The following is a 55639-nucleotide window of genomic DNA, read 5'->3' as shown; positions in this document are numbered from 1 at the left end:
GGCCAGAACAGTCCGAGCAGGATGCCGATATAGACGGCGACACCCTTGCCGCCTCTGAACTTCAGCCAGACGGGAAAGAGATGACCAAGGAAGGCGCCGAGGCCTGCCACCATGGCCGCATTGGGGCCTGCGATGTGGCCGGCAATCAGCACTGCCGCTGTGCCCTTGAGCGCATCGAGCAGCAGCGTGCCCGCGGCAAGGCTCTTCCGTCCGGTGCGCAGCACATTGGTGGCGCCGATGCTGCCGGAGCCGATCGAGCGAATATCCTCCGTGCCGGCGAGTTTGGTCAGGACCAACCCGAACGGAATCGAGCCGAAGAGGTAACCGATGACGAAGGCCACCGGCAGGAAGGCTTCAAGCCCCATGTTGACAAATCCCTTGGCCGCATCCGCATGCTGAACGGCGACGCCACGCATGATCACGCCTTGAGTGGTCACGGCACGCGGCGAGACCCAAAACCGTCTCCCTAGACATGCTCATAGACCGTCCGCCCGCCAACGATGGTCCGCATCACGCGGCCTGTAAAGCGGGCTTCGTCGAACGGGGTGTTCTTGCAGGGCGATTTCAGATCGGCGGGATCGACCACCCAGGGGACATCGGGATCGATCACGATGATGTCGGCCGGGCTGCCTGCGCGCAGGGTTCCGCCTGGCAGGCCCAGGATCTCGGCCGGCCGGGTCGACATCGCCCGGATCAGCGTCTTCAGCTCCAGTTCGCCATTGTGCACGAGGCGAAGGCCGGCCGGCAGCATGGTTTCAAGTCCGATGGCGCCGGGTGCTGCTTCCGCGAACGGCAGGCGCTTGACCTCGACGTCCTGCGGATTGTGGTCGGACATGATGACCTCGACGAGGCCGGCGGCGACGGCTGCGACCAGCGCACGGCGGTCGTCCTCGGTGCGCAGCGGCGGCGACAGCTTCAGGAAGGAACGGTAAGGGCCGATGTCGTTTTCGTTCAGCGCAAGGTGGTTGATGGAGGCCGAGGCGCTGACGGCAAGGCCTGCGTCGCGGGCGCGCTTCAGGATCTCGAGCGACTCGATGCAGGTCAACGAGGCCGCGTGATAACGGCCGCCGGTGAGCGCGACCAGGCGCATGTCGCGCTCCAGCATCACGGCCTCCGCCGCGTTCGGGATGCCCATCAGGCCGAGCCGGGTCGCGAACTCGCCCTCGTTCATCACGCCTTCGCCGACGAGATCGGGATCCTCGGTGTGGTGCACGATCAGCGCGTCGAAATCGCGGGCGTAGGTCAGCGCGCGCCGCATCACCTGCGCGTTGGTCACGCTCCTGTCGCCGTCGCTGAAGGCAACGGCGCCGGCGGCCTTGAGCAGGCCGAACTCGGTCATCTCCTCGCCGCGCATGCCCTTGGTGAGCGCCGCCATCGGCAGGATGTTGACGATCGCGGTATCACGGGCGCGGCGCATCACGAAATCGACCGTCGCGGAATTGTCGACGACAGGCTCGGTCTCGGGCTGACAGATGATGGTGGTGACGCCGCCCGTCGCCGCCGCCAGGCTCGCCGAGGCAAAGGTCTCGCGATGGCTGAAGCCGGGCTCGCCGACAAAGGCGCGCATGTCGACCAGGCCGGGCGCCACGATCTTGCCGGAGCAGTTGACGACGTCGGTGCCTTCGGGAACGCCGGCCGCGCCGATGCCGCGGCGGGCCTCGCGGATGAGTCCGTCGGCGATCAGGACGTCACCGGGGCCGTCGAAATCGCGGGAGGGATCGACGATGCGGGCGTTGGCAAGCAGGATGGGGCGGCGGTCGGTCAACATGAGCATCACGCGTTCGGCAGGTTGCGGGCGAGCGCTTCGAGCACGGCCATGCGCACGGCCACGCCCATCTCCACCTGCTCGCGGATCAGGGACTGCGCGCCGTCGGCGACCGCGGTGTCGATCTCGACGCCGCGGTTCATCGGGCCGGGATGCATCACGAGCGCATCCGGCTTGGCGTAAGCGAGCTTCTTCTGGTCCAGCCCGAAATAGTGGAAATATTCGGAGGTCGACGGCACGAAGGAGCCGTTCATGCGCTCGCGCTGCAGCCGCAGCATCATGACGATGTCAGCGCCGTTGAGCCCCTCGCGCATGTCGCGCGCGACCTCGACACCCATGCGCTCGAGCCCCGGCGGCAGCAATGTGGTCGGACCGACCACGCGGACGCGGGCGCCCATGGTGTTGAGCAGGATGATGTTGGAGCGGGCCACGCGCGAATGCAGCACGTCGCCGCAGATCGCGACCACCAGGCCCTCGATCCGGCCCTTGTTGCGGCGAATGGTCAGCGCGTCGAGCAGCGCCTGGGTCGGATGCTCGTGCGCGCCGTCTCCGGCATTGATCACGGAACCGTCAACCTTGCGGGCCAGCAGTTCCACCGCGCCGGAGGCGTGATGCCGGACCACCAGGATATCCGGGTGCATGGCGTTCAGCGTCATCGCGGTGTCGACCAGCGTCTCGCCCTTTTTCATGGACGAGGAGGAGACCGACATGTTCATGACGTCGGCGCCGAGGCGTTTTCCCGCGAGCTCGAACGAGGATTGGGTCCGGGTCGAGGCCTCGAAGAACAGGTTTACCTGCGTCCGTCCACGCAGGACGGTGCGCTTCTTGTCAACCTGGCGGTTGAGCTCGACATATTCTTCGGACAGGTCGAGCAGGCCGGTGATATCGGCCGCGGAAAGGCCCTCGATGCCCAGCAAATGCCGGTGGCCGAGGACGAAGGTCGATTTCGATGTCATTAAAGCGAGAGCTATAGGCGGGGATGGCTGGGGGGGCAAGGGCCAATGCCGGGGCGGGGAGTTATCCCCTGATCTGTACCTTGTCGTCATTCCGGGGCGATGCGAAGCATCGAACCCGGAATCTCGAGATTCTCTGGTGCACGAGCCCGCACCATAGTTCGGCTCGTCGAGCCGCCCGGAATGACGCCGGAGAATGTGGAAACATCGTGAAAACAGGTCTTACTGCATTTGTAGCAATCGGCTTCATCTCATCCGCCCACGCCCAGTCGCTTCCCGGCGGCTTCGTCTATTTGCGCGACATCGATCCCAGCATCATCCAGGACATTCGCTACGCGGGCTCCAACAATTTCATTGGGCGTCCGATGAGCGGCTATGGTGCGGGCGAGTGCGTGGTGAAGCGTGAGGTCGGGCTGCGGTTGAAGGCGGTGCAGCAGGAGCTGGCGGCGCAAAACCTGTCGCTGAAAATGTTCGACTGCTACCGGCCGGCGCGGGCGTCGCTCGACATGGTCAGATGGTCGCAGAACGGCCGCGAGACCGCCGCCGAGCGGCGCTACAATCCCAAGATCCCCAAGACCGAGCTGTTCCGCCTCGGCTACATCGCGAGCCGCTCGCAGCATTCGACCGGTGCGGCCCTCGACCTGACCCTGGTCGATCTCAAGGCCGACAATTCCGCCAGATACGATCGATCAAAGTCATATGCCGATTGCACCGCGCCGGTGGCGGCGCGAATACCGGAAGCCAGCGTCGATATGGGCACCGGCTACGACTGCACGGATGCGAAGGGACATACCGCGGCAGCCTCGATCACGCCCGACCAGCGCGCCTGGCGCAAGCGGCTGGTCGCTGCGATGGCCAAGCAAGGCTTTGTGAACTATTCGAAGGAGTGGTGGCATTTTTCCCTGCCGGGGGCGGGCGGGCCGGCCTATGATTTCCCGATCCAGCCGCGGCGGAACTGATTCCGGTCCGAGGAAGCATGATGACCCAGCAGAGCTTCGCAACCCACGAGGTCTTCAACCAGTCGCCGCCCTTCGAGAACGTCGATCTCTTCGCCGTGGATCGGCCGCTGGTCGACGCTGTGAACGCGAATGGCGGCGCGGCGGCGGAACGGGAGCTGTCCGAGTTCGGGAAACACTGGGGCTCGGCCGCCATGGCCGAGCGCGGGCGTCTGGCGAACGAGAACATTCCGAAGCTGCGCAGCTTCGACGCAAAGGGCAACCGTCGCGATCAGGTCGAGTTTCATCCGGCCTATCACGAGCTGATGGCGCACAGCGCCCATGCCGGCGTGCACAACTCGACGTGGACTACCGAGGGCACGCCTGCGGGCGATGCGGCCGAGGTTATTCGCGCGGCCAAATTCTATATCGCCGCCCAGGTCGAGACCGGTCATCTCTGTCCCATCACCATGACCCGCGCCTCTGTCGCGGCGTTGGCGGTGCAGCCGGATCTGCGCGCGCGCGTGATGCCGGTGCTGTCGACGAAGAGCTACGATCCGAGCTTCGCGCCGTGGTGGGACAAGCGCGGCATGACGCTCGGCATGGGCATGACCGAGAAGCAGGGCGGCACGGATGTGCGCGCCAACATGACGCGCGCGGTGCGCGACGGCGAGGCCTATCGCATCACCGGCCACAAATGGTTCATGTCGGCGCCGATGTGCGACGCGTTCCTGGTGCTCGCGCAGGCCGAGCACGGTCTGACCTGTTTCTTCATGCCGCGATTTGCGCCGGACGGCTCCGTCAACGCGATCCAGTTCCAGCGGCTGAAAGACAAGCTCGGCAATCGCTCCAATGCGTCCTCCGAAGTCGAGTTCGTCGGCGCTTATGCCGAGCGGGTGGGCGAGGAAGGCAAGGGCATCCGCACCATCATCCAGATGGTGCAGCTGACGCGGCAGGATTGCGCGATTGCCTCCGTCGGCCTGATGCGCTCGGGGCTGGCGCATGCGCTACATCACGCCCGTCATCGCAGCGTGTTCCAGAAACATCTCGCCGACCAGCCGCTGATGCAGGCCGTGCTGTCGGACATGGCGCTGCATGTCGAGGCAAGCGTCGCCCTGGTGATGCGGCTCTGCCGCGCTTTCGACCGCACCCCGCATGATCCGGCTGAAGCGGCCTATATGCGGCTGCTGACGCCCGCGATCAAATACTGGACCTGCAAGAGCGCGCCGCCGTTCCTCTATGAGGCAATGGAATGCCTCGGCGGCAATGGCTATGTCGAGGACGGCATCCTGGCGCGGCACTACCGGGAATCGCCCGTGAACGCGATCTGGGAAGGCTCGGGCAACGTCATGTGCCTCGACGTGCTCCGCGCGCTGGCGCGCGAGCCGGAGGCGGCGATGGCCGTGCTGCAAGAACTTGCGGCTGCGACGAAAGATTTGTCCGGGGCAGGCGAGGCGACCACGTTCATCGGCAAGAGCTTCCGCCGCGCCGACGGCGAACGCGTCGCGCGGCTCGCGGTCGAGAAGCTGGCCCTGCTCGCCGCGGCTGCCGCGCTCAACGCCGTGTCGCCGCACCATGCCGAGCTGTTCGCCGCCACGCGGCTCGTGGCCAATCACGCCAGCATGTATGGCGCGGTGGAGCTGGAGAGCGCGGACGTTCGCGCGCTGCTGGAGCGGGCGCTGCCTTGAACCTCCCTCACGAAAGCCTTCTGATGGACTCGCTGAATCCCGACCATCCGCCGCTGATCGTGACGCCGGCGACACCGGGCGTCTGGAAGTTCTGGGGCACGGCGCTGTGGGGCCTGCTCATCTTCATCGCGATGTTCGTGGGCCAGATCGGGGCGATCCTGCTGCTGGCGGCGCTTCGCGGCCTGCCGATTGACATTGCGTCGATCCAGCTCGTCGGCCGCGAGCCGCAAGCGCTGGCGTTGTCGGTGATCATGGGCCTGCCGGCGACGCTTGTCGCGGTGTGGGTGGCCATCCGGTTCAAGAGAGCGTCCTTCGTTGATTATCTGGCGCTGCATTGGCCGTCCTGGAAGCAGCTCCTGCTTGGCGCCGTCGGTCTGATCGTGATCGTGCTGGCCTGGGAGGTCGTCTCGCGCTCGCTCGGCCGTGAGGCGACGCCGGGTTTCATGACCGACCTTTTGAAATCGGGACGCGATAACGGCGCCGCGCTGATGCTGCTGTTTGCCTTCAGTGTGGCCGCGCCGATGTCGGAAGAAGTTCTCGCGCGCGGCTTCCTGTTTCGTGGCTGGTCGGCGAGCTTCCTGCGGGTGCCCGGCGCGATCATGCTGTCGTCGCTGGTGTGGACGGCGGTGCATCTGCAATACGATTTGTACTTCCTCGCCGAGGTCTTCTCCATCGGCGTCTGGTTCGGCTACATGCGCCATCGCGCCAACTCGCTCTGGCTCACCATCGTGCTGCATGCGCTGAACAATCTGACGGCCGTGGTGCTGACGATGTGGCTGGGGAGCTAAGGCCTCACACTCCGTCATTGCGAGCGCAGCGAAGCAATCCAGAATCGTTCCGCCGAGGCAGTCTGGATTGCTTCGTCGCAAGAGCTCCTCGCAATGACGAGGAGGGAGTGGCGCGCTCGCAACGATGAAGTCTAAGCCACCAGCGCGATCGCGATCGGCATCGTGACCGCCGCCAGAATCGTTTGCAGCGTGATGATCTGCGCCAGCAGCGGGGCATCGCCGCCCATCTGGCGGGCCAGGACATAGGCGCTGGGCGAGGTCGGCACCGCCGCGCAGATCGCGACGATCGCGAGGCTGTCACCTGAGAGCCCGAACCACGCGGCGAGCGTCAGCGCGAGCGCGGGCATCAAGACCAGCTTCAACGCCACGCCGAGCGTCGCGCTCACGCTGGGGCGAAGCAGGCCTTTGAGTTGCAGGCCGGCGCCGGTGACGAGCAGGCCGATGGCGAGCGACGAGCGGCCGAGCGCGTCGGCGACCTCGTGCCAGATTTTTGGTAATGGCAAATGGATGACGTTGACGAAGAGGCCGATGGCGCAGGCCCAAATCAGGGGATTGCGGATCAGGGTCATGACGATGGCACCGGCGGACTTCTTCTCAGGCGAGGCGTAGTGCGCCAGCACGGCGACGCTGAACACGTTGACCAGCGGAATGATCGCGACCATCGCCACGGAGGCCAGCGCCAGCCCGACATCACCGAACATGTTGGCAGAGACGGACAGCCCCACATAGGTCTGCCAGCGGACCGCGCCCTGGAAGATCGAGGAGAAGGCGGGGCCGTCGATCTCGAGCCGCGCCAGCGCAGGGCGGAGCGCGAGGCAGAGCAGCGACATCGCCAGCGTCGACAGCAGCAATGCGCCGCCGACGCCGGCGACGGGCACCCTGGAGAGATCCGCCTTCACCAGCGTCTGGATCAGCAGCATCGGAAACAGCACGAAATACGTCAGCCGCTCCAGCCCGTGCCATTGCGTGTCGAGCCGCATCAATGTGCGTTTGAGCACCACGCCAAGCACGATGAGGATGAAGACCGGCAGCAGCGCCGCGATCACGACGGCCATGGATCAGCCATTCCCGGAAGCCGCGCGAAGATTGGCGAGGCGGTCGAGCGCGCCTTGCAGGATGAAGATCGCGGCGTGCTCGTCGATCACTTCGGCGCGCTTGGCGCGACTGACATCCATGCCGATCAGCTCGCGCTCGACCGCGGCGGTCGAGAGCCGCTCGTCCCACAGCCCGATCGGAAGCGCGGTGAGGCCGGCAAGGTTACGGGCGAAGGCGCGGGTCGATTGTGCCCGCGGCCCTTCGCTGCCGTCCATGTTGATGGGCAGGCCAAGCACGAAGCCGACCGCGTTGCGTTCGCTCGCGATGGCCAGCAGGCGGGCGGCGTCCTGCTTGAACGCCTTGCGCTGGATGGTCTCGACCCCCGTGGCAAGCCTGCGGTCCGGATTGGATACGGCAACGCCAATGGTCTTGGTGCCGAGATCGAGGCCGACCAGCCCGCCGCGTTCGGGCCAGTGGGTTGCAGCATCGATCAGGGGCAGAATGAGAGCGGGCATGATCTAGCGCATATCACGCGTCGCGCTGCGGCGTGAACCCGGAACATGGATGCACTAGCGTTATTCCGCCTGTTTGCATCAGGCCGCGATGACCGCGTCGTCGCTGTTCAGGCAGGACACGAAGCCGGCGAGGGTGCTGTATTGATGCCCGGCACGGCGCTGGATGAACAGGGTCTCGACGCGGGCATGCGAGGGGCTCAGCGCGTGGATCGACACGCTGCCGCTCATCGCGCTGCGTTCGACCACAATGCGCGGCAACAGCGTCACGCCCATGTCGGCGGCGACGCAGCCGATCATGCCGTCGAGCGTGCCGAGCTCGAAGCGTACGGCCGACGGCCAGCCGAATTCGACCAGGATCTGCTCGAGACGCTGGCGATAAGTGCAGCCGGTACGGAATACGAGCGCGGTCGGCCCGGATTCCGGCGTGCCGGCGCGCAGCTCGGCGAGCGAACCCCAGCGCCGCGCGCTGACCAGCACCAGCTCCTCGCGGAATGCGCTTGTTGTGACGAGGTCGGCATGCGCGATCGGGCCGGCGACAAAGGCGCCGTCGAGCGTGCCTTCGAGCACGGCGGCGACGAGATCGGTGGTGGTCGCCGTGCGCAAAGCCAAGCGGACCGCGGGGAAGCGACGGTGGAAGTCGGCAAGCAGCGGCGGCAATCGAACCGCAGCGGTGGTCTCCATCGAGCCGATCACGAGCGGGCCCTTCGGTTCGCCGTCGTCGCGCGCGGCGAGCACAGCCTCGTGCGACAGTGCCGCCATTTTTTGTGCGTAGGGCAGCAGGCGCTTGCCGGCAGCGGTAAGCGTCATGCCGCGGCTGTGCCGCTCGAACAGCGCGGTGCCGATTTCAACCTCCAGCGCCTTGACGCGCTGGGTGACATTGGACTGCACGGTGTTGAGCTCTTCGGCGGCGCGGGTGATGCCGCCGGAGCGGGCGACCGCGGCAAAGGTCTTGATGTCGCTGAGTTCCATGGTGCCGTTTCGTTTTTCAGATGACAGCGTTCGCTAGAATTCAATTTTAGAGAATGGTAGTCGGCCGTATTGTTGATGTCCAGACCGGGGAAACCACCATGCCGATCACCACGCCACTGACGGAGCTTCTCGGGATCAGGCATCCGATCCTGTTAGCTCCCATGGACACGATCGCGGGCAGCAGGCTGACCCGCGCCGTCAGTGAGGCCGGCGGTCTTGGCATCTTGGGCGGTGGTTACGGCGACCGTGCCCGCCTTCAGGCTGAGGCCGCGGAGCTGAAGGGCTTTGCGCCATTCGGGATCGGCTTCATCACCTGGAGCCTGGCACAACAGCCCGAGCTTCTCGACATCGCGCTCGATGCCCGCCCGCAGGCCGTGATGCTTTCGTTCGGCGATCCCGCGCCGTTCGCCCAGCGCATCAGAGCGAGCGGCGCACGATTGATTTGCCAGGTGCAGAGCGAGGACATGGCGAAACAGGCGCTCGACGCCGGCGCGGAAATTTTGATCGCGCAAGGAACGGAGGCGGGCGGTCACGGCGCGTCGCGCACGACCGTCGACATTGTGCCTGCCATCGTCGATTTCGCCGCCGGGCGCGTGCCTGTTGTCGCGGCCGGCGGCATCGCCGATGGCCGGGGCCTCGCCGCCATGATGATGCTCGGTGCATCCGGCGTGTTGGTTGGCACCCGCTTCTATGCGAGCGTCGAGGCCAATGGCTCCGCCGAGGCCAAGCAGCGCATTCGCACGGCCGATCCAAACGACACCGTGCGCGGCGTCATAGTCGACTGGTCGCGGAGCCTGTTCTGGCCAGCCCCCTTCACCGCGCGAACCCTGGTCAACGACCACATCAGGCGTTGGACCGGTCGTGAGATCGAGTTGATGCAGCGTGCTAGCGAAATTGCCAAGGAATATGCCGCCGCAAAAATGGCGGGTGATCTCGAAATCGCGGCCGTTTTTGCGGGCGAAGCCGTCGGACTGATTCATGATATTCCACCAGCCGCCGAGATCGTCGAACGGATTGCGGCCGAGGCCGAGCAGCTCATCGCTGGCCGTCGCAATTCCATCGCTTCCGCAGTCTGAAACGCGAGAGACAAAACCATGTGGCCTGACCGTCGACTGATCGATCTCTTCAAGACCGAATTGCCCATCGTGCTGGCGCCGATGGCCGGCGTGATGGATGCGGAGCTGGTGATCGCCGTCGCGGAAGGCGGCGGGCTCGGCTCGCTGCCAAGCGCGATGCTGTCGCCCGAAAAGGCGCGCGAGCAGGTCAACATCATCCGCCAGCGCGTCCGGGCTCCCGTCAACATGAACTTCTTCTGCCACACGCCGGTCGCGCTCGAGGCGGCGGCGGAAGCGCGCTGGAAGACGCGTCTTACCGGCTATTACAGCGAGCTCGGCCTCGATCCGGCCGCGCCGATCAATGCGGCGAACCGCGCACCGTTCGACACGGGCTTCTGCGAGGTCGTCGAGGAGTTGAAGCCGGAGGTCGTGAGCTTCCATTTCGGACTGCCGGATCAGGCGCTGCTCAAGCGGGTCAAGGCGGCCGGCTGTCTCGTGATCTCCTCGGCGACGACGGTGAAGGAAGCGGTCTGGCTCGAGCAGCACGGCGCCGATGCCGTGATCGCGCAGGGTGCGGAAGCCGGCGGCCATCGCGCCATGTTCCTGACCGAGAACATCGGCGAGCAGCCCGGCACCTTTGCGCTGGTGCCGCAGGTGGTCGACGCGGTGAAGGTGCCCGTGATTGCGGCGGGCGGCATCGCGGACGGACGCGGCATCGCGGCCGCCTTCGCGTTGGGCGCGGCCGGTGTCCAGATCGGCAGTGCCTATCTGCGCTGTCCGGAATCCAAGGTTACACCCGGCGGCCGCAAGGCGCTCGCCGAGGCGCGGGATGATTCCACCGTCATCACCAATGTCATGACCGGTCGGCCCGCCCGCGGCGTGCAGAACCGCGTGATGCGCGAGGTTGGCCCGATTTCGGCGGACGCACCCGCATTTCCGCATGCGGCGACGGCGCTGGGACCACTGAAGGCGGCTGCCGAAAAGCAGGGCAGGGTGGATTTCACCAATCTCTGGGCCGGCCAGGCTGTTGCCCTGGGCCGCGAGGTCCCGGCGGCCGAATTGACCCGGGACCTCGCCAAATCGGCGCTGGCCCGCCTCCGCCAGATGGCTGGCTAGTTCCCAGCGCCGGTTGCGGCGCAAAAGCGGCCTCTGCTATACGGCGGATAGGTTTTTGCCGTCCGAGGCCCCATATAATGTCAGTCGACGCTGCCACCGTCCGCCGCATCGCGCATCTTGCGCGCATTGCCGTTCGGGATCACGAAGTTCCGCACCTGCAGGGCGAGCTCAACGCCATGCTTGCCTTTGTCGAGCAGCTCTCGGAGGTCAATGTCGAGGGCGTCGAGCCGATGACCTCGGTCACCCCGATGCAGATGAAGAAGCGGGCCGACGTGGTCAATGACGGCGAGATCGCCGACGATATCGTTGCCAACGCGCCCGCGACCGAAGGTCACTTCTTCCTGGTGCCCAAGGTTGTCGAGTGACATAGCGTTTTCGAGCGAAGTGGATCCCGGTTCGCGTCAAGAAAACGCGTCAAACAGAAGAGCAATTCAGGACGCTGTCCGATGTGCATGCTTTGCGACGACGAGAAGGCCTATCAGGCCTACATGAACTACCTCGACAAGATGGAGCGGCAGGGCAAGGCCGCCGATCCCAATGTCGCCGTCAATGCCGTGCTCGACGAGATCGAGGCCGCTGCGAACGCCGCTGCCAAGAAAAAAGACGACCCGGCCAACGACAAGACCCTGTCCCCGTTCTTCTGCAGCCCGATCAATAAATGACCGATTTGACATCGCTGACGCTCGCGGAGGCCCGCAAGGGCCTCGCGGCCAAGACTTTCACGTCACTCGAGCTGACCGACGCGCATTTGTCCGCGATCGAAGCCGCCCGCGTGCTCAACGCCTTCGTCATGGAGACGCCGGACCAGGCGCGCGCCATGGCGCGTGAGGCGGACGGCAAGATCGCCAAGGGCGACGGCGGCCCGCTCGCCGGCATCCCGCTCGGCATCAAGGATCTGTTCGCGACCAAGGGCGTGCGCACCACGGCCTGCTCGAAGATCCTCGGCAATTTCGTGCCGACCTATGAGTCCACCATCACCTCGCAGCTCTGGCGCGACGGCGCCGTGATGCTCGGCAAGCTCAACAATGACGAGTTCGCGATGGGCTCGTCGAACGAGACCTCGTGCTTCGGCCCCGTCGCCAATCCCTGGCGGCGCGACGGCTCCAACACGACGCTGGTGCCGGGCGGCTCGTCCGGCGGCTCGGCGTCGGCGGTGGCTGCGCTCTTGTGCATGGGCGCGACTGCGACCGATACGGGCGGCTCGATCCGCCAGCCGGCGGCATTCACGGCGACGGTCGGCATCAAGCCGACCTATGGCCGCTGCTCGCGCTGGGGCATCGTCGCCTTTGCCTCCTCGCTCGACCAGGCCGGCCCTATCGCGCGCAGCGTGCGGGATAGCGCGATGCTGCTGCGCTCGATGGCCGGCCACGATCCGAAGGACACCACGTCGGTCGACATTGCGGTGCCGGATTACGAGGCTGCGATCGGCAAGTCCGTGAAGGGCATGAAGATCGGCATCCCGAGGGAGTATCGTCTCGACGGCATGCCGGCCGAGATCGAGAAGCTCTGGAGCGAGGGCGCGGACTGGCTGAAGGCGGCCGGCGCCGAACTCGTCGAGGTCTCGCTGCCGCACACGAAGTACGCGCTGCCGGCCTATTACATCGTGGCGCCGGCGGAGGCCTCATCCAACCTCGCGCGCTATGACGGCGTACGCTACGGCTTGCGCGAGCAGGGCAGGAACATCAACGAGCTGTACGAGGACACCCGCGCCGAAGGCTTTGGCGCGGAGGTGAAACGGCGCGTCATGATCGGCACCTATGTGCTGTCGGCCGGCTATTACGATGCCTATTATTTGCGCGCGCAAAAGGTGCGCACGCTGATCAAGAAGGATTTTGAGGATTGCTTCGCCAAGGGCGTCGACGCGATCCTCACCCCCGCGACGCCGTCGGCGGCCTTCGGCATCGGCGAGAAGGGCGGCGCCGATCCGGTCGAGATGTATCTCAACGACATCTTCACGGTCACCGTGAACATGGCGGGCCTGCCGGGCATCGCGGTGCCCGCCGGCAAGGACGCGCAGGGGCTGCCGCTCGGGCTTCAGCTGATCGGCCGTCCCTTCGACGAGGAGACGCTGTTCTCGCTTGGCGAAGCGATCGAGCAGGCGGCCGGGCGCTACACGCCGGAGCGGTGGTGGTGACGCTGGCGGCCTACATCGCCAGCCTCGACGGCGCTTCGCCTGCGCCGGATCTCAGCGCGCCGCTTGCCGGTCTCTGGTGGGCCGCCAAGGGCGACTGGGACCAGGCGCACAAGATTGTCCAGGACGAGAGCAGCCGTGAGGCCGCCTGGGTGCACGCTTATCTGCACCGCGTCGAAGGCGACCTCGGCAATGCCGGCTACTGGTATCGCCAGGCCGGCCAGCCTGCGGCAAAGGATTCATTGCAGGCGGAGTGGGAGCGGATCGCTGCCACGCTGCTCGGGAGCAAGACATGAACACGGCCACGCACAAGCTTCTCAAGGGCGCAACCGGTGACTGGGAGATGGTCATCGGCATGGAGATCCATGCCCAGGTGACCACGAACTCAAAATTGTTCTCGGGCGCCTCCACTGGGTTCGGTGGCGAGCCGAACAGCCATGTGTCGCTGGTGGACGCGGCGATGCCGGGCATGCTGCCTGTCATCAACGAGGAATGCGTCAGACAGGCTGTCCGGACCGGGCTGGGGCTGAACGCAAAGATCAACCTGCGCTCGGTGTTCGACCGGAAGAACTATTTCTATCCGGACTCGCCGCAGGGCTACCAGATCAGCCAGTACAAGTCGCCGATCGTGGGCGAGGGCGAGGTGATCGTCGAGCTCGACGGCGGCAAGACTGCGACCATCGGCATCGAGCGGCTGCATCTGGAGCAGGACGCCGGCAAGCTGCTGCACGACCGGTCGCCGACGATGTCCCATGTCGATCTCAACCGCTGCGGCGTGGCGCTGATGGAGATCGTGTCCAAGCCCGACATCCGCGATGCCGAGCAGGCCAAGGCCTATGTGACCAAGCTGCGCTCGATCCTGCGCTATCTCGGCACCTGCGACGGCGACATGGAGAAGGGGTCGTTGCGCGCCGACGTCAACGTCTCCGTGCGCAAGCCCGGTGCGCCGCTCGGCACCCGCTGCGAGATCAAGAACATGAACTCGATCACCTTCATCGGCCAGGCGATCGAGCACGAGGCGCGGCGCCAGATCGAAATCCTCGAGGAGGGCGGCGCCATCGACCAGGAGACGCGGCTCTACGATCCCAACAAGGGCGAGACGCGCTCGATGCGCTCAAAGGAAGAGGCGCATGACTACCGCTACTTCCCCGATCCGGATCTGCTGCCGCTGGAGTTCAACCAGACGTTCGTCGACGAGCTGAAGGCGAAGCTGCCGGAGCTGCCGGATCAGAAGAAGGCGCGCTTCATTAAGGACTTCGGCCTTCCGCCGTACGTGGCCGGAGTGATCGTCAGCGAACCTCCGTTGGCTGGCTATTTCGAGGATATGATTGCCAAGAGTGACGATCCGAAGATTGCAGCGAACTGGTTGATCAACGAGCATCTGGGAAGGCTCAACAAGGAGGGCTACTCCATCGAGAATAGCCCCATCCCGCCCGCGGCGAACGGCGCAATCGTGTCTCTGGTCTATCGGCGGGTGATTTCGGGTAAGATTGCCAAGGAAATCTACGAGATTACTTGGGACACCAATACCGATAGTTCGGCGCCAACGAAGATTTTTACCTTTGATGATGTCCAGCATCTCGTAGATTCACGGGGCCTAAGGCAGGTCACGGATCTTTCGGCGATCGAAAAGGTTGTCGATGACATCATCGCGGCCAATCCCGACAAGGCCGCGCAGGTCAAGGACAAGCCGCAGTCGCTCGGCTGGTTCGTCGGCCAGGTCATGAAGTCGTCGGGCGGCAAGGCCAACCCGCAGAGCGTCAACGACCTGCTCAAGTCCAAGCTCGGCATCTGACGTCACGCGTTCGGACGAGGTGATGGACGATCTTCGTCGCCTCGCTTCAGCTCGAGACGCGACGCGCGCGCGTCATCGGCGGCCAACGTCATCCCATTGAACCACGCGGCGGCGACCGAATCGCCGTGACGCGATTCGCGCAAAACGGCGGCTTGCGCGCGCTCCGACGAGCGCTCGCGGCGTTAAGCATGAAAATATTTTCGTTGCCAAAAACCGCGACTCAGAGTCCGCGAAGCGCCTCCGCGAAGCGATCGGGCTATTCGCGGCGTACGCCACCGCGTTGATCACGCATCATGCGCAAGTGCAGAAAAATACTTGCTGCATAGAGTTTTTTTGCAGTCGCTACTGTTGCCGACATCGATGCAATGACCGCTCCGCGCGATCGCGAACGCATGTCTCTGCGCGCACTTGCATCGCGCTCGCCAAGTGCAGGCGCTCTGCTCCGTCAACACTTCCTTAAGTGAGAAGATGTTTTTTTCGTCGTGTTGGTGTATTCGGGATGAGTGCATTCGATCCCCGAATGCGCGCAGCGATTAAAGCCATCTCACACATCGGAGGGCAACATGGCCAAGAAAGCAAAGAAGGCGAAGAAGGCGAAGAGCGCAGTGAAGAAGACTGCGAAGAAGACCCGCAAGGTCGCCAAGAAGAAGAAGTAACTTCGCTTCTGAAGTTGCCGGCTCCTAGAGAGCCGGCACGTCATCAGCGCCTCTCAACAGGTTCTGGTCGACGATAGAGGGTGTCGGCGAGACATCAGGTCAACGGTCGGATCGTTCTCTTTCGCGGGTTCGCTCGCCAAAGTCCGGTCCGGCAGAAGAAACAAGTTTTCTTCGTTCGGTGCGGCTCCGGTATTCCGGCTCCGCAATTTCACGAGTAGCCTCGCGGTCAAAGTGGAATCTGGTCCTGACGTGTTCGCCGACGCCCTCGTTCCCTTGAAGCCGGGGCATTGCCGGCATTCCTTTCCCAACATTGCTGATCTGACCGTGACGTGGTCGCGCTGTCTTCACCGTCCTGGCTTTGGCCAGGCGAGGGCTGCGGCCCGATTGTGCGCTGCTTGCGCGGCGCTTCTCCATTCGCGCTGTCATCGCCCGGCTCCGACCGGACGATCCAGTACGCCGAGACGGCAGTGGCTGCACCGACGAACTGCGGCGTCCTGGATTCCCCGCCTGGGCGGCGAATGACAGATGGGCCTGGCCAGCCTCCGTGCGCGATGGTTATCGTTCTCCCAAGATCACGCGGTAAACCAAATCTGACCAATCCCAGAAGTGCCTGCAAAGCGGGGACTTTTCGCATTCGACCCGCGCGCGCCGCGCTGTCGCGTTTACGTCTGCTTCATCGCGATGCTTAAACTGCCATTCAAATTTGCCCGCCATCATCGTCTCCAACAAGCCGGCAAACGGCACGAACGAAAAAGAACTCGGGGATGAGTTGAACAGCGCTTGATCCAGATTGGATCAGGCAAATCAGAGATGGACGGGAGCCGCGCTCGGGGGGCGAGGCGGCATAAGAAAAAAGGGGATGCGTGATGTTTCAGGGTACTTTCGATCTGGAGACGGCGACGGCGATCGACACGAGCGCGCTGTCGGACGTGCTGTTCGAGCGCGGGATGTATTGGGCGAGCGGCCGTTCCGGCCTGGTCGATCTCGTCGCCGCGCATAAATGGTTCAACCTCGCCGCGCTGAAGGGCCGCAAGGACGCCGTCACGCTGCGCCAGGAAGTGGCCGGGCAGATGTCGGATAGCGAGATCTCGGCCGCTCAGCGCGAGGCGCGGGCGTGGGTGTCCGCGCACTGAGCGGCGAATCGTACCTGGGAAATCGCGCCGGAGAATTCGCGCGAGGCCACGTCATTCACGGCTGGCCAGTGGCGCCCCTTCAACGCGAGCTGGAACTCGGGCGGCGCGCAGGACGCGCATTCTGCGTCGAACCCTTGGGCTGCGGACCTTGAGACCTGGACCTTTCCATGCCGGCGCAGGTCGGGGCTGCCCGGCTGACACTGAGATCCTTGCGCCGGGCCCGGGCGGCCCTCGCGATGCCGGCTTTCAGGTGAAAGAACGCGACATCCTCAATTCTGCCGCTTGCGGCTCGCCGCCGGGTCGGGCATACCGCGCATATTGGAGACGTGGCCGAGTGGCTGAAGGCGGCGGTTTGCTAAACCGTTATAGGCTTGTAAAGGCCTATCGAGGGTTCGAATCCCTCCGTCTCCGCCAGCCCCCAATCAAGCATTTGATTTAGTTCCGCTTTTCCGACTCGTGTGCTGCCGCCAGCAATGCTGTGCCCCGACTCAAGTCAGGCAGCGGCCCGTCTCAACATCCGTCGACGAAAAACGTTGCGCTCCAGCCCCGGAGCGGTCGCTGCCGACAAACGGGGGGAGGGACGCGGCTATTCCACGCTGCCGGCGCCGCGGCGCAGATCGGCCTCGATCTGCAGCCGCGTGCCGCCGCCGAAACGGGCGCGGTAGACCTGCAGGTTCTCCATGATCCGCTGCACGTAGTTGCGGGTCTCGGAGAACGGGATCAGCTCGACCCAGTCGACCGCGTCGATCTTCGGGTCGCGCGGGTCGCCGTAACGGTCGATCCACTTCTTCACGCTGCCGCGGCCGGCATTGTAGGCCGCGAAGGTCATGATGTAGGAGCCGCGATAATCCTCGAGCAGTCCGCCGAGCTCGGCCGAGCCGAGCGTGGCGTTGTAGGCCGCATCGTTCTTCAGCCGCGATATATCGTAGGTCGCGCCATGCCGTTTGCAGACATAGCGGGCGGCGTCCGGCGTCACCTGCATCAGGCCATAGGCCTGCGCCGGGGAGACCACGGCCGGGTTGAACGCGCTTTCCTGCCGCGCGATCGCGTAGACAATGCTGCGCTCGACCTCGGGACCGATCGGGGTGAACTTCGGAATGCCGTTGACGGGATAGGCGTAGAAGTCGAACGGCAGGCCGCGATTGAGCGCGGCCTTGCCGACCAGCAGCATGCCGCGGGCGTCGCTGTAGTGCTGGGCCAACTCGCCAAGCCCGGTGAGCGCCTCGGGATCGCCGTTCTCGCCCATGTCGGCGAGCATCGGCACCGCCAGCTCCCGCTCATCGAGCTCGTACAGCAATTGCGCGGCGCGCACGATCTCCAGCCGCTCGGCACCACGGCCGCGCGGCGGGCTGTTGAGTTCGATCTGCGGCAGGCCGAGCTTGGCGCGGGCGAGCTGGCCATAATAGCTGGTCGATTGTTCGGCGGCGCGGGCATAGGCGTTGCGCGCTTCCTGCTGGCGCCCTGCGGCTTCCGCTGCGCGGCCCTGCCAGTAGCCGGCACGCGCCAGTGTGGTCGGATTGACGCTGCCGACCCCGATGCGTGCGAAATGCTGGGCGGCGGCTGCGGGATCGTTGAGAAAGCGCAGCGCGATCCAGCCCGCGGTGAACTCCTGCTCGGTCTTGTAGATGTCGCGCGTGGGCAGCGCCGCGTCGCGCGCGATCAGATAGGCGCTGCGGAAATCCTCGGTGTCGATCATCTTGCGCGCCAGCAGGCGCCGCTCGATCCACCATTCGTCGAGATTGTAGAGCCGGTTCGGATCCTTCGGCGCCGACAGCATGAGCTGGGCGGCTTCCGCGAATTTCTCCTCGCGGCGCAGCAGCTGGATCTTGCTGAAGATGAAGCCGGGATCGCTGTGCAGCTCGCGCGGCACCTCTTCGAGCAGCGCGCGCGTATTCGGCGCCTTCTTGTAGGAGGCGATGCGGGCCCTGGCGAGCGCGACATAGCCGGCGCCGAGACGTTTCGCGGCGCGCAGCGCCGCCTCGTGCTCGCTGCCGTAGAGCAGCGTGTCCATCCGTGCCTTCTGGTCGCCGGGCGTGAGCAGCGCGCCGAACTGGTCGAGCGCGTTGTTCTCGGTCTCCTCCGACATCGGATCGCTGCGCCAGGCCTCGCGCACGAGCCGTTCGGCGTTGGCGCGGTCGCCGCGCGCCAGCATCGCCTTGGCGAGCGTGAAGCGGCCCTTGGCGGAGACCGGGGATTCGTTCTCGAACCACGACCACGCGACCGAATCGTCGCGCCTGTCGTCCCACATCGCCGCCTCCAGCCGCCGGCGCAGGAAGGTCTGCGACGGCCAGCTCGGATTGGCGGAGAGGAAGGCGCGGTAACGCTCAACGCTGGCGCCATTGTCCTCGCTGCGCAGGATGATCCATTCCGTCAGTTTTCGCGCGACGGGATCCGAGATCGTCGCTGCTGCGTCGGTGGCATCACCCGGCCTGCGCCTGCGCACGAGCTCGATGACGTTTTCCAGCGTGGCCTTGTCGGCTTGCGATGTCGAGGAGGTCGCAGCCACGGCCGCTGGCATGACCGGCTTGCGCGGTGCGGCGTGCTGGCGGGTCGCCGGTGCCAAGACGGGAGCCGCGACCGGCTTGGCGACGGCTGGGGCGGCCGGTCGGATGGTGGCCGTCACCGCCGGCGCCGCCTTGGCGGCCGGACCGTTGGCGGTCGATCGCGATTTCGGAGTGGGCGCCGCTGCTGCAGGCTTGGGCTTGTCCTTTTCCTTGCCGGCGGCCTTGGGGGCCGTCTTGGCGGCATCCTTGGCCGGGGCGGTGGCCGCGCCTTTGGTCGCGCCCTTGCTGCCTTCCTTGGCTGCTTCCTTAGCGGTTTCCTTGCCAGTTCCCTTGCCGGTTGCCTTGCCAGTTCCCTTGGCTGATCCTTTGACAGGGCCCTTCGCACTGTCCTTGACGGCAGGCTTGGGGGTGTCCTTGGCCCCTTGCTCGGTCGTCTCGTTGGATTTGTCGTTGGACTTGGCCAAGGCGGCGCAGCCGACCGACAGCCCTGCCATCAGGCAAACGACCAGACCGGTGGATCGCCACGCGGCACGAGGAAACAAGATCACGGCGTTACGTCGCCCCGAATCAGTCAACTGGCTCAGACCTGCTTGTACAAGATTTGGCTGTATTTGATTGAATATGCGGGCAAAATACCAACAGCCCCTTACCGAGGACCGCTTTGCACCACCACCGCGGCAAAATCGCGGCTTAAACGGTGCGTCACGCGGATGCGGCCTTTTACCGGCCGGACAGACCCGATATGTATGGCGCTTGCTCTAAAATCTCGCCGCGTACGGAGGAAGTCCATGGCAGCCAAGACGAAATTCCGGGGGTCCTTCACTGCCTTGGTCACGCCGTTCAAGAACGGCTCGTTGGACGAGGCGGCATTCCGCTCGCTGGTCAATTGGCAGATTTCCGAGGGCACCAACGGCCTGGTCCCGGTCGGCACCACTGGCGAGAGCCCGACGCTCAGCCATGACGAGCACAAGAAGGTGGTCGAATGGTGCATCGGCGAGGCCAAGGGGCGCGTTCCCGTGATCGCCGGCGCCGGCTCCAACTCGACGACGGAAGCGGTCGAGCTTGCCCAGCATGCCGAGAAGGCAGGCGCCGACGCCGTGCTGGTGGTGACGCCCTACTACAACAAGCCGACGCAGGAAGGGATGTACCAGCACTTCAAGGCGATCAACGACGCGATCGGGATTCCGATCGTCATCTACAACATCCCGCCGCGCTCGGTGATCGACATGTCGGTCGACACCATGAAGCGGTTGTGGGAGCTGAAGAACATCGCGGGCGTCAAGGACGCCACCGCCAGCATGGTCCGCGTGTCGCAGCAGCGCGCGGCGATGGGCGAGGATTTCAACCAGCTCTCCGGCGAGGACGCGACCATCCTCGGCTACATGGCGCATGGCGGCCATGGCTGCATCTCGGTGACCTCGAACGTCGCGCCGCGGCTGTGCTCCGAGTTTCACATCGCCTGGCAGAAGGGCGATCATGCCACTGCGCTGAAGCTGCACGACAAGCTGATGCCGCTGCACAACAATTTGTTCATCGAGAGCAATCCGGCGCCGATCAAGTACGCGTTGTCGCTGCTCGGCAAGATGGACGAGACGCTGCGGCTGCCGATGGTCCCGGTCTCCGAGCCGACGCGAATTGCCGTGCGTAGCGCCATGGTGCACGCTGGCCTGATCAACTGACACGTTCGCTTTTCGGGGAGCTTTCATGGGCGCGGTCGACGAGAAGGGCAGGCGGATGCTCACGGAGTTCCGCGACTTCGCCATGAAGGGCAACGTCGTCGACCTCGCGGTCGGCGTCATCATCGGCGCGGCCTTCGGCGCCATCGTCAACTCGCTGGTCGGCGACGTGATCATGCCGATGATTGGCGCCGCCACCGGCGGTCTCGACTTCTCGAACTACTTCACCCCCTTGTCGGCGAAGGTCACCGCCACCAATTTAGCTGACGCCAAAAAGCAAGGCGCAGTGCTGGCTTGGGGCAGCTTCCTGACGCTCACGATCAACTTCATCATCGTTGCCTTCGTGCTGTTCCTGGTGATCCGCGCCATGAACACCTTGAAGCGCAAGGAGGAGGCGGCACCGGCCGCCCCGCCGAAGCCGTCGGCCGAGGTGGCGTTGCTGACCGAGATCCGTGATCTCCTCAAGAAGTCTTGACGCGCGCTCTTCATCCAAACTGTTAGCGTCCGACGCGCATCTCGATCGGGTTTCTCTGCCGGGTTTTTGAACGAAGATGGCCGATAAGAAAGAACGTCCGATCAAGGTCATGGCGGAAAACCGCAAGGCCCGCTTCAACTATGCCATCGAGGATACGGTCGAGGCCGGCATTGCGCTGACCGGCACCGAGGTCAAGTCGATCCGCAACGGCAAGAGCACGATCGCGGAATCCTACGCCGATTCAAAGGATGGCGAGATCTGGCTGATCAACGCCACCATTCCCGAATATCTCCAGGGCAATCGCTTCAATCACGAGCCCAAACGGCCGCGAAAACTGCTCCTGCATCGCAAGCAGATCAACAAGCTGATGGGTGCCGTCGACCGCGAGGGCATGACGCTGATCCCGCTCAAGCTTTACTTCAACGAACGCGGCCGGGCCAAACTGCAGCTCGCGGTGGCGAAGGGCAAAAAATTGCACGACAAGCGCGAGACCGAGAAGAAGCGGGACTGGAGCCGGGAGAAGGGCCGGCTGATGCGGGCGAGGGGATAGCGAGATGAATCAGAAAAACCTGCTCGAGGTCGACTGGAGCAAGATCCCGGCACCCGCCGATGACGGCGGCGCCGCGCATCTGAGAGGCCTGACGCTGCCCGCGATCAGCCTGCTCGCGACCGATGATACGTCAGTCACGCTGTCGGCGCTCTCCGGCCGCACCGTGGTGTTCGCCTATCCGCGCACCGGCGAGCCAGGCAAGATCTCGCTGGTCGACGACTGGGACATGATCCCGGGCGCGCGCGGTTGCACCCCGCAGACTTGCGCATTTCGCGATCTGTTTGCCGAGCTGAAAGTCGCGGGCGCTGCCCAGGTGTTCGGCCTCTCGACGCAGAGCAATGCCTACCAGACCGAGATGGCGTCGCGGCTGCATCTGCCGTTCCCGGTGCTCTCGGATGAGAAGCTGGTGCTGACACGCGCCCTCAATCTGCCGACCATGGAAGTCGCAGGTCTGACGCTGATCAAGCGTCTCGCGCTGATCATCGACGACGCTGAGATCGTGCAGGTGTTCTACCCGGTGTTCCCGCCCGACCGGAACGCCGGCGATGTTCTGGACTGGCTCAAGGCCAATCCTGCCAAGGCCTAAGTGCGAGGCTGATCCAGGCTAATCGAGGTCAGCCTTCACCTTCGCGAACACGCTTCGGAACATGTCCGGCGTCAGCACGCGGGTGTTCGTGTTGTAGCGCGAGCAGTGATAGCTGTCGTAGAGCTTGAACGCGCCGGCCTGATGCACCGCGCCATGGCCGAAGGGGGCTTGCGAGGCCTTCAGATTGAGCGGCTTGAGCACGCTGTCGTGCGCAATCCGCCCGAGCGCGACGATGGCGCGCAAATTCGGCATCGTCGCGAGATTGGCCACGAGAAACTGGCGGCAGGTGTTGATCTCCGCCGGCAGCGGCTTGTTCTGCGGCGGCACGCAGTGCACGGCGTTGGCGATCCGGCAGTCGACCAGCCGCAATCCGTCGTCAGGCCGCGCTTGGTAGCTGCCCTTGGCAAAGCCGTATTCGATCAACGTCGCGTAGAGCAGGTCGCCGGCATAGTCGCCGGTGAACGGCCGGCCCGTGCGGTTGGCGCCCTGCATCCCCGGCGCAAGGCCGACGATCAGCAGGCGCGCCTTGATGTCACCAAATGGCGCAACCGGCGCGTTGTGCCACAACGGCTCCCGCGCGCGGTTCGCCTCGCGAAACGCGACCAGGCGCGGGCAGAGCGGACAGTCGCGATCGGGTACGAGTGTGAGGGCCCGGCGGCTCAGCCGGGCCGTCTCATTCCTCGAAATCGTCATCGCCCCTCGGCGCCATGGTGGTCGCGCGCTGGAGGAACTGCGGGGCGTGGTGGCGTGCTTCGCGCTCGCCGCGATCGCGCGGGGCGGGGCGCTCGGACGGATCGCGGCCAAGCTTGGACTGCAGCTCGACCAGATCGGTGAAGACGTCGGCCTGGCGGCGCAACTCGTCGGCGATCATCGGCGGCTGGCTGGCGATCGTGGAGATCACCGTGACCCGCACGCCGCGGCGCTGCACGGCCTCGACCAAGGAGCGGAAGTCGCCGTCGCCCGAGAACAGGATCATCTGGTCGATGTGCTCGGCGAGCTCCATGGCGTCGACCGCAAGCTCGATGTCCATGTTGCCCTTGACCTTGCGGCGGCCGGAGGCGTCGATGAACTCCTTAGTCGCCTTGGTGACGACGGTGTAGCCGTTGTAGTCCAGCCAGTCGATCAGCGGACGGATCGAGGAGTATTCCTGATCCTCGATGATCGCGGTGTAGTAGAACGCCCGCAGCAATGTCCCGCGGCTCTGAAATTCCTTCAGCAGGCGCTTGTAATCGATGTCGAAGCCGAGAGTTTTCGCTGTCGCGTAAAGATTGGCCCCGTCGATAAAGAGCGCGATCTTGTCGGTGGAGGAAGGTGACATTCAGTTTGCTCGCGTAGAGTTCGTGATCAATCGTTTTTTGTTGGCGGCGCAAGCCGCGCAGCTCAAGGTCCTGCCGAAACCCGTCGAAACCGCAAATCCGGAGAAGTCGGGGCAATCAAGGTATAGTTATGGCGGACTTTCACACACCCGGCGCCACCATCAATGGCAGCCCGGGAAACCACCCATCCCAGCCCCAATGTGGGGTTAGCAGAGCCGTTTGGCGAGGCCAAATCACAAATTGGCCTTGCGAAACGGTCTTGGTCCCTATAACTACCCCCAATCATCCACATATTTTGTCCCACCCACAGCGGAGCGACAGTCCATGGCTCGCGTCACCGTAGAAGATTGTATCGACAAGGTCGACAACCGGTTTGACCTGGTCCTGCTGGCCGCCCACCGCGCCCGCATGATCTCGTCCGGTTCACAACTAACGGTTGACCGCGATAACGACAAGAACCCTGTTGTATCTTTGCGTGAAATTGCCGACGAGACCATCTCGCCGGAGGATCTCCGCGAGGAGCTGGTGCACTCGCTCCAGAAGTTCGTCGAGGTCGACGAGCCTGAGCCGGATACGGTGCCGCTGATCGGTTCCGCGGGTGCGAGCGTCGATGCGGATGATACCGAAGTTGCCGTGGAACGCATGACCGAAGAGGAGCTCCTGAAGGGTCTCGAAGGGCTCGCGCCGCCGGAAGAGCAGCCCGAGGAGGACGAGTAATCGTCCCATCGCGATCGTCGAATTGTTGTGATCTTATCAAAGGCCCGAACGCTCGTTCGGGCCTTTGCTTTTGTTGGCGTTTTCGTGGTTACCATAGCGTTGTCGGTTGGCGCCGCACCTGTCACTGAATTGATCGGACGCGGGCGCGATCGGAGCTAAGATGTATACAACGGGCTGTTTTATGGTCCGTTTGAAGGCAGGACGGCATGGTGTATCGACGCCGCGGACTAACGCAGATGCAGGCCGCAACCGAATCGGTTGCCGTGGCCCCGACTGCGCCGGTGGCGCGGCCGGCGAAGCCGCGCGCCCGCATGATGCGTCAATATGACCTCGTCGAGCGCGTCCGGTCCTACAATCCCAACACCAACGAAGACCTGCTGAACCGCGCCTATGTCTACGCCATGAAGGCGCACGGCTCGCAGACCCGCGCCTCCGGCGATCCATATTTCTCGCACCCGCTCGAGGTCGCGGCGATCCTGACCGACCTGAAGCTCGACGACGCGACCATCGTTGCTGCGTTGCTTCACGACACCATCGAGGACACCGAGGCGACGCGGGCCGAGATCGACCAGATCTTCGGACCGGAAATCGGCGCACTGGTCGAGGGTCTGACCAAGCTGAAGCGGCTGGAGCTGGTGTCGCGCGAGGCCAAGCAGGCCGAGAACCTGCGCAAATTGCTGCTGGCCATTGCCGACGACGTCCGCGTTCTCCTGGTGAAGCTCGCCGACCGCCTGCACAACATGCGCACGCTGGAATTCGTGCCGACGGAATCGCGAAGGCGCATTGCCGAGGAGACGCTCGACATTTATGCGCCGCTGGCTGGGCGCATGGGCATGCAGGAAATGCGCGAGGAGCTGGAGGACCTGTCCTTCCGCACCCTCGATCCCGAAGCCTATTCGGTGGTGATGCAGCGGCTCGACGCGCTCGCCGAGCGCAACCGCAATTTGATCGGCGAGATCGAGGCGCAGCTCTCCAACAATCTGCGCCACCGGGGCTTGGGGGCGCGGGTCTATGGCCGCCGCAAGAAGCCGTTTTCGATCTGGACCAAGATGGAGCGCAAGTCGGTCGGCTTCGAGCAACTGTCCGACATCTTCGGGTTCCGTGTCGTCGTGAACGACGTCGAGTCCTGCTATCGCGCGCTCGGCATCGTCCACACCACCTGGCCGGTCGTGCCGGGCCGTTTCAAGGACTACATCTCGACGCCGAAGCAGAACGACTACCGTTCGATCCACACCACCGTGATCGGTCCCGGCAACCAGCGGGCCGAGCTCCAGATCCGCACCGAGGCGATGGACCAGATCGCCGAGCGCGGCATCGCGGCGCATGTGTTCTACAAGGAAGGCGTGGGCTCGCCGACCGAATTCCTCAAGCGCGAATCCAATGCGTTTGCCTGGCTGCGCCACACCGTCGGCATTCTCACGGAGAGCACCAATCCCGAGGAATTCCTCGAGCACACCAAGCTCGAATTGTTCCACGACCAGGTGTTCTGCTTCACCCCGAAGGGCAAGCTGATCGCGCTGCCGCGCCACGCCAACGTGATCGACTTCGCCTATGCCGTGCATACGGACGTCGGCAACAGCGCGGTGGGCTGCAAGATCAATGGCAAGTTCGCGCCGTTGTCCTCGGAACTCCAGAACGGCGATGAAGTCGAGGTGCTGACCTCGGAAGCGCAATCGGCGCCGCCGTCGGCCTGGGAAACGCTCGCGGTCACCGGCAAGGCGCGCGCCGCGATCCGCCGCGCCACACGCACGGCCGTGCGCGATCAATATGCCGGCCTCGGCCGACGCATCGTGGAGCGCCTGTTCGAGCGCGCCAAGATCGAATATGCCGACGACAAGCTGAAGGGCGCGCTGCCGCGGCTTGCGCGCGCCTCGATCGACGACGTCATGGCCGCGGTCGGCCGCGGCGAGATCAAGGCCTCCCACGTCGCGCGCGCGATGTATCCCGACTACAAGGAGGAGCGCGTCGCGCGCTATGGCATCAAGAAGGGGCTCGCCAAGCTCAAGGAGAAGGTGACCTCCGGGCCGCCCCGCAGCACGGTCGCGATCCCGATCCGCGGCATCAATTCGGACCTGCCGGTAAAGTTCGCGCCGAACGGTGGCGCCGTGCCCGGCGACCGCATCGTCGGCATCGTGACGCCGGGCGAGGGGATCACGATCTATCCGATCCAGTCGCCGGCCCTGAAGGACTTCGAGGAGGAGCCGGAGCGCTGGCTCGACGTCCGCTGGGACATCGAGGACTCCGTGCCGCAGCGCTTCCCGGCCCGCATCAAGGTCGAGAACGTCAACGAGCCCGGGGCGCTGGCCCAGATCGCGACCGTGATCGCCGAGCATGACGGCAACATCGACAACATCAGCATGCAGCGCCGCTCGCCGGACTTCACAGAGACCACGATCGATCTCGAAGTCTACGATCTGAAACATTTGAGCGCGATCCTGGCCCAGTTGCGCGCCAAGGCGGTCGTCGCCCGCGTCGAACGTGTTAATGGATAGGCGTCTTTCGTATTCGCCTGTCCCACCGAATTTGTGAGCCTTGCAATGCCCGCTCTTCCGCTTCGCCTCGGCGTCAATGTCGATCATGTCGCGACCCTGCGTAACGCGCGCGGTGGCCGCAAACCCGATCCGGTGCGCGCGGCGCTGCTGGCGATCGAGGCCGGCGCCGACGGCATCACAGCGCATCTGCGCGAGGATCGCCGGCATATCCGCGACGACGACATGGCGCGGCTGAGGGCCGAGATCTCCAAGCCGCTCAATTTCGAGATGGCGGCGACCGACGACATGCTGCGCATCGCGCTCGCCACCAAGCCGCATGCGGTCTGTCTGGTGCCGGAGCGCCGCCAGGAGGTGACGACCGAAGGCGGGCTCGACGTGGTCGGTCAGCACAATGCGCTGGCGCCTTTCATTGCGCGGCTGAACGATGCCGGTATCCGGGTCTCGCTGTTCATTGCAGCCGACCCCGCACAGATCGAGATGGCGGCGCGGCTGCGCGCGCCCGTGATCGAGATCCACACCGGAGCCTGGTGCGACGCCGTGGTTGACGGTCATGCTGACAAGGCTGACGCCGAATGGCAGCGGATCGTGGCGGGCGCCAAGCTCGCGAAGGCGGCGGGGCTGGAGGTCCATGCCGGGCATGGGCTCGACTATGCGACGGCGGAGACGATCGCGGCGCTGCCGGACATCATGGAGCTCAACATCGGCTACTACATGATTGGCGAAGCCTTATTCGTCGGACTTGCCGAGACGGTGCGCAGCATGCGCCTGGCGATGGACCGCGGCCGGAGCCGGGCATGATCATCGGCATCGGTTCCGACCTGATCGACATCACCCGCGTCGCCAAGGTGATCGAGCGCCATGGCGAGCGCTTTCTCGATCGCATCTTCACTGCGGCCGAGCGGGCCAAGGCGGAGCGGCGGGCCAAGAACGAGAAGATGGTGGTGGCGACCTATGCCAAGCGCTTCGCCGCCAAGGAGGCCTGCTCCAAGGCGCTCGGGACCGGCATTCGTCGCGGCGTTTGGTGGCGCGACATGGGGGTGGTCAACCTGCCGGGAGGCCGGCCGACCATGCGGCTGACCGGGGGGGCCCTGGCCCGGCTCCAGGCCCTGACGCCGGAAGGTTTCGAGGCGCAGATCCATCTTTCGATCACCGACGACTGGCCACTGGCGCAGGCCTTCGTCATCATTTCCGCCGTCCCGTCGGCGAAGCCCTGACGGCGCGATGGTAATTTTATAATTCTTGTTGAGATTCAAGAAGTTATGCGTTTTTCATGCGATCCTCGATTGCGTGGCCAGCGACAACCGTCTAAAAGTCCGCGAACGCAAATCAGCCTGGGCGAATTCGGCTTTACGCCGGAATTGGCCCTCACTATCAGAATCAGGACAATCTCCGTGGCGCCGCGCAGCGATGGGCCGTTCGCGGCCGGGGAGGGCGCTCTGTGACCGCCGGTCGGAATTGAGAAAGCAATGAGCGTGACTTCGGGAACGAAAACTGAAAGCGGCGTCGGCGAAACGATCCGGGTCGTCATCCATGCTCTGCTGATCGCCCTGGTGATCCGCACCTTCCTGTTCCAGCCCTTCAACATTCCGTCCGGCTCGATGAAGGCGACATTGCTGGTCGGCGACTATCTCTTCGTCTCGAAATATTCCTACGGCTACAGCCACTACTCGATCCCGTTCTCGCCACCGCTGTTCTCGGGCCGGATCTGGGGTTCGGACCCGAACCGCGGCGACATCGTCGTGTTTCGACTGCCCAAGGACGATTCCACCGACTACATCAAGCGCGTGATCGGCCTTCCCGGCGACCACATCCAGATGAAGGACGGCCTGCTCTACATCAACGACACGCCGGTCGAGCGGCAGCGCATGAGCGAATTCGTCGGCGAGGATCCGTGCGGCTCCGAAGGCGGCGGCATCTCGCGTGTGAAGCGCTGGAAGGAGACGCTGCCCAACGGCGTGTCCTACGAGACGCTGGATTGCGCCGACAACGGCTACATGGACAACACCAACGTCTACACCGTGCCGCCGGGCCACTTTTTCATGATGGGCGACAACCGCGATAACTCGACCGACAGCCGCTTCCTCGGTCAGGTCGGCTACGTGCCGCAGGAGAACCTGATCGGCCGCGCCCAGATGATCTTCTTCTCGATCGGCGAAGGCGAGCATGCCTGGATGTTCTGGCGCTGGCCATGGGCCGTGCGCTGGAATCGTTTCTTCAAAATCGTGCGATGAAAGACGAAGCCAAGGACATCACGACCGAACCAATCGAGGCGCCAGCAGGCCCTGAGGGCGCAGCTGTGCCAAAAGTGGCCGCCAAGAAGAAGCGGACGCGGGGCGGCAAGGCGAAGGGGACGGATGCGAATGCGGCGCTCGAGGCGCGCATTGGTTACAGCTTCACCGATCCGAACCAGTTGATCCAGGCGATCACGCACGTCTCGGCGCTGAAGTCCGGACGCAAGCGTGGCGACAGCTATCAGCGGCTGGAATTTCTCGGCGATCACGTGCTCGGGCTCGTGGTTTCCGACATGCTCTATCATGCCTTCCCCAACGCCGATGAGGGCGAGCTGTCGAAGCGGCTTGCCGAACTCGTGCGCAAGGAGAGCTGCGCCGACGTCGCCAAGTCACTCGGTCTGCTCGACGACATCAAGCTCGGCTCGGTCGGCCCCAGCGCCGACGCCCGGCTGCGCAAGTCCATCCTCGGTGACATCTGCGAGGCCGTGATCGGCGCCATCTTCCTCGACGGCGGCCATGCGGCCGCGGACGAGTTCGTCAAGCGCAACTGGACCGAGCGCATGCACAAGCCGCGGCGGCCGCTGCGCGATCCCAAGACCGTGCTCCAGGAATGGGCGCAGGGAAAGGGACTGCCGACGCCGGTCTATCGCGAGGTCGAACGCACCGGTCCGCATCACGACCCGGAGTTCCGCGTCGCGGTGGACCTGCCGGGACTGGCGCCGGCCGAAGGCACCGGCGGCAGCAAGCGCGCGGCGGAGAAGGTGGCGGCCTCGGTCATGATCGAACGCGAAGGTGTTGGCGGCAGCAATGACGGTTGAAGCAAGCGGCGAGACGCCCGCCGCGACGCGCTGCGGCTTCGTGGCACTGATCGGCGCGCCCAATGTCGGCAAATCCACGCTGGTCAACGCGCTGGTCGGGGCGAAGGTCACGATTGTCTCGCGCAAGGTGCAGACCACGCGCGCGCTGATCCGCGGCATCGTCATCGAGAACAACGCGCAGATCATCCTGGTCGACACGCCCGGCATCTTCCTGCCCAAGCGGCGGCTCGACCGCGCCATGGTCTCCACCGCCTGGAGCGGGGCGCACGACGCCGATCTCGTTTGCGTGCTGCTCGACGCCAAATCCGGCATCGACGAGGAGGCCGAGGCGATCCTCGCCAAGGCTGCGAGCGTCAAGCACGACAAGATCCTGGTCATCAACAAGGTCGATTTGGTCCAGCGCGAGAAGCTGCTGGCGCTGGCGCAGGCCGCCAACGAGCGCATGGCCTTCACAAAGACCTTCATGATCGCGGCGATTTCGGGCGACGGCGTCGATGACATTCGCAGCACGCTCGCCGAGATGGTGCCGCCGGGCCCGTTCCTCTATCCCGAAGACCAGATGTCGGACGCGCCGATGCGGCATCTCGCGGCCGAGATCACCCGCGAAAAGATCTATCGCAAGCTGCACCAGGAATTGCCGTATCAGTCCACGGTCGAAACCGACAAGTGGGAGGAGCGCAAGGACAAGTCCGTGCGCATCGAGCAAACGATCTTCGTCGAGCGCGAAAGCCAGCGTAAGATCGTGCTCGGCAAGGGCGGCGCCACCATCAAGTCGATCGGCGCGGACTCGCGCATCGAGCTCGCCGAGATCCTCGGCGTGCCGGTGCATCTGTTCCTGTTCGTCAAGGTGCGCGAGAACTGGGGTGACGATCCCGATCGCTATCGCGAGATGGGCCTGGAATTTCCCAAAGAATAACCAAGAAAAGATCGGTATTTGATGAGTCTGCCCCGCAATGTCCAGCGCTTCGAAGCGTTGCTCTATGCATCGCTGATGCTGGATGCCCTGTCGGTCGCGGTGCAGGACCGCACGCCCACCGCCGACATGACCGAGCAAATGATCATGACCTCGACGCTGCTCGCCGGCGCGATGATTTCGCTGCTTGTCTATTTCGTCTGGCTCGCCGCGCATGGGCGCAAGAACTGGCCGCGCTGGGTGCTGGCGGCGGCGCTGGTGCTGTCGGTGATCTCGCTCGGCCAGATCATCGGCGAGAGAGGGCTCGAGCTCGACAGCGTCATCGAAATCGCCTCCTGCGTGCTGACGGTGTGCGGGCTGTATTTCTCCTTTAGCGGCGACGCGCAGGGCTGGTTCAACGCGTGAAGTCAAATGGGTGGGTACGCTTCCGCCTTCGCTCTTCGATCTACGGCGGACAAGTCGCTTTGCCCACAATCCCTCGAAATGCGCTACACTTGCGCCCATGGAATGGACCGACGAAGGCATCGTGCTGGGGGTGCGGCGGCATGGCGAAAGTAGCGCCATCGTCGAACTGCTGACACGCGAGCACGGCCGCCATCTCGGCCTCGTGCGCGGCGGCGCCGGCTCGCGGATGCGTCCGCTTTTGCAGCCGGGGAACACCGTCCGGGCGGTGTGGCGGGCCCGCCTCGACGAGCATCTCGGCACCTATGCGATTGAGGGCCTGAAGCTGCGCGCAGCGACGCTGCTGGCATCGTCCCACGGCGTCTATGGTGTCACCCATCTCGGCTCGATCGCGCGGCTCCTTCCGGAACGCGACCCGCACGGGGAGATCTTCGCGATGCTCGAGCATTCGCTCGACGATTTCGACGATGTCGGCAGCGCCGCCGTGCACGTGATTCATTTCGAGCTGGCGATGCTCTCCGAGCTCGGCTTCGGGCTGGCGCTGGAAAACTGCGCGGTGACCGGGGAGACGACGGACCTGATCTACGTCTCGCCAAAATCCGGCGGCGCGGTGTCGCGCACCGCAGGTGAGCCATGGCGCGACCGGCTGTTGCGGCTGCCCCCGTTCCTTCGCCAGCGCGAGATGCACGCCGACCTCACCGATCAGGATCTCCAGGATGGGTTTCGACTGACCGGCCTGTTCCTGCTGCGCCATGTGCTGGAACCGCGCGGGCAGGGCCATTCCGACGCGCGGGCCGGCTTTATCAACGCGCTGACACGGCAACAGGCGCGAGCGGCGGTTCCAGCGCCATGAGCTGGTCGCGGATCTGCATTGTGCAAAGAAAAGGCAACTTAGGAGGAACAAAACCGGGTTTCCCGGATTGGCCTTTCGGGTTCCACCCCGGGGATAATCTGATGCTGATCAAGGGATTTGTGATCGCGGCAGCGCTGATGGCGCTGGCGCCGGACGCCCTCGCAGGCGAGCAACCGGGACTGTTTCGCCGCGCCTCCTGCACTGTCGTCAGATACTATGTGGCCAAATATTCGGCTGCTGCCGCAGAGGCATGGGCGCGGTCCAAGGGCGCGACCGAGGCTGAGATCGAGACGGCCCGGCACTGCCTGACCCATGCGCCCGCCGGGACACAGGCCAAAAATCCGCAAACCACCCCGACCTTCACCGCTGGCTGGGCCGGGCAATAGCGACCGCCCCGGAACCAATCGATCCTTGCCCGATTCGCTCCCACGGTTTAACCGGGCGGCATGGGAAAACGATTGATTCCGCCGGAAGAACCGGCCGAAATTCACGATGTGCCGCTGCGCGACGCGCTGGAAGAGCGCTATCTCGCTTATGCGCTCTCCACCATCATGCACCGCGCGCTGCCGGATGCGCGCGACGGCCTGAAGCCGGTTCACCGGCGTATTCTCTATGGCATGCGCCTGCTCAGGCTCGATCCGGGCTCGGGATTCAAGAAATCCGCAAAAATCGTCGGCGACGTGATGGGCTCGTTCCATCCGCACGGCGACCAGGCGATCTACGATGCCATGGTACGCTTGGCGCAGGATTTCTCCTCGCGCTATCCGCTGGTCGACGGCCAGGGCAATTTTGGCAATATCGACGGCGATAACCCCGCCGCCTACCGCTACACCGAAGCCCGCATGACCGACGTCGCGCGGCTTCTGCTCGACGGCATCGACGAGGACGGCGTCGAATTCCGCCCCAACTACGACGGCCAGTCGAAAGAGCCGGTCGTGCTGCCCGGCGGATTTCCCAACCTGCTCGCCAACGGTGCGCAGGGCATCGCCGTCGGCATGGCGACCTCGATCCCGCCGCACAACGCCGCCGAGCTCTGCGATGCCGCCCTGCATCTGATCGAGAAGCCCGACGCGAAATCCAAGGCGTTGCTGAAATGGGTCAAGGGTCCGGATTTCCCGACCGGCGGCATCATCGTCGATTCCAAGCAGGCGATTGCCGAGGCCTACACGACTGGCCGCGGCTCGTTCCGCGTTCGCGCCAGGTGGGAGCAGGAGGAGGGTGCCCGCAACACCTGGGTGGTCGTGATCACCGAGATTCCGTTCCTGGTGCAGAAGTCGCGCCTGGTTGAAAAGATCGCCGAGCTTCTGGATCAGAAGAAGTTGCCGCTGGTCGGCGATTTCCGAGACGAGTCCGCCGAAGACGTCCGTCTCGTGATCGAGCCGAAGTCGAAGAACGTCGATCCTGCTTTGATGATGGAGTCGCTGTTCCGGCTGACCGAGCTGGAAAGCAAGATCCCGCTGAATCTCAACGTGCTGCTGAAAGGCCGGGTCCCCAAGGTGGTCGGCCTCGCCGAGGCCCTGCGCGAATGGCTCGACCATTTGCGTGACGTGCTGATCCGCCGCACCAATTATCGCAAGGCGCAGATCGAGAACCGGCTGGAGGTTCTCGGCGGCCTGCTGATCGCCTATCTCAACATCGACGAGGTGATCAGGATCATCCGTACCGAGGATGAGCCCAAGCCGGCGTTGATGAAGGCGTTCAAGCTGACCGAGGTGCAGACCGAAGCCATCCTCAACATGCGGCTGCGCTCCTTGCGCAAGCTCGAGGAGATGGAGATCCGCACCGAGGAGAAGAACCTCCGCAGCGAACTCAAGGGCATCAACGCGCTGCTCGCCTCCGAACCCGAGCAGTGGAGGAAGGTTGCGGAACAGGTTGGCAAGGTCCGCGACATGTTCGGACCGAAGACGCCGCTCGGCAAGCGCCGCAGCACCTTTGCGGACGCGCCCGAGCACGATCTTGCCGCGATCGAGGAGGCCTTCGTCGAGCGCGAGCCGGTTACTGTCGTCGTCTCCGACAAGGGCTGGATCCGCACCTTGAAGGGCCATGTCGAGGATCTCTCGGGGCTGGCCTTCAAGCAGGACGACAAGCTTGGCCTTGCCTTCTTCGCCGAGACCACCTCGAAGCTGCTGCTGTTCGCCACCAACGGCAAGTTTTACTCGCTCGACGTCGCCAAACTGCCCGGCGGCCGCGGTCACGGCGAGCCGATCCGCCAGTTCATCGACCTCGAGCCTGAGGCCGCTCCCGTCGTGCTGTTCGTCAACAAGGGCGGGCGCAAATTCCTGGTCGCGAGCCACGAGGGCCAGGGCTTTGTCGTCAACGAGGACGATTGCGTCGGCACCACCAAGAAGGGCAAGCAGGTCCTCAACGTCGACATGCCGAACGAGGCGTGCGCAATCACGGAGGTGCTCGGTGACACCGTCGCGGTGATCGGCGAGAACCGCAAGATGTTGATCTTCCCGCTCGACCAAGTCTCGGAAATGGCGCGCGGCCGCGGTACGCGGCTGCAGAAGTACAAGGATGGAGGTCTCTCCGACATCGCCGTGTTCGACGCCAAGGCGGGCCTGACCTGGAAGGACTCCGCCGGTCGCGAATTCTCGGCCACCATGAAGGAGCTCGCCGAGTGGCAGGGTAGCCGCGGCGACGCAGGCCGCCTGCCGCCGAAGGGTTTCCCGAAATCGAACAAGTTCGGCAGGGTGATCGGGTAGGGTGAGAGCGTCGCTTCGCTCGCAATGACGGGGAGGAGGCACGGTCTTGCTTTGATGGCCGGTTTGCCCAATCCGATGCCGTCCGCTATCCCGGTTCTCTGCAACGTTGAGAACTAGCCCATGTACGATGTCATTGTGGTCGGCGGCGGCTCTGCCGGTGCTGCGGTTGCGGCGCGGCTCTCCGAAGAACCCGCACGCCGCGTGCTGCTGCTCGAAGCAGGGCTCGATTGGCGCGCCGACGAGGCGCCCTGGGAAGTGATGACGCCCAATCCCATTCCGATCATCCACAAGCGCGAGTTTCAGGAGAAATGGCAGTGGCCGAATCTGCTGACGCGCCGCGTGGCCGGGCAGGAGCCGCGCTTCTACTGGCGCGGCAAGGGTCTCGGCGGCTCATCGATGATGAACGGTCAGATCGCCATCCGCGGCGTCGCCAATGCATTCGACGAATGGGCAGCCAATGGCTGCATCGGATGGTCGGCCAGGGATGTGATGCCGCTGTTCTCGGTGATCGAGGACGATCTCGAATTCGGCGACGCCCCGGGACATGGACGCGGCGGACCGTTGCCGGTCTATCGCGCGCCGCCGGAAAAATGGGGCCCGATCGATCGCGGCTTGCGCGATGCGGCGCTGGCGAGCGGCTATCCCTGGTGCGCCGACCTCAACGGTCCCGACGGAGAGGGCGTCGCCTGCTATCCCATCAACAGCCGCGACAGCCGCCGCATCACGACCAACGAGGGTTATCTGGAGCCCGCGCGCGGTCGCGCCAATCTGGAGATTCGCGGCCATGCGCTGGTCGATCGCGTGCTGATCAGGGAAGGTCGGGCGACCGGTCTCCGCGTGCACATTGAGGGGCAGGGCACGAGCGAGATCAGCACGCGCCAGATCGTGCTCTGCGCCGGCGCGATCCACAGCCCGGCGATCCTGTTGCGCTCGGGCGTCGGACCGGCCGGCGAGTTGAAGGCGATCGGGATTGCGGTCCAGCAGGACTTGCCGGTCGGCCGGCACTTCTTCGACCACCCGCTGTTTCGCGCGACCATTCAGCTCCGCGAGGACCTCAGGCCCACCGATCCGGACACCCGCCACACCAATTGTTGCGTGACCTATTCCTCGGGCCTCGCCGGTGGCGGCAAGCGCGACATGATCCTGATCGCCTTCAATCATCGCGGCATCGGCGTGCCCGGAGCGATCGGCGCCGGGCTGTTCAACGCCTATTCGCGCGGCACGCTGAAGCTGGCCTCGGTCGATCCCGAGGTCGATCCGATCGTCGAGGAGAACATGCTGGCCGATCCTCGCGACATGCTGCGCATGATGGATGCCGTGCGACGGCTCGCGGTGATCACCTCCCGGCCGGCGCTGGCCGGTATCGCCGACTGGATAAAGCTGGCCGACACCGAGCTGACGCTGCCGCAAGCAGCAGGGCTGCCTGATCACGAGCTCGATGCGTTGCTGCGCCGTGAAACCGGCGACATCCAGCACGCGGCCGGCAGCTGCCGCATGAGCGGCTTCAAGGACACCGACGGCGTGGTCAATCCCGACGGCAGCGTGAAAGGCATCGCGGGCTTGCGCGTCGCCGACGCGTCAATCATGCCGTCGGATTGCCGGGCCAACACCCACTTCACGACAGTGGTGATCGGCGAGGCGATCGCGCGGATGATGATGCGATAGTCCAACACGCCCATCGCCGACGCGGATGTAACGGTGAGGACCTAGCGTTCGACGGCCAAGCCGAACAGCGGCCGAAGCTGCGTTCCCAGGATATTGCCGAGGAAAGCCGCGACCAGCCAGCACCAGCCGTGCAGGCTGCCGGAGGCGATCCCGCTGAAATAAGCGCCGATATTGCAGCCATAGGCCAGCCTGGCACCATACCCGAGAAGCAGGCCGCCGAGGATAGCGGCGACCAGCGAGCGGCCGGAGATGCGCCAGGTCGGATTGAACTTGCCGGCCAGGCCTGCCGCCAGCAACGCCCCGATGATGATGCCGAAATCCATCACGGAAGTGACATCCGCGAAGATGCTCTGGTGGAGCGATAAAGCGCGGGCGCCCTGCCAATAGGACCATGACGCCACGTCGACGCCGAAGCCCATCAGGACCTTCGATCCCCAGAGCGCAAAGGCCGAGGTGATGCCCCATGGCCGCCCTGCAAGATAGAGCGTGGCGAAATTGCCGATCGCAAGCAGAACCGCGCCCCACAGCAGCGGCCATGGCCCCTGCATGAAACGGCGCGCGCCGCGCAGCTTCGTCCGCGCTCCCGGCTCAAGGTCGCCGTGCTGCCGGATCTCGGCCATTCTGGTCAGGACATAGATGGCGGCCATCACGGCCCAGCACAGCACAAGCGCCGGCAGCCATCCCAAGCCCTCGATCAACGACACTGTCCCGACGTTCGGGAGCGCACTCCACCACGGCAGATGCAACGCCCCCAGAGTAGATCCGGCAATGAAGGCTGCGAGCGTCACCAGCATCCGGGTGTTGCCGCCGCCGGCGGTATACAGCGTTCCCGAGGCGCAGCCGCCGCCGAGCTGCATTCCGAGGCCGAACAGAAATGCCCCGGTCACCATGCCGATGCCGACCGCGCCAAGTTCGCCGTGCACGGCCTCGCCGAACAGCGAGCCTTGCGCCAAGGCGGGGAAGAATAGAGCTGTCGCCAGCGCAAGCATGACCATTTGCGCGCGGAGTCCCGCGCCTCTTCGGGTCACGATAAAGACACGCCAAGCCGAGGTGAACCCGAACAGCGCATGGTACAGCGTCAGGCCGAGTGCGCCTCCGAGAAGAAACAACCATCCTTGACGCCAGGAGATCGTGCCTGACAAAGCTACTGCGCCGGCGAGAAGAATTGCTGCGGCGACAGCAACGATGGTGAGATTGGCGCCGTGCCGATCATTGTCAGGAGCAAGCAACCGCGCATCGATGGACAGATCAGTCATGTCTTCACCGGAAGGAACCTCCTCGTGGCAATGGGAGCTAACCTTGATGAACACGCACTGTTCCAATTCTCTCGCCGTTCCAAGCGCGAGTCGATTTGTCTTGGAATTTATCTTGGAACAAGTCCAATGAGCGACAAGGGCCTTCGGTTGGCTTTGTTCCGATCGCCCGAAGCCTTGCTAAATCAGCCCCGCCAGTCGCAGCGCCACGCCTGCCGCACAGCTGCCGGCGAGCACGGTCAGCATGCCGAGCTTGAAACGGAAGATCGCGGTCGCGGCTGCGATCGAGAGCACGAGCGCTGGAATATCGACGCTGGTCAGCACCGGCCGGTCGAAGGCGAACGGGAAGGCCTGGACCGGCACGGTCTCGCGGAACAGCGTGTGCAGCGCGAACCAGATCGAGAGGTTGAGGATCACCCCGACGACCGCAGCCGTGATTGCGCTGAGCGCGCCGGCAAGGCCGGTGTTGCCGCGCAGCCGCTCGATGTAGGGGGCGCCGGCGAAAATCCAGAGAAAGCAGGGCGTGAACGTGACCCAGGTCGCGAGCAGCCCGCCGAGCGTGGCGGCCAGCATCGGCGACAAGCCGCTGGCGTCGCGGTAGGCCGCCATGAATCCCACGAACTGTAGCACCATGATCAGCGGACCGGGCGTGGTCTCGGCCATGCCGAGGCCGTCGAGCATCTCGTGCGGCTTGAGCCAGTGATAATGCTCGACCGCCTGCTGGGCGACGTAGGCCAGCACCGCGTAGGCGCCGCCGAACGTGACCAGCGCCATTTTCGAGAAGAACAGCGCGATCTGGCTGAACACGTTGGCCTGTCCGAGGGCCAGAAGCAGCGCGATCACCGGAATGAGCCAGAGCGCCAGCCAGAGCGCGCCGACGCGGATGGTGCGGGCGGTGTCGGGGCGGACGTGATCGGGCACGGCTTCGCCGAGCATGCTGTCGATCAAGGCGGCGCCGCCGCCATGGCCGTGACCGGCCGGCGCGAATTCCGGGCGGCCGCTTCTTGCGCCGATATAGCCGATCACGCCGGCGGCGATGATGATGATCGGGAAGGGAACAGCGAAGAAGAAGATCGCGACGAAGGCGATCGCGGCCAGCGCAATCATGATGCGGTTCTTCAGCGCGCGCTTGCCGACCCGCACCACGGCCTCGATCACGATGGCGAGGACCGCGGCCTTGAGCCCGAAAAACAACGCCTCGACGAAGCTGACATTGCCGAAGGCGGCGTAGACGTAGCTCAGGCCCATGATGGCGATGATGCCGGGCAGGATGAATAGCCCACCGGCCATCAGCCCGCCGGCGGTGCGATGCATCAGCCAGCCGATATAGGTGGCGAGCTGCTGTGCTTCCGGACCCGGCAGCAGCATGCAGTAGTTCAGCGCATGCAGGAAGCGGCCTTCGGAGATCCAGTTCTTCTCCTCGACCAGGATGCGGTGCATCACCGCGATCTGGCCCGCGGGCCCGCCGAAACTCAGACAGGCGACCCGGAGCCAGACGCGAAACGCTTCAGCGAAGCTGATGCCGTGACCGGCATCAGCTTCTGCCTGGACCGCGCGAGTATCCATTACGGCTTCGCCTTGTTGGTCGGCCAGTTGTGGGTCTCGCCGGTGGCGTCACGGCACCAGCGGTAGAAGGCGTCGTAGAGCAGCATGCCCGCCTCGAGCTGTTCGAGATCGTCGTCATACATCCGTGACAGCCCGAGCGAAGCGGCGAGCAGGCCGGGAGCCTCCGGCGCGAGATCGGGCCGCGCGGTGTCGGCGCCGCGCACCAGCGTGGCGAGCCGGAGCAGCGGCGGCGCGGCGATCCCGAACTCCTCGATCATCACGTCGAACGTGCAGAGTTCGCCACGGTGGCTCCAGAACACGTTCTCGATATCAAAGGGCGCGGCGTTGAAGCGTTCGCCGACGGCGACCACTTCGGAAGGTGCCACGAACAGGAATACCGCATTGGGATCGACGAAACGCCGGATCAGCCAGGGGCAGGCGATGCGGTCGACTTTTGGCCGCGCCCGCGTCACCCAGACGGTGCGTCCCTTGGCGTCGCGCGGCGGCAGCTTGCGGGTGTCGACGAGCGGCAGCTTTGCGGCTTTCCAGCCCTCGAAGCCGCCTTCTAGCGTCTCGGCCCGGACGCCGAGTTGCCTGAGCCAGGCCGCGGTGCCCTGCGCAAGCTTTTCGCCGCGGAAGCACGAGACGATCGCGGAGCGGCCGGCGAAGTCGGCGCCCCAGTCCGAGACTTTCTCGTGGCTGAGCTTGATGGAGCCCGGGATCAACCGCCGGTCGGCGGCAAAATCCTCGTCCGTGCGCACGTCGATCAGGGCAGGGGCGTTCGCCGTGCCAATCAGCCGTGCCAGTTTGTCAGATGATATCGTCGTGTAGGAAGACATGATGCGCCCTCGTAAAATCAAACGGGACGCGATACTTGGGCATGTCGCCTCGTGGGGAGATCGCTCAAATCCCCATGGGCTTCATTACACCGAAACACCACCGGCCTGTCAATCGGCTCGTTTCGCCGATTTTGCCCCGGAACACCTGCAGGTCTATATTGCGGTCGACACGCCGGACCTTCTCGGAGAATTTTCGATGCATTCCCATTCCATCGATCAATGGACCCATGAGCACGCCTTCCTGGGCGAGAAGCATGACGAGAACGAGCGGCGCACCTGGCTGGTCGTCGTCCTGACGCTGGTCATGATGGTCGCCGAGATCGTCGGCGGCTCGCTGTTCGGCTCGATGGCGCTGCTCGCCGACGGCTGGCACATGGGCACCCATGCGGCGGCGCTCGGCATTGCCGCGTTCGCCTACCGCTTCGCACGGCGGCACCTGGGCAACGCGCATTTCACCTTCGGCACCGGCAAGTTCGGCGATCTCGCCGCCTTCTCCAGCGCGATCATTCTCGGCTTGATCGCGGTCGAGATCGCTTACGAGAGCGTGCTGCGGCTGTTCACGCCGGTGCCGATCGTCTACGGCGAAGCGATAGCGGTCGCAGCCCTTGGGCTGTGCGTCAATCTCGCTAGCGCGTGGCTGTTGCGCGGCAGCCATGATCACCATCACCACGGACATGATCACGGCCACGGTCATGCGCATCATGATCACGACCATGATCATCACCATCATCACGACAACAATCTTCGCGCGGCTTACGTGCATGTCATGGCGGATGCGGCAACCTCTGTGCTGGCGATCGGCGCGCTTGCGGTTGCGATGTATTCGGGATGGGTCTGGGCCGATCCGGCCGTCGGCCTGATCGGCAGCGCGGTGATCGCGAGCTGGGCGTTCGGGCTCGTCAAGAGCTCGGGTGCGGTGCTGCTCGACGTGCGCGCCGACGAGAAGCTGGAGCGGGTGATCCGCGCCCGCATGGAGGTTGGCGACGACCGTGTCACCGATCTGCATCTCTGGCAGGTCGGCCCCGGTCATTGCGCCGTGCTGGTCTCGGTGGTGTCGGACAAGCCGAAGCAACCGGCCGTCTACAAGAAGCGCCTTGCCGGGTTGAAGAGGCTCAGCCACGTCACCGTCGAGGTCGAAACCTGCCCGCATTGATGTGATCGGCGGAACCGGAATTCTGGAGAGAGGCCGGGGTTGATCCCCGGTCGCAGCATGCCCAACCGCTGCAAGGAGAGACCAAGGATGATGCCCAGGATCGCGAAGATCGCATTCGCTCTCACCGTCACCGCGCTCGCGCTGTCCAGCCATACGGTCGCGGCACAGGAAAAGCCGGGCGTCGAAAAGCTCTACATCCTCAATTGCGGGGAAGGTATCACGAGTGACGTGTCGCGCTGGACACCGGGCATGAACGAGGGCAAGCCCATGGCGTTCGTCGACACCTGCTATCTGATCAGGCACAGCAAAGGCTGGTTCCTATGGGACACTGGGGTTCCGGACGCGGTTGCGTCGATGCCCAATGGCCTTGTTCCCTCGGATCCCAAGGCGACGGTCTGGCGCAGGCCGAAGACGCTCGCGGTCCAGCTCGACCAGCTCGGCGTCAAGCCCGGCGACATCAAGTGGATGGGCGTCTCGCACACCCATCCGGACCATACCGGGAATGTCGAGATGTTTCCGCAGGCCATACTCTACGTGCAGAAGGTCGAATATGACTGGCCCGGGGCCAACAACGAGCCGCGCTTCAAGCCCTCGCATCCCGTCGAGCTGTTGTCGGGCGACCAGGACGTGTTCGGCGATGGCAGCCTGACCATCCTGTCGACGCCCGGACACACGCCTGGACACCAATCGTTGCTGGTGAAATTGCCAAAGACCGGCGCTGTGGTCCTGTCAGGTGATGCCGTCCATTTCAAGAGCAACTGGGATAACCGCGTGGTGCCGGGCATGAACGTCAGCAAGGACCAGACGCTCGCCTCGATGCAGAAGATCGCCGACACGCTCGACAAGGAGAAGGCGCAGCTCTGGATTAACCACGACAAGGCGCAGCGCGACACCCAGAAGATGTCGCCGGAGTTTTACGACTGACGCGCGATTAGCCTTTCGGCGCGGTGACCGCCGGCGAGCTCGCGTCCGGCGTCTTCTTTGGTTTCAGCGTGCCGGCGTAGAAGGAGACGAGCCAGACCAGGATGATGGCGAGGAAATAGACGCCCCAGGCCTGCGGTGGCGTCGTCGCCCAGCGCAGCAGGCCTTTGAACGTGCGAGGCGGACGGTTGTCTTCGGTCATGGTGCGCTTGTGCGCGAAAGCAGCAGTGCGGTCAATCCGGCCGCGGCTCGGCGCGGATCATGAACAGAGCGGTCAGCGCCGAGAGGCTGAGCGCGGATGAGACCATCAGCACCTTGGCTCCCATGACGTCGATGAGCAGCCCGAAAGCCAGCGGCGCCATCGCCTGCGCCATCCGCGCCGGCGCGCCGATGATTCCGAGCCGGTAGCCGAAATCCTTTGGGCCGAAGATCGACAGCGGCAGCGTGCCGCGTGCGATGGTGAGAATGCCGTTGCCCGAGCCGTGGAACAGCGCGAACGCGCTCGCCGCCGCGCCGCCGAAGATCGCCACGACCACCGCGCCGATCGGATGCGTCAGGCAGGCGAGCCGCGTTGACCACAGCGGATGAAAGCGGCTCAGGAAGCCGGCTTCGAGCAGGCGGGCGCCGACTTGCGCGGGCCCGATCAGCGCGCCGGCCGCGATCGCTTCGACCGGCGTCGCGCCCGTCGTCTCCAGAATACGCGGAAAATGCGCGGCCATCGCGCCGGTGACGGTCCAGACCGCGGCGAAGACGAAGGCGAGCAGGATCATGGTGCGATCGAGCGGTACGTGCGGCTTTTCCGCGGTCGCCGCGGTCTGCCTTGCGCCCTTGACCGGCGGCAGCATGAAGAAGTTGAGGGGGAGGCCGATCAGGATGTTGGCGGCCGCCCAGGCGAAACAGGTCTCGCGCCAGCCGATATGGGCGAGCCCCCAGGCCGTGAGCGGCCAGCCGACCGTCGAGGCAAAGCCCGCCATCAGCGTGATGCCGGTGATGGGCCTGCGCGCCTCGGTGCCATAGATGCGGCCGAGCGCGGCGAAGGCGGCATCGTAAAGCCCTGTCGCCATGCCGAGGCCGAGCACGAGCCAGGCGATCACCATCACCGTGACCGATTGCGAGAGGCCGAGCAGCGCGAGGCCGGCGGCAATCATCAGGTTCGAGGCGGACAGCACCTGCCGTCCGCCGACGAGGTCGATCTGCCGTCCGATCCGCGGGCCGAGCAGCGCGGAGATCACCAGCGAGGCCGAAAACGCGCCAAAGATCCAGTTCGAGGAGACGCCGAGATCGCGCGCCATGGGATCCGCGATCAGTGCGGGCAAATAGTAGCTCGAGGCCCAGGCCAGTGTCTGCGTGGTGCCGAGCGTCACGATGATCGGAAGCTGGCGCTGGCTCATATCCCTGTGCTTCTGGTCGGTGATCTCATCGGTTCCGTTTGCAGCGATGGCGAGGGCGCGTCAACAGCATCCGCGGCATACTCACCCTGCTGTGGGCGGGAGCCTTGGTTGTGCGACGTCGGCGCGCGACCTTTCGCTCGTCACGAATGCACGCCATAATGGCGTATGCAATTGACCTCGCGCCTTGCGCTGATGAACTGGTTGGCCGCCAGGGGCTCACCGGCCTGCCCGAACCCGAACTGCTGCGTGGCTTCTGCGAGCGCTGCCGCGCCGAGGGGCTGGAACTCTCGCGTGGGCTGGTCGTCATCGATACGCTGCACCCGATCTATGAGGGTCGCGCGTTCCGCTGGAGCGATACTCCGAGCAACGAGAGCGACGTCGTCGAATACGGCTCGACGGCCGAGGGCGACGCAGCGAAGAATTGGCGCCGATCGGTGTTCTATCATTTGCTGGAGCATGGTCACGACGAGATGGTGATCGACCTCGCCGACGCGCCCTCGCTCGATTTCTCGCAAATCGGCGACCTCGCCGAAACGGGTCACCGCCATTTTCTGGCTTTTGTACACCGCTTCGGGGAGACCGGAGCGCTCGGGCAGATGGACTGCCTCTACTCCTACTGGACGACGCGACGCGAGGTTGGCTTTACCGAAGCCGAGCTCGCCGCGCTGCGCGATGTGGTGCAGGTGCTGGGACTCGCGATCAAATCGGCGCAGCAGGTCGACATCGTGCGCACGCTCGGCCGCGTCTATCTCGGCCGCGATGCGTCAGAGCAGGTCTTGCGCGGACGTATCTCGCGCGGCGTCACCGAGCGCATCAATGCCGTGCTCTGGTATTCGGATCTGCGCGGCTCGACCGGGATCAGCGAGAGCATCGGCCCCGACGAGATTATCCCGTTCCTGAACGATTATGCGCAAGCCGTGATCGATGCGATCCACGATGCCGGCGGCGACGTGCTGAAACTGATCGGCGACGGCGTGCTCGCGATGTTCACCGGTGAGGATATGGCGCATGCGCGGCGCGCCGGGCTACGGGCCGAGCACCTGTTCCGCAAGAACGTCGCAGCGCTGAATGCGCGCCGGGAAGCGGATGGCCGTCCCACCACGTCGGCCTATATCGGCTTGCATGTCGGCGAGGTCCTTTACGGCAATATCGGCAGCGAGGACCGGCTGGACTTCACGGTGGTTGGCCCGACCGTGAACGAGGTCAGCCGGATCGCCTCGATGAGCCGCTCGGTCGATCGCGAAGTGCTGGCGTCGGCCGAGTTCTACAAGGGCCTCGACACCGCCGGCCGACGCTATCTCGTCTCCACCGGTCGCTACGCCCTGCGTGGCATCGGCCGCGCGCAGGATCTCTACACGCTCGATCCGGAGATCGACGTGAGCGGGCCGGTGACGGGGAGTTACGAGCGGTATCTGTCGAACTAGTCCAACTACCTCAGCATACTCCGTCACTGCAAGGAGCTCTTGCGACGATGCAATGCAGACTGTCTCCGTGGACGGATTCTGGACTGCTTCGCTTCGCTCGCAAATGAGGGTGCGGCTAACACCGCACCGCCGCGCCGTCCTCCACCATGTCCGGCTGCCGATCCAACGCGACCGCAGGCGAGAGCCAGATCACCAGCGCCTGCACGCCGAATACAGCGGCTGCGAGATAGAGACACGCTTCCGCGCCGTAAAACCCGCCGACGATCGCGCCTAGTGCCGAGCCGAGCGGACGGGCGCCGTAGCTCATGATGTTGATGGCCGAGACGCGCCCCAACAGGCGCGGCGGCGTCACCGACTGGCGCAGCGTCGTGGTCGAGATCACCCACAGGATGGGCCCGACGCCGAGCAGGAAGAAGCTGAGGCCGGCGAGCCAGGGCGAGGGGACCGGCACCGTCAGCGCCATCACCACGGCGGCGACGAAGCCGGTGACGGGGCCGAGGCCGACAACGGTGCCGAAGGCGATGCGCTTCATCACGCGGGTTGCGAGCAGCGCGCCGATCACCATGCCGACGCCGTACATGGTCAGCACCGTTCCGACACCGGCGGCGCTCAGGCCGAGATGACGCACGGCGTAAGGCACGAACACCGCGATCTGCAGAAACCAGCCGGTGTTGAAGATGAACTGAGTGATGAACACTGGTCGCAGCAGCGGGTGGTGGAACACGAATCCCGCGCCTTCCCGGATGTCTTGGAACGGACGGCGCCGCGGCGTCGGCGCGCGCGCCGGCTCGTAGATTCCGGAGAGCAGTACGACGGCGATGGCCGAAAGCGCCGCGGCAAAGCCGAACGCAGGGCTCGCGCCCCACCAGCCGACCAGCGCACCACCGAGCGCGGGACCACTCGCGAACGCGACGGTGCGCGCGAGCTCGATGCGGGCATTGGCGGCCGGCAACAGGTCCGAACTCACCAGCGACGGCACCAGGGCCGGCGCGGCCACGCTGTAGACGACCGTGCCGCACACAGCGGCGAAGCCGAGCAACGCCAGGAGGGGCAGGTTGAGCGCGCCGAGGGCGAGCAGAAGGACGATAGTGGCTAGCGCAACCGCCCGCAGCGCCTCGGCGCTCGCCATTAGCGAGCGGCGCGAGATGCGGTCGGCGAGCAGGCCGGCCGGAATGGCGAACAGCACGAAGGGCAACGTGAGCGCGGTCTGCAGCAGACCAGTCCGGCCTTCGGCCACGCCGAGCGTCAGCACGGCGACGATCGGGGCTGCGGCCAGCGCGACCTGCTCGGCGGATTGTGCCGCAAGGTTGGACCAGGCGAGGCGGTTGAACGTGTCGGGGAGGCGGGGCGTTTTTGACATGGCGCATTTCCTGCGAAATCGGTTGGCGCCAGTATCCGCCTCGGGGGACCGTCAAACCCACCCGCTTCCCGACAGCCGGGGATCGGACCGCGGCGGGAACTAACGCAGCCAGATGCAGTTGCAAATGAGTTGCAATAAGGTCCAGCTTCGGTATTCTCGCCTCATGGATGCCCGATCTCCCGATCTGATCCCGGAAGCCCCCGGCTGGCGCGCTGACGCGCCGACCATCAAGAGCCTCGCCGAGGTGAATGCCTCGGTTGCCCTCCCGGCGTCCGGCCGCTGGTGGCGGCGACTGCTCGCTTTCGTTGGTCCGGGTTACATGGTGTCGGTCGGCTACATGGACCCCGGCAACTGGGCGACGGATCTCGCTGGCGGATCGAAATTCGGTTACACGCTGCTCTCGGTCATCTTGCTCTCGAACCTGATGGCGATCCTGTTGCAGGCGCTGGCGGCACGGCTCGGGATCGCCACCGATCGCGACCTCGCGCAAGCCTGCCGCGCGACCTATTCGCCTGCAACCAACTTCATGCTGTGGCTCGCTTGCGAGGCGGCTATCATCGCCTGCGATCTCGCCGAGGTCATCGGCACCGCGATCGCGCTGAAGCTGTTGTTCGGCATTCCTCTGCTTGGCGGCGCGTTGCTGGCTGCACTGGATGCCTTCCTGCTGCTGCTCCTGATGAACCGCGGCTTCCGTTTGCTCGAAGCCTTCGTGATGGCGCTGCTTGCGGTGATCGCGGTCTGCTTTGCGGCCCAGATCGTGGCCGCGGCGCCGCCGGTCGCGGACGTCCTGCACGGCTTTATGCCGAAGACCGAGATCTTCACCAATCCGGACATGCTCTACATCGCCATCGGCATCATCGGCGCGACCGTGATGCCGCATAATCTCTACCTGCATTCGTCGATCGTGCAGACGCGCGCCTATGAACGCAACGATACGGGCCGTCGCGAAGCGATCAAATGGGCGACGACGGACTCGACCATCGCGCTGATGCTGGCGCTGTTCGTCAATGCCGCGATCCTCGTCGTGGCCGCTGCGACGTTCCACGGAAGCGGCCATTCGGATGTCGCCGAGATCGGCCAGGCGTTCGAGCTGCTCTCGCCCCTGCTGGGTCTTGGCATCGCCTCGACGCTGTTTGCAATTGCGCTGCTCGCCTCGGGCCTCAATTCGACGGTGACGGCGACGCTCGCCGGCCAGATCGTGATGGAGGGTTTTCTCGACCTGCGCCTGCCGAGCTGGGCGCGCCGCCTCTTGACGCGGGGTATCGCCATCGTTCCGGTGATCGCCGTCACCGCGATCTATGGCGAGCGCGGCACCGCCGACCTGCTGGTGTTCAGCCAAGTCGTGCTGTCGATGCAGCTACCGTTCGCGGTCATCCCGCTGGTGCGGTTCGTCTCGGACCGCCGCAAGATGGGGAAGTTCGCGATTGCCAAATGGGTCGCCGCGATCGCGTGGATCGTGGCGGGCGTGATCGTCGTTTTGAACGTGAAGCTGCTGGCCGATATGCTGTTCGGGTGAGGGCGGCTAGTCCTGCGGCTCGGACGCCGCGTCGCCCTGCGCGTCGATGCGCAGCCAGCCTGAGGGCGCGAGGCGCTGCTGCGGCAGGAAGCGAGCCTTGTAGTCCATCTTCTTGGAGCCCTCGATCCAGTAGCCGAGATACACATAAGGCAGCCCTTGCCGGCGGGCGCGGGCGATGTGGTCGAGGATCATGAAGGTGCCCATCGAGCGGCTGACCTGGCCCGGCTCGAAGAACGAATAGACCATCGACAGGCCGTCGCTGAGCACGTCGGTGAGCGCCACCGCGATCAGCTCCTCGCCCCGGCCGGTGATGCCGCTATCGGGGCCGCGCTTGCGGTACTCGATGATACGGGTCTCGACGTGGCTGTCCTCGACCATCATGGCGTAGTCGAGCACGGTCATGTCGGCCATGCCGCCATGGCGGTGGCGGGAATCGAGATAGGCGCGGAACACCGAATATTGCTCGGAGGTGGGCACCGCGCTGCGCTGCTCACCGATGATGTCGGAATTGCGGGCGATCACCTTGCGGAAGTTGCGGGACGGGCGGAACTCGTTCGCGATCACCCGGACGGAGACGCAGGCGCGGCACTGGTCGCAGGCCGGACGGTAGGCGATGGACTGGCTGCGGCGGAAGCCGCCATGGGTCAGCAGGTCGTTCAGGTCACCGGCACGCTCACCCACCAGGTGCGTAAACACCTTGCGCTCGTGTCGTCCCGGCAGATACGGGCAGGGGGACGGCGCCGTGAGGTAAAATTGCGGGGTGTCGCGCGAGTGCTGGGTCACGGGACGTCGTGGGCCTCCGAAGTGAGTATCAGCATCGCGCTACGAAGGCCCCTGGTCAATCGGTCTGCTCGGCAGATCAGCTCAGACAACTTATTCGGTCCTGGTTGATAGGTTATGATCAGTAGGTTCTGGTGGCCTGAGGCACGGGTGCACGGACGGAATTGTTGATGAGGACCGTTCCCAGCACGAAATCGTGCAGCAGGCGCCGACGGCCGTTGAACAGGCCGACCAGGACCACAAAGGGGGACAGGAACGACACCGTCACCCAGAACAGCACGGCGTGGGTGGCGCCGAGCACGAAATAGCCGGATGCGCCGTACCAGGTGCGCAACTCCAGGTCCATCACCCGCATACCGATCGTCGCCGAGCGGGGACCACCGATGCAGGCGCCGTAATAGACGATCGCCCAGACCACGGATGCCGGCCATGCCAGCCAGAACAGGGCCCAGCCGATGCCGAGCGTGACCACGCCGAACACGGCGATGAAGAGATAGCCGAGGATGACAGGGACGGAGATCACGACCATGTCGATCAGGAAGGCAAACACCCGCCGAGTCGCCACGCCGCGGAACAGTTCCGGGTTCAGATAAGGGTCGTAGGCATGCGCCCCGCCGTCATTGCGCCAGGCATTGCCCGAATCCGAATACGACATGTCCGTTCTCCCGGGGAAAACTCCCGTAGCAGGACATGGGAGCAGGCGATCCGCGTGCCAAGGGCGCGCCGGGACTAACAAGCCGAAATATTCCGGCGATTCGGGGGCGGCCTGCTGGGAGCTACCGCTACTACCTCACACTCGGTGTCGTCCCGGCGAAAGCCGGGATCCATAACCACAGGAATTGGTTTGACGAAGACTGGTAGTTTGTCCTTCGCCGGTACGACGGCCTGCTTACCCCTGCGCCCGCAGCTTCTCGGCAGCCTGGGCCGCGAAATAACTGAGCACGCCGTCGGCGCCGGCGCGCTTGAACGCGAGCAGGCTTTCCATCATCGCGCGTTCGCCGTCGAGCCAGCCGTTGTTGGCCGCAGCCGCGATCATCGCGTATTCGCCGGAGACCTGGTAAGCGAAGGTCGGCATCGCAAACGTGTCCTTTACGCGTCGCAGCACGTCGAGATAGGGCATGCCGGGCTTCACCATCACCATGTCGGCGCCCTCGGAAATGTCGAGCTCGACTTCGCGTAACGCCTCGTCGGTGTTGGCGCTGTCCATCTGGTAGGTGCGCTTGTCGCCGGTCAGCGTCTTGGCCGAGCCGATGGCGTCGCGGAACGGGCCGTAGAAGGCGGAGGCGTATTTGGCAGCGTAAGCCATGATCTGCACGTCGAGCAGGCCCGCTCGATCCAGCCCCTCGCGGATCGCTGCAACACGGCCGTCCATCATGTCCGACGGTGCGATGATGTCGCAGCCGGCTTCGGCCTGCACCAGGGCCTGGCGCACCAGCACGGCGACCGTCTCGTCGTTCAAGATCCTGCCGTCGGCAATCAGGCCGTCATGGCCATGGCTGGTGAAGGGATCGAGCGCGACGTCGCAGAGGATACCGAGATCGGGAAATTCCTTCTTGATCGCGCGCACGGTCTTGCAGACCAGATTGTCCGGGTTGGTGGCCTCCGAGCCTTCCTCGTCGCGCAGGGACGGGTCGGTGTAGGGAAACAGCGCGATGCAGGGAATGGTCAGCTTCATCGCACGCTCGGCGTCGCGCACGGCCTGGTCGACGCTCAGCCTGTCGACGCCCGGCATCGAGGCGATCTGTTCGCGCTTGTTATGGCCGTCGATCAGGAACAGCGGCCAGATCAAATCGTCGGTGGTGAGCACGTTCTCGCGCACCATGCGCCGGGCCCATTCGGCCTTGCGGTTGCGGCGCGGGCGGATGGTCAGATCGAGGGCAGGGGAGGCTCCCGCGCCGCCCCCGCGCGAAACCTCGCGCAATTCGATCGGACGTCCGTATTTGATCGCCATCAACTCTTCCTCCGGCTGGAATTATTCTTATACCAGTTCGCATCCTTCCCGTCACCGCGGCTTGACCTGCCGCAAGGGATAGCGGCCGATTGATTTTGCGGGGCGAAACAGCCAGAAGGGGGCATGTCCGATATTTCCAGCCGCGACGCGGCGCGCGACAGCGCCAATGCCAGGGATACTGCCCGCGACAATGCAATGTCCGTGGCGGCGATCTCGTCGGAGCGCCCGGAGTCCGACGACAATGTCTGGACGCGCCGGCTCGTGCTGTTCTTGCGGGTGATGGCGCTGCTCTCGATCCTCAAGGGCCTCTATCACTGGGCGCAGGTGACGGGCTTCGTCGGCGGTGAGGACGAGGCGTTCGAGAACCAGTCGATGGCGTGGCAAGCCTCGACGATCTACTTCGCCGTGATCGAGCTCGTCGCCGCCGTCGGCCTGTGGCTGGCCACGCCCTGGGGCGCGGTGGTGTGGCTGACCACCGTGGTGTCGATGGCGGTGATCGAACTGATGTTCCCCGGCATCTACGGCGGCAGCCTGGTCGTCGTCGCGGTCGAGGCCATCATGCTCGCCGCTTATCTGGCGCTCGCCTGGATGGCGGCGCGCGAACGGCCGCCATAGTTGCTGTTCAGCTTCGGGACGCGACGCGGTTTCACGCGAGCTTGGTTGATCACTCGTTGCTTCAAATTCGAGGCAAGTTTTCGTTGACCTGGCGCTATCCGCCACAGCTGTTACGGGCACGTTTCGAAACGGGGCGGGGCTGTTCTGGAATGCGACACAATGGTCGGACGGAGGGTGAACAGGACCTTGCCACGGTGAACAGACGGTTGCGAAAAGTGCTTGTGGCACAGGCTTAATCCGCAATTCACTGTCTTAAATTCATGATCTCTTTATTCTCTTATTTAAGCCGATCTTCAAACGGCGCCCCTTAAGTTGCACCTATCAGACGGGACACAAGTTTCGTCGAATGAGTGTCGATAAAAACGACAACAGGGGAAGTGTCATGATGAAAGCCGTCGCAACTGCGGCAGATACCGCGGAACGCGTCTCCGGCCAGCAGGGCTCGGTGCAGACGCTCTATCTGGAAGCCTTGACTCTGGTGGAGCGGCTGCATCGCCGCCTGCTCGACGTCATCAAGGACGAGTTCGATCGTCGTGGCCGCGCCGACATCAATTCGGTGCAGGCGCTTCTGCTCTACAACATCGGCGACAAGGAGCTGACTGCGGGCGAACTGCGCACGCGCGGTTACTATCTCGGCTCCAACGTCTCCTACAATCTGAAGAAGCTCGTCGAGCTCGGCTTCCTCGATCATCAGCGCTCGCGCGTTGACCGCCGCTCGGTGCGCATTCGCCTGACCCCGCAGGGCCAGGAAGTCCGCCGCATCGTCGACTCGCTCTACCAGAAGCACGTCAAGACGGTGGAGCAGGTCGGTGGCATCTCGGGCGAGGAGTTCTCGACCTTGAACAAGTCGCTGCACCGCCTCGAGCGGTTCTGGACCGACCAGATCCTGTATCGGCTCTGAGTTCCCAAGAACGACGAGGGCCAAGCCGGCCCAACAAGACCGGCGAGCCTTCCAAAAGTGTCTCACTTCCCCAAGCGCATCGGTCCGGCTACTGCCCGGACCGGTGCGTTTTGCCGTTTTTGCAGTTGCGAAAAAAACCTCACAGCCGATCGGAACCAGTTCCCTTTTTGGCGGTTATGTCCGCGGATCGGAGGACGTGATGCTGGTCGAACGCGGGTTGCAGGCTGTGAACGTCGAACTCGTGAGCGATGCCTACGCCATCGCGGCGAATTACCTGCGCCGCTCCGGCGCGATCCCCGATACGCTGGTCACCAATGAGGGGCTGCTCGAGATTATCATCAAGCTGCTCCAGCACGGTGAATTCAACAGGATCAGGCTGGCCAACAAGGCCATCGCCAGGTTCGAGGCGCAAGCCGAGGCCAGAGCGGTTGCCTGATCAAAACTCCGAAAATCTCCCAAAATCAGAGGGTGCCATGGAAGCCACCATCGACCGCATCATGCAAACCTATGACCTGCTCGCCAATCGGACGTCCGCGGCGAGTGCAGAGGCGCGGGAAAAGGTGACAAACTACCTTAACACTCTGATGGAAGCCGGCGAGAAGGACAGCCACAGGTTGACTGTGTGCGGCCTGACCTATCTGCGTCAGCTGGACGGCTCCGTGGACCCGGTGAAGGCGGGGTATACCGGGCTGTAGAGAGCGGACGGGCACCATGGGACGACCCTGGCGTTAAGGTCCAGATCGGCCCTTTTGGATGAGGCGAGGCCGGAAGGTTCGCGCGAGCTCGCCCATGGTCCGTGTCCCCACCACCATATCTTGCATAAATATCCGGCCCGACCCGCAACTACTTGGCCGGGGGCGGGCAATGTGGTAGATCGCGCTCGCCGCTTCCGATCGCCACACCAGACCCGCCCGTAGCCCGCCAAAAGGCTGCGGCGGTGGAGATATTCGCAAGATGACCTTCGCCAAGACAGCCTCCGCGCCCGATTCGTTTTTTACCGCCCCGCTCGACCAGGCCGACCCGGAAATCGCCGCCGCCATCAAGGGCGAGCTCGGCCGGCAGCGCCATGAAGTCGAGCTGATCGCCTCCGAGAACATCGTCAGCCGTGCCGTGCTGGAAGCCCAGGGTTCGGTGATGACGAACAAATATGCCGAGGGTTATCCGGGCGCGCGCTACTACGGCGGTTGTGAGTGGGTCGACGTCGCCGAGAACCTCGCGATCGACCGCGCCAAGAAGCTATTCGGCGCTGGCTTTGCCAACGTCCAAGCCAATTCCGGCAGCCAGATGAATCAGGCGGTGTTTCTGGCACTGCTCCAGCCCGGCGACACCTTCATGGGCCTCGACCTTGCGGCTGGCGGCCATCTCACCCATGGCTCGCCCGTCAACATGAGCGGCAAATGGTTCAAGGCTGCGCACTACACCGTGCGCCGCGAGGACCAGATCATCGACATGGACGCGGTGGCCAGGCAGGCCGAGCAGGTCAAGCCGAAGCTGATCATCGCCGGCGGCTCGGCCTATTCGCGCACTTGGGATTTCAAGCGTTTTCGCGAGATCGCGGACTCCGTCGGCGCGTACCTGCTGGTCGACATGGCGCACTTCGCAGGGCTTGTCGCGGGCGGCGTGCATGCTTCGCCTGTCCCGCACGCCCACGTCACCACCACGACCACGCACAAGTCGCTGCGCGGTCCGCGCGGCGGCTTGATGCTTTGGAATGACGAGACGCTGACCAAGAAGCTCAACTCGGCGATCTTCCCCGGCCTCCAGGGCGGGCCCTTGATGCATGTGATCGCGGCCAAGGCGGTGGCGTTCGGCGAAGCGCTGCGGCCGGATTTCAAGGTCTATGCGAAGAACGTCGTCGAGAACGCCAAGGCGCTGGCCGAGACGCTGAAGAGCCACGGCTTCGATATTGTCTCGGGCGGCACCGACAATCATCTGATGCTGGTCGACCTCCGGCCGAAAGGCCTGAAGGGCAATGCCTCGGAGAAGGCGCTGGTTCGCGCCGCCATCACCTGCAACAAGAACGGCATTCCGTTCGACCCCGAATCGCCGTTCGTCACCTCCGGAATTCGGCTCGGCACGCCGGCTGCGACCACCCGCGGCTTCGGTGTCGCTGAATTCCAGCAGGTCGGCGGCATGATCGCCGAGGTCCTGAACGCGATCGCGCAATCCTCCGACGGCAAGGCGCCGCTGGTAGAGGCCGCGATCAAGGAGCGGGTCAAGGCGCTCACCGATCGCTTCCCGATCTATCAGTAAGATCCAAGTGAACTGGTAAGAAAACCGGTCAAGGTAAACGGATGCGCTGCCCGAACTGCAACAGTCTCGATACGCAGGTAAAGGACTCGCGTCCGACCGAGGACTCGTCCGTGATCCGCAGGCGGCGCGTGTGCGTCGCCTGCAATTTCCGCTTCACCACCTTCGAGCGCGTGCAGCTGCGCGAGCTCACCGTGATCAAGCGCAACGGCCGTCGCGTGCCGTTCGACCGCGACAAGCTGATGCGCTCGGTGTCGATCTCGCTGCGCAAGCGCCCGGTCGAACCGGAGCGCGTGGAGAAGATGGTCTCCACTATCGTGCGCGAGCTCGAGACCGGCGGCGAGGCCGAGATCTCCTCGGAGGTGATCGGCGAGACCGTGATGGAACATCTGCGCACGCTCGACGACGTCGCCTATGTTCGCTTTGCTTCAGTCTATCGCAATTTCCGCGAGGCCAAGGATTTCGCCGACGTGCTCGGCGAGCTCTCCGGCGAGGAGGAAGCGCGGCTTGCAACGGTACGCAAATGATCTTCCGCATCCTGGAAGATCAATTTGCGCAGAAGGCCCGCGAGACCAAGGACGCCGATCGCCGTTTCATGCAGCTTGCACTGGCGCTCGGCCGGCGCGGGCAGGGCCGGACCTGGCCTAATCCGGCCGTGGGCGCCGTCATCGTCAGGGACGGCGTGATCGTCGGCCGGGGTTGGACGCAGCCCGGCGGTCGGCCGCATGCCGAGCCTGAAGCGCTGAGGCGCGCGGGCGAGGCGGCGCGCGGCTCGACGCTCTACGTCACGCTGGAGCCGTGCTCGCATTTCGGCAAATCGCCGCCCTGCGCCGACGCGGTGATCGCGGCCGGCATCAAGCGGGTGGTGGCGGCGATCGAGGATCCCAATCCGGAGGTGGCGGGTCAGGGCCATGCCCGCTTGCGCGCAGCCGGTATCGTGGTGGATGTCGGGCTATGCGCCGACGAGGCGGCATTCGACCATGCCGGCCATTTCCGCCGCATCCGCGACAAGCGCCCGCAGGTGATCCTCAAGCTCGCGGTCTCGCCCGACGGCAAGATCGGCGCGGCCGGCGGCAAGCCGGTTGCAATCACCGGCGACGCCGCGCGCAACCGCGTGCATCTGTTACGCGCCTCGAGCGACGCCATTTTGGTCGGCATCGGCACGGTGCTGGCGGACGACCCACTTCTCACCTGCCGCCTGCCGGGCATGGCCGCGCGTTCGCCGGTGCGCGTGGTGCTCGACCAGAGCCTGCGCATTCCCGCGTCGAGCCAACTCGTGCGCACCGCGCGCGAGACGCCGCTC

General features: G+C 64.7%; 55 protein-coding genes, 1 tRNA gene and 1 pseudogene (2 of these 57 cut by a window edge). 39 read left to right on the top strand and 18 right to left on the bottom strand.

Going from position 1 to position 55639, the window contains the following annotated elements:
• The 3 genes from plsY to AC0L2O_RS20580 form a co-directional block, all read right to left on the bottom strand.
• Window positions 1–365 carry the 5' portion of a glycerol-3-phosphate 1-O-acyltransferase PlsY gene (gene plsY, locus AC0L2O_RS20590; RefSeq protein WP_409192860.1) on the bottom strand. The gene continues 232 nt to the left of window position 1, outside the view, so the window shows 365 of its 597 coding nt (coding positions 1–365); the start codon lies at window positions 363–365; its stop codon lies off the left edge, out of view.
• A 101-nt stretch (window positions 366–466) separates the two neighbouring features.
• Window positions 467–1774, bottom strand: a complete 1308-nt coding sequence (locus AC0L2O_RS20585) for a dihydroorotase (protein WP_473370980.1) — start codon at window positions 1772–1774, stop codon at window positions 467–469.
• On the bottom strand, window positions 1774–2721 hold the full coding sequence (locus AC0L2O_RS20580) for an aspartate carbamoyltransferase catalytic subunit (protein WP_369723252.1): 948 nt from the start codon (window positions 2719–2721) through the stop codon (window positions 1774–1776). Before AC0L2O_RS20580 ends, AC0L2O_RS20585 begins: the two co-directional genes overlap by 1 nt.
• Before the next feature lie 206 nt (window positions 2722–2927).
• Here AC0L2O_RS20580 and AC0L2O_RS20575 point away from each other — a divergent pair, with 206 nt between their 5' ends.
• From AC0L2O_RS20575 to AC0L2O_RS20565, 3 genes are read left to right on the top strand one after another with little or no spacing between them, the layout of a single operon-like run.
• Window positions 2928–3677, top strand: coding sequence for a M15 family metallopeptidase (locus AC0L2O_RS20575; protein WP_473370979.1), 750 nt, complete (start codon window positions 2928–2930; stop codon window positions 3675–3677).
• Window positions 3678–3697: 20 nt separating this feature from the next.
• Complete coding sequence (locus AC0L2O_RS20570; protein ID WP_473370978.1) at window positions 3698–5341, top strand: acyl-CoA dehydrogenase family protein; 1644 nt, start codon at window positions 3698–3700, stop codon at window positions 5339–5341.
• Window positions 5342–5364: 23 nt separating this feature from the next.
• A complete protein-coding gene (locus AC0L2O_RS20565) occupies window positions 5365–6129 on the top strand; it encodes a lysostaphin resistance A-like protein (protein WP_473370977.1) in 765 nt (254 codons plus the stop codon).
• 131 nt (window positions 6130–6260) lie between these two features.
• Here the strand turns inward: AC0L2O_RS20565 and AC0L2O_RS20560 are convergent, their stop codons facing one another.
• The 3 genes from AC0L2O_RS20560 to AC0L2O_RS20550 form a co-directional block, all read right to left on the bottom strand.
• Window positions 6261–7184 carry an AEC family transporter gene (locus AC0L2O_RS20560; RefSeq protein ID WP_473370976.1) on the bottom strand — a complete coding sequence of 308 codons (924 nt, stop codon included), beginning with the start codon at window positions 7182–7184 and terminating at the stop codon, window positions 6261–6263.
• 3 nt (window positions 7185–7187) lie between these two features.
• Complete coding sequence (gene ruvX / locus AC0L2O_RS20555) at window positions 7188–7679, bottom strand: Holliday junction resolvase RuvX (RefSeq protein ID WP_409188362.1); 492 nt, start codon at window positions 7677–7679, stop codon at window positions 7188–7190.
• Between the two features lie 78 nt (window positions 7680–7757).
• Entirely contained in the window at window positions 7758–8648 is an 891-nt protein-coding gene (locus tag AC0L2O_RS20550) for a LysR substrate-binding domain-containing protein (protein WP_473370975.1), read from the bottom strand.
• A gap of 98 nt (window positions 8649–8746) precedes the next feature.
• Between AC0L2O_RS20550 and AC0L2O_RS20545 the strand changes: the two genes are divergently transcribed.
• The 9 genes from AC0L2O_RS20545 to AC0L2O_RS20505 all read left to right on the top strand — a co-directional run bounded on the left by AC0L2O_RS20545 (window position 8747) and on the right by AC0L2O_RS20505 (window position 16948).
• Complete coding sequence (locus AC0L2O_RS20545; RefSeq protein ID WP_409188363.1) at window positions 8747–9724, top strand: NAD(P)H-dependent flavin oxidoreductase; 978 nt, start codon at window positions 8747–8749, stop codon at window positions 9722–9724.
• Between the two features lie 18 nt (window positions 9725–9742).
• Window positions 9743–10819 (top strand): NAD(P)H-dependent flavin oxidoreductase, encoded by a 1077-nt coding sequence (locus AC0L2O_RS20540; protein ID WP_473370974.1) that lies wholly within the window; start codon window positions 9743–9745, stop codon window positions 10817–10819.
• A 77-nt stretch (window positions 10820–10896) separates the two neighbouring features.
• On the top strand, window positions 10897–11184 hold the full coding sequence (gene gatC / locus AC0L2O_RS20535) for an Asp-tRNA(Asn)/Glu-tRNA(Gln) amidotransferase subunit GatC (RefSeq protein ID WP_473370973.1): 288 nt from the start codon (window positions 10897–10899) through the stop codon (window positions 11182–11184).
• 81 nt (window positions 11185–11265) lie between these two features.
• Window positions 11266–11481, top strand: a complete 216-nt coding sequence (locus AC0L2O_RS20530) for a hypothetical protein (RefSeq protein WP_014494728.1) — start codon at window positions 11266–11268, stop codon at window positions 11479–11481.
• Window positions 11478–12953 carry an Asp-tRNA(Asn)/Glu-tRNA(Gln) amidotransferase subunit GatA gene (gene gatA / locus AC0L2O_RS20525; RefSeq protein ID WP_473370972.1) on the top strand — a complete coding sequence of 492 codons (1476 nt, stop codon included), beginning with the start codon at window positions 11478–11480 and terminating at the stop codon, window positions 12951–12953. The genes AC0L2O_RS20530 and gatA overlap by 4 nt, the downstream gene beginning before the upstream one ends.
• Window positions 12944–13246, top strand: coding sequence for a hypothetical protein (locus AC0L2O_RS20520; protein ID WP_409188365.1), 303 nt, complete (start codon window positions 12944–12946; stop codon window positions 13244–13246). The genes gatA and AC0L2O_RS20520 overlap by 10 nt, the downstream gene beginning before the upstream one ends.
• Window positions 13243–14745, top strand: a complete 1503-nt coding sequence (gatB, locus tag AC0L2O_RS20515; protein ID WP_473370971.1) for an Asp-tRNA(Asn)/Glu-tRNA(Gln) amidotransferase subunit GatB — start codon at window positions 13243–13245, stop codon at window positions 14743–14745. The genes AC0L2O_RS20520 and gatB overlap by 4 nt, the downstream gene beginning before the upstream one ends.
• A gap of 1522 nt (window positions 14746–16267) precedes the next feature.
• Window positions 16268–16534: a hypothetical protein gene (locus AC0L2O_RS20510; RefSeq protein WP_369723265.1), complete on the top strand. Its 267-nt coding sequence runs from the start codon at window positions 16268–16270 to the stop codon at window positions 16532–16534.
• Between the two features lie 320 nt (window positions 16535–16854).
• Window positions 16855–16948, top strand: a tRNA-Ser gene (locus AC0L2O_RS20505).
• Window positions 16949–17120: 172 nt separating this feature from the next.
• On the opposite strand, the gene AC0L2O_RS20500 is transcribed toward AC0L2O_RS20505, so the two are convergent.
• Window positions 17121–19532 (bottom strand): lytic transglycosylase domain-containing protein, encoded by a 2412-nt coding sequence (locus tag AC0L2O_RS20500; RefSeq protein ID WP_473371033.1) that lies wholly within the window; start codon window positions 19530–19532, stop codon window positions 17121–17123.
• Between the two features lie 294 nt (window positions 19533–19826).
• Here AC0L2O_RS20500 and dapA point away from each other — a divergent pair, with 294 nt between their 5' ends.
• From dapA to AC0L2O_RS20480, 4 genes are all read left to right on the top strand, one after another.
• The gene (gene dapA, locus AC0L2O_RS20495) at window positions 19827–20717 is read left to right on the top strand and encodes a 4-hydroxy-tetrahydrodipicolinate synthase (protein ID WP_473370970.1); all 891 of its coding nucleotides are present in this window, start codon (window positions 19827–19829) and stop codon (window positions 20715–20717) included.
• Between the two features lie 55 nt (window positions 20718–20772).
• On the top strand, window positions 20773–21189 hold the full coding sequence (gene mscL, locus AC0L2O_RS20490; protein WP_409192861.1) for a large conductance mechanosensitive channel protein MscL: 417 nt from the start codon (window positions 20773–20775) through the stop codon (window positions 21187–21189).
• Window positions 21190–21265: 76 nt separating this feature from the next.
• Window positions 21266–21739: an SsrA-binding protein SmpB gene (smpB, locus tag AC0L2O_RS20485; protein ID WP_409188367.1), complete on the top strand. Its 474-nt coding sequence runs from the start codon at window positions 21266–21268 to the stop codon at window positions 21737–21739.
• Between the two features lie 4 nt (window positions 21740–21743).
• Window positions 21744–22325 (top strand): peroxiredoxin, encoded by a 582-nt coding sequence (locus AC0L2O_RS20480; RefSeq protein WP_473370969.1) that lies wholly within the window; start codon window positions 21744–21746, stop codon window positions 22323–22325.
• 18 nt (window positions 22326–22343) lie between these two features.
• Here AC0L2O_RS20480 and AC0L2O_RS20475 read toward each other — a convergent pair whose 3' ends face one another.
• Together AC0L2O_RS20475 and AC0L2O_RS20470 are read right to left on the bottom strand one after the other, a co-directional pair.
• On the bottom strand, window positions 22344–23018 hold the full coding sequence (locus AC0L2O_RS20475) for a uracil-DNA glycosylase (RefSeq protein WP_473370968.1): 675 nt from the start codon (window positions 23016–23018) through the stop codon (window positions 22344–22346).
• Window positions 22999–23643 (bottom strand): LabA-like NYN domain-containing protein, encoded by a 645-nt coding sequence (locus AC0L2O_RS20470; protein WP_473370967.1) that lies wholly within the window; start codon window positions 23641–23643, stop codon window positions 22999–23001. Before AC0L2O_RS20470 ends, AC0L2O_RS20475 begins: the two co-directional genes overlap by 20 nt.
• Window positions 23644–23965: 322 nt before the next feature.
• Between AC0L2O_RS20470 and rpoZ the strand changes: the two genes are divergently transcribed.
• The 12 genes from rpoZ (at window position 23966) to AC0L2O_RS20410 (ending at window position 36437) form a co-directional block, all read left to right on the top strand.
• A complete protein-coding gene (gene rpoZ / locus AC0L2O_RS20465; RefSeq protein WP_014494742.1) occupies window positions 23966–24358 on the top strand; it encodes a DNA-directed RNA polymerase subunit omega in 393 nt (130 codons plus the stop codon).
• Window positions 24359–24564: 206 nt separating this feature from the next.
• Entirely contained in the window at window positions 24565–26850 is a 2286-nt protein-coding gene (locus AC0L2O_RS20460) for a RelA/SpoT family protein (protein WP_473370966.1), read from the top strand.
• Between the two features lie 45 nt (window positions 26851–26895).
• Window positions 26896–27648 (top strand): pyridoxine 5'-phosphate synthase, encoded by a 753-nt coding sequence (locus AC0L2O_RS20455; RefSeq protein WP_473370965.1) that lies wholly within the window; start codon window positions 26896–26898, stop codon window positions 27646–27648.
• Window positions 27645–28064, top strand: coding sequence for a holo-ACP synthase (gene acpS / locus AC0L2O_RS20450; protein ID WP_473370964.1), 420 nt, complete (start codon window positions 27645–27647; stop codon window positions 28062–28064). Before AC0L2O_RS20455 ends, acpS begins: the two co-directional genes overlap by 4 nt.
• Window positions 28065–28316: 252 nt before the next feature.
• On the top strand, window positions 28317–29081 hold the full coding sequence (lepB, locus tag AC0L2O_RS20445; protein ID WP_369723271.1) for a signal peptidase I: 765 nt from the start codon (window positions 28317–28319) through the stop codon (window positions 29079–29081).
• Window positions 29078–29899: a ribonuclease III gene (rnc, locus tag AC0L2O_RS20440; protein WP_473370963.1), complete on the top strand. Its 822-nt coding sequence runs from the start codon at window positions 29078–29080 to the stop codon at window positions 29897–29899. The genes lepB and rnc overlap by 4 nt, the downstream gene beginning before the upstream one ends.
• Complete coding sequence (gene era, locus AC0L2O_RS20435; RefSeq protein ID WP_369723273.1) at window positions 29889–30815, top strand: GTPase Era; 927 nt, start codon at window positions 29889–29891, stop codon at window positions 30813–30815. The genes rnc and era overlap by 11 nt, the downstream gene beginning before the upstream one ends.
• A gap of 21 nt (window positions 30816–30836) precedes the next feature.
• On the top strand, window positions 30837–31217 hold the full coding sequence (locus AC0L2O_RS20430) for a hypothetical protein (RefSeq protein ID WP_369723274.1): 381 nt from the start codon (window positions 30837–30839) through the stop codon (window positions 31215–31217).
• A 97-nt stretch (window positions 31218–31314) separates the two neighbouring features.
• Window positions 31315–32067: a DNA repair protein RecO gene (gene recO / locus AC0L2O_RS20425; RefSeq protein ID WP_409188370.1), complete on the top strand. Its 753-nt coding sequence runs from the start codon at window positions 31315–31317 to the stop codon at window positions 32065–32067.
• 101 nt (window positions 32068–32168) lie between these two features.
• Complete coding sequence (locus tag AC0L2O_RS20420) at window positions 32169–32453, top strand: hypothetical protein (protein WP_473370962.1); 285 nt, start codon at window positions 32169–32171, stop codon at window positions 32451–32453.
• 60 nt (window positions 32454–32513) lie between these two features.
• Window positions 32514–34772 carry a DNA topoisomerase IV subunit A gene (gene parC, locus AC0L2O_RS20415; protein ID WP_473370961.1) on the top strand — a complete coding sequence of 753 codons (2259 nt, stop codon included), beginning with the start codon at window positions 32514–32516 and terminating at the stop codon, window positions 34770–34772.
• A 120-nt stretch (window positions 34773–34892) separates the two neighbouring features.
• A complete protein-coding gene (locus AC0L2O_RS20410; protein ID WP_473370960.1) occupies window positions 34893–36437 on the top strand; it encodes a GMC family oxidoreductase in 1545 nt (514 codons plus the stop codon).
• 41 nt (window positions 36438–36478) lie between these two features.
• Here the strand turns inward: AC0L2O_RS20410 and AC0L2O_RS20405 are convergent, their stop codons facing one another.
• The 3 genes from AC0L2O_RS20405 to AC0L2O_RS20395 form a co-directional block, all read right to left on the bottom strand.
• Window positions 36479–37693, bottom strand: coding sequence for a YeeE/YedE family protein (locus AC0L2O_RS20405; RefSeq protein WP_473370959.1), 1215 nt, complete (start codon window positions 37691–37693; stop codon window positions 36479–36481).
• Window positions 37694–37870: 177 nt separating this feature from the next.
• Entirely contained in the window at window positions 37871–39256 is a 1386-nt protein-coding gene (gene chrA / locus AC0L2O_RS20400; RefSeq protein ID WP_473370958.1) for a chromate efflux transporter, read from the bottom strand.
• Window positions 39256–40074, bottom strand: coding sequence for a chromate resistance protein ChrB domain-containing protein (locus AC0L2O_RS20395; RefSeq protein WP_409188373.1), 819 nt, complete (start codon window positions 40072–40074; stop codon window positions 39256–39258). The genes chrA and AC0L2O_RS20395 overlap by 1 nt, the downstream gene beginning before the upstream one ends.
• A gap of 196 nt (window positions 40075–40270) precedes the next feature.
• On the opposite strand from AC0L2O_RS20395, the gene dmeF reads away from it, so the two are divergent.
• Window positions 40271–41227: a CDF family Co(II)/Ni(II) efflux transporter DmeF gene (dmeF, locus tag AC0L2O_RS20390; RefSeq protein WP_473370957.1), complete on the top strand. Its 957-nt coding sequence runs from the start codon at window positions 40271–40273 to the stop codon at window positions 41225–41227.
• An 87-nt stretch (window positions 41228–41314) separates the two neighbouring features.
• Complete coding sequence (locus AC0L2O_RS20385) at window positions 41315–42151, top strand: N-acyl homoserine lactonase family protein (RefSeq protein WP_473370956.1); 837 nt, start codon at window positions 41315–41317, stop codon at window positions 42149–42151.
• 7 nt (window positions 42152–42158) lie between these two features.
• On the opposite strand, the gene AC0L2O_RS20380 is transcribed toward AC0L2O_RS20385, so the two are convergent.
• Complete coding sequence (locus AC0L2O_RS20380) at window positions 42159–42350, bottom strand: hypothetical protein (protein WP_473370955.1); 192 nt, start codon at window positions 42348–42350, stop codon at window positions 42159–42161.
• 31 nt (window positions 42351–42381) lie between these two features.
• A complete protein-coding gene (locus tag AC0L2O_RS20375; protein WP_473370954.1) occupies window positions 42382–43539 on the bottom strand; it encodes an MFS transporter in 1158 nt (385 codons plus the stop codon).
• A 165-nt stretch (window positions 43540–43704) separates the two neighbouring features.
• Between AC0L2O_RS20375 and AC0L2O_RS20370 the strand changes: the two are divergent.
• A pseudogene (locus AC0L2O_RS20370) lies at window positions 43705–44963 on the top strand (adenylate/guanylate cyclase domain-containing protein).
• A gap of 115 nt (window positions 44964–45078) precedes the next feature.
• Here AC0L2O_RS20370 and AC0L2O_RS20365 read toward each other — a convergent pair.
• Window positions 45079–46323, bottom strand: coding sequence for an MFS transporter (locus AC0L2O_RS20365; RefSeq protein WP_473370953.1), 1245 nt, complete (start codon window positions 46321–46323; stop codon window positions 45079–45081).
• A gap of 163 nt (window positions 46324–46486) precedes the next feature.
• Here AC0L2O_RS20365 and AC0L2O_RS20360 point away from each other — a divergent pair, with 163 nt between their 5' ends.
• The gene (locus AC0L2O_RS20360) at window positions 46487–47839 is read left to right on the top strand and encodes an Nramp family divalent metal transporter (RefSeq protein WP_409188380.1); all 1353 of its coding nucleotides are present in this window, start codon (window positions 46487–46489) and stop codon (window positions 47837–47839) included.
• A 6-nt stretch (window positions 47840–47845) separates the two neighbouring features.
• Here AC0L2O_RS20360 and AC0L2O_RS20355 read toward each other — a convergent pair whose 3' ends face one another.
• The 3 genes from AC0L2O_RS20355 to hemB all read right to left on the bottom strand — a co-directional run bounded on the left by AC0L2O_RS20355 (window position 47846) and on the right by hemB (window position 50570).
• Entirely contained in the window at window positions 47846–48622 is a 777-nt protein-coding gene (locus AC0L2O_RS20355; protein ID WP_369723285.1) for an arginyltransferase, read from the bottom strand.
• A gap of 118 nt (window positions 48623–48740) precedes the next feature.
• The gene (locus AC0L2O_RS20350) at window positions 48741–49274 is read right to left on the bottom strand and encodes an RDD family protein (RefSeq protein WP_473370952.1); all 534 of its coding nucleotides are present in this window, start codon (window positions 49272–49274) and stop codon (window positions 48741–48743) included.
• A 234-nt stretch (window positions 49275–49508) separates the two neighbouring features.
• Window positions 49509–50570 (bottom strand): porphobilinogen synthase, encoded by a 1062-nt coding sequence (gene hemB / locus AC0L2O_RS20345; protein WP_473370951.1) that lies wholly within the window; start codon window positions 50568–50570, stop codon window positions 49509–49511.
• Between the two features lie 123 nt (window positions 50571–50693).
• Between hemB and AC0L2O_RS20340 the strand changes: the two genes are divergently transcribed.
• From AC0L2O_RS20340 to ribD, 7 genes are all read left to right on the top strand, one after another.
• A complete protein-coding gene (locus tag AC0L2O_RS20340) occupies window positions 50694–51185 on the top strand; it encodes a DUF6163 family protein (RefSeq protein WP_369723287.1) in 492 nt (163 codons plus the stop codon).
• A gap of 382 nt (window positions 51186–51567) precedes the next feature.
• Window positions 51568–52086: a transcriptional regulator LdtR gene (ldtR, locus tag AC0L2O_RS20335; RefSeq protein ID WP_007603420.1), complete on the top strand. Its 519-nt coding sequence runs from the start codon at window positions 51568–51570 to the stop codon at window positions 52084–52086.
• 199 nt (window positions 52087–52285) lie between these two features.
• Complete coding sequence (locus AC0L2O_RS20330; protein WP_369726740.1) at window positions 52286–52522, top strand: hypothetical protein; 237 nt, start codon at window positions 52286–52288, stop codon at window positions 52520–52522.
• A gap of 37 nt (window positions 52523–52559) precedes the next feature.
• On the top strand, window positions 52560–52781 hold the full coding sequence (locus tag AC0L2O_RS20325; protein ID WP_409188384.1) for a hypothetical protein: 222 nt from the start codon (window positions 52560–52562) through the stop codon (window positions 52779–52781).
• A gap of 259 nt (window positions 52782–53040) precedes the next feature.
• Window positions 53041–54339, top strand: coding sequence for a serine hydroxymethyltransferase (gene glyA, locus AC0L2O_RS20320; RefSeq protein ID WP_473370950.1), 1299 nt, complete (start codon window positions 53041–53043; stop codon window positions 54337–54339).
• 41 nt (window positions 54340–54380) lie between these two features.
• Window positions 54381–54863, top strand: coding sequence for a transcriptional regulator NrdR (gene nrdR / locus AC0L2O_RS20315; protein WP_045007969.1), 483 nt, complete (start codon window positions 54381–54383; stop codon window positions 54861–54863).
• Window positions 54860–55639, top strand: partial view of a bifunctional diaminohydroxyphosphoribosylaminopyrimidine deaminase/5-amino-6-(5-phosphoribosylamino)uracil reductase RibD gene (gene ribD, locus AC0L2O_RS20310; protein ID WP_473370949.1) — the 5' portion only. Its footprint extends 369 nt past the window's final position; only the first 780 of its 1149 coding nucleotides appear in the window; it begins with the start codon at window positions 54860–54862; its stop codon lies off the right edge, out of view. Before nrdR ends, ribD begins: the two co-directional genes overlap by 4 nt.

It is taken from the genome of Bradyrhizobium sp. Kon10 (genome assembly GCF_055807395.1).
Note: the sequence above shows the minus strand (reverse complement) of the source record. Positions and strands in the feature narration are given on the sequence as shown.

Coding starts and splice junctions, on each gene's coding strand:
- acpS (WP_473370964.1), top strand. CDS start 27,645: ATGATCATCGGCATCGGTTCCGACCTGATCGACATCACCCGCGTCGCC.
- AC0L2O_RS20565 (WP_473370977.1), top strand. CDS start 5,365: ATGGACTCGCTGAATCCCGACCATCCGCCGCTGATCGTGACGCCGGCG.
- parC (WP_473370961.1), top strand. CDS start 32,514: ATGGGAAAACGATTGATTCCGCCGGAAGAACCGGCCGAAATTCACGAT.
- AC0L2O_RS20480 (WP_473370969.1), top strand. CDS start 21,744: ATGAATCAGAAAAACCTGCTCGAGGTCGACTGGAGCAAGATCCCGGCA.
- AC0L2O_RS20360 (WP_409188380.1), top strand. CDS start 46,487: ATGGATGCCCGATCTCCCGATCTGATCCCGGAAGCCCCCGGCTGGCGC.
- gatB (WP_473370971.1), top strand. CDS start 13,243: ATGAACACGGCCACGCACAAGCTTCTCAAGGGCGCAACCGGTGACTGG.
- dapA (WP_473370970.1), top strand. CDS start 19,827: ATGGCAGCCAAGACGAAATTCCGGGGGTCCTTCACTGCCTTGGTCACG.
- AC0L2O_RS20545 (WP_409188363.1), top strand. CDS start 8,747: ATGCCGATCACCACGCCACTGACGGAGCTTCTCGGGATCAGGCATCCG.
- lepB (WP_369723271.1), top strand. CDS start 28,317: ATGAGCGTGACTTCGGGAACGAAAACTGAAAGCGGCGTCGGCGAAACG.
- AC0L2O_RS20385 (WP_473370956.1), top strand. CDS start 41,315: ATGATGCCCAGGATCGCGAAGATCGCATTCGCTCTCACCGTCACCGCG.
- AC0L2O_RS20395 (WP_409188373.1), bottom strand. CDS start 40,074: ATGTCTTCCTACACGACGATATCATCTGACAAACTGGCACGGCTGATT.
- AC0L2O_RS20380 (WP_473370955.1), bottom strand. CDS start 42,350: ATGACCGAAGACAACCGTCCGCCTCGCACGTTCAAAGGCCTGCTGCGC.
- mscL (WP_409192861.1), top strand. CDS start 20,773: ATGCTCACGGAGTTCCGCGACTTCGCCATGAAGGGCAACGTCGTCGAC.
- AC0L2O_RS20585 (WP_473370980.1), bottom strand. CDS start 1,774: ATGCTCATGTTGACCGACCGCCGCCCCATCCTGCTTGCCAACGCCCGC.
- glyA (WP_473370950.1), top strand. CDS start 53,041: ATGACCTTCGCCAAGACAGCCTCCGCGCCCGATTCGTTTTTTACCGCC.
- AC0L2O_RS20470 (WP_473370967.1), bottom strand. CDS start 23,643: ATGTCACCTTCCTCCACCGACAAGATCGCGCTCTTTATCGACGGGGCC.
- AC0L2O_RS20550 (WP_473370975.1), bottom strand. CDS start 8,648: ATGGAACTCAGCGACATCAAGACCTTTGCCGCGGTCGCCCGCTCCGGC.
- AC0L2O_RS20455 (WP_473370965.1), top strand. CDS start 26,896: ATGCCCGCTCTTCCGCTTCGCCTCGGCGTCAATGTCGATCATGTCGCG.
- AC0L2O_RS20500 (WP_473371033.1), bottom strand. CDS start 19,532: ATGGCAGGGCTGTCGGTCGGCTGCGCCGCCTTGGCCAAGTCCAACGAC.
- rnc (WP_473370963.1), top strand. CDS start 29,078: ATGAAAGACGAAGCCAAGGACATCACGACCGAACCAATCGAGGCGCCA.
- hemB (WP_473370951.1), bottom strand. CDS start 50,570: ATGGCGATCAAATACGGACGTCCGATCGAATTGCGCGAGGTTTCGCGC.
- AC0L2O_RS20530 (WP_014494728.1), top strand. CDS start 11,266: ATGTGCATGCTTTGCGACGACGAGAAGGCCTATCAGGCCTACATGAAC.
- AC0L2O_RS20330 (WP_369726740.1), top strand. CDS start 52,286: ATGCTGGTCGAACGCGGGTTGCAGGCTGTGAACGTCGAACTCGTGAGC.
- dmeF (WP_473370957.1), top strand. CDS start 40,271: ATGCATTCCCATTCCATCGATCAATGGACCCATGAGCACGCCTTCCTG.
- AC0L2O_RS20410 (WP_473370960.1), top strand. CDS start 34,893: ATGTACGATGTCATTGTGGTCGGCGGCGGCTCTGCCGGTGCTGCGGTT.
- AC0L2O_RS20350 (WP_473370952.1), bottom strand. CDS start 49,274: ATGTCGTATTCGGATTCGGGCAATGCCTGGCGCAATGACGGCGGGGCG.
- AC0L2O_RS20375 (WP_473370954.1), bottom strand. CDS start 43,539: ATGAGCCAGCGCCAGCTTCCGATCATCGTGACGCTCGGCACCACGCAG.
- AC0L2O_RS20365 (WP_473370953.1), bottom strand. CDS start 46,323: ATGTCAAAAACGCCCCGCCTCCCCGACACGTTCAACCGCCTCGCCTGG.
- AC0L2O_RS20340 (WP_369723287.1), top strand. CDS start 50,694: ATGTCCGATATTTCCAGCCGCGACGCGGCGCGCGACAGCGCCAATGCC.
- AC0L2O_RS20325 (WP_409188384.1), top strand. CDS start 52,560: ATGGAAGCCACCATCGACCGCATCATGCAAACCTATGACCTGCTCGCC.
- era (WP_369723273.1), top strand. CDS start 29,889: ATGACGGTTGAAGCAAGCGGCGAGACGCCCGCCGCGACGCGCTGCGGC.
- AC0L2O_RS20570 (WP_473370978.1), top strand. CDS start 3,698: ATGACCCAGCAGAGCTTCGCAACCCACGAGGTCTTCAACCAGTCGCCG.
- AC0L2O_RS20475 (WP_473370968.1), bottom strand. CDS start 23,018: ATGACGATTTCGAGGAATGAGACGGCCCGGCTGAGCCGCCGGGCCCTC.
- gatA (WP_473370972.1), top strand. CDS start 11,478: ATGACCGATTTGACATCGCTGACGCTCGCGGAGGCCCGCAAGGGCCTC.
- ruvX (WP_409188362.1), bottom strand. CDS start 7,679: ATGCCCGCTCTCATTCTGCCCCTGATCGATGCTGCAACCCACTGGCCC.
- gatC (WP_473370973.1), top strand. CDS start 10,897: ATGTCAGTCGACGCTGCCACCGTCCGCCGCATCGCGCATCTTGCGCGC.
- AC0L2O_RS20580 (WP_369723252.1), bottom strand. CDS start 2,721: ATGACATCGAAATCGACCTTCGTCCTCGGCCACCGGCATTTGCTGGGC.
- chrA (WP_473370958.1), bottom strand. CDS start 39,256: ATGGATACTCGCGCGGTCCAGGCAGAAGCTGATGCCGGTCACGGCATC.
- nrdR (WP_045007969.1), top strand. CDS start 54,381: ATGCGCTGCCCGAACTGCAACAGTCTCGATACGCAGGTAAAGGACTCG.
- AC0L2O_RS20430 (WP_369723274.1), top strand. CDS start 30,837: ATGAGTCTGCCCCGCAATGTCCAGCGCTTCGAAGCGTTGCTCTATGCA.
- AC0L2O_RS20460 (WP_473370966.1), top strand. CDS start 24,565: ATGGTGTATCGACGCCGCGGACTAACGCAGATGCAGGCCGCAACCGAA.
- smpB (WP_409188367.1), top strand. CDS start 21,266: ATGGCCGATAAGAAAGAACGTCCGATCAAGGTCATGGCGGAAAACCGC.
- recO (WP_409188370.1), top strand. CDS start 31,315: ATGGAATGGACCGACGAAGGCATCGTGCTGGGGGTGCGGCGGCATGGC.
- rpoZ (WP_014494742.1), top strand. CDS start 23,966: ATGGCTCGCGTCACCGTAGAAGATTGTATCGACAAGGTCGACAACCGG.
- ldtR (WP_007603420.1), top strand. CDS start 51,568: ATGATGAAAGCCGTCGCAACTGCGGCAGATACCGCGGAACGCGTCTCC.
- AC0L2O_RS20405 (WP_473370959.1), bottom strand. CDS start 37,693: ATGACTGATCTGTCCATCGATGCGCGGTTGCTTGCTCCTGACAATGAT.
- AC0L2O_RS20560 (WP_473370976.1), bottom strand. CDS start 7,184: ATGGCCGTCGTGATCGCGGCGCTGCTGCCGGTCTTCATCCTCATCGTG.
- AC0L2O_RS20510 (WP_369723265.1), top strand. CDS start 16,268: ATGTTTCAGGGTACTTTCGATCTGGAGACGGCGACGGCGATCGACACG.
- AC0L2O_RS20420 (WP_473370962.1), top strand. CDS start 32,169: ATGCTGATCAAGGGATTTGTGATCGCGGCAGCGCTGATGGCGCTGGCG.
- AC0L2O_RS20540 (WP_473370974.1), top strand. CDS start 9,743: ATGTGGCCTGACCGTCGACTGATCGATCTCTTCAAGACCGAATTGCCC.